The following is a 55,116-nucleotide window of genomic DNA, read 5'->3' on the forward strand; positions in this document are numbered from 1 at the left end:
AGGAGGCCCGCGGCAGCACGAGCGGCGCCGCGGGCACCAGCGTCTGGTGCGGCCACCCGATGTCCCGCATCCCGTGCCGCAGCATCTCCCGAACGGTGCCTGCGGGCGCGACGGGCTTCAGCCGCTGCCCCCCGAACCACGGATGCCCCGAAGCCCCCCGAATGCCCACATCCTCAAGCACGCCCGCCCCTTCCCCCACCACCAACAATGCGCGCCACCCTAACCGAACCCCTGTCCGACGCCCCCCAACTCCCGTCGCCGGCCCACGAACCCGCGCATGAAGCCGGCGGAGCCTGTCCGCCGCAGGACACCCGCGTCGCCACCCCGGGTGCGACGCCGGTCTCAGGAGGGCGGGAGGGTGGTGTCCCGCGCCACGACCGGCTCATCGCCCTCCAGCAGCTCGACGATACGGCGGATGTCGTCGCTGTTCTGGGGTCCGGTGATGCGGACCTGGACGCCGTTCCGCTCAAGCTTGATCAGGACGGGCGCGTCCTCGCGGGGGGCCGCGCGGAACAGGGAACGGATGGCAAGCCAAAGGGCCGGCACAGCTGAGCTCGCGGCGACGACGATGCTGATGCTTCCGAAAACGTTGCTCACTTCGCCTGCTCCCATTCCACGATCAGGGCGCTGGAGCCGGCCGTCACGACTCCGCTTGCGAAGAGCACGACCGAGTACTGGGCAACCGAGGCTCCATCGACGCTGTTGGGCGTCTGCGACGCGAACGAGACGAAGGCGAAGAGCCCAGCGGTGGCCACCGCAAGAAGGATGTTGAGGCAGACCAGAAAGCCAAGCACATTGGTGATCCCGGTGTGAGAGCCCTTCCTCGTGATGATCTGACCCGCTGCGGCCGCTGCCAGGCTGGTGGTCACGATCAACAGTTCTCCCCGACCGAGCAGCTGTGTCAGTGTCATGCCACTGCGGACCAGGGTGTTCATCACAAAGCAGAGGGCGATGGGCAGCACACCGAAGAGGACGCCGAAGAAGAACCAGTGCTGGAGCTTGGGTCCGACCACGGTCCAGCGGGAGACGGGTACCGGCGAGGGCGAGGGCGGTGAACCGGCCTGAGGCGGCTGCGAGGTGGTGGTCGTCGTAGCGGAAGCTGGTGTGCTCGCTGACGGGGACAGCGAACCGCTGCTGTCATCCGTGCCGGCGCCGACACCTGTGGGACCGGGCAATCGCGGCCTCCTTGGTGCTCTACCGGGTCGCGTCAGTCTGTGTGCCCGGGCTGTAGACATGACTAGCCCATGGACTATGTACCGCGCGGGAATTCGGCATGATCGGTGCGGGTAAATGCGCGTGGCGCGCGGTAGTGCACGGTCTCCCCGCGGGGCATTCGGGCGCGGACTTGGAGCGCACACGCGACCCGGCGTGGACGCCTACGCCGAGTCACGATCGGCACCCGGACGTCAAGGCCCGTCCTGTTCAGGAAGGGTTCAGACGGTCGGCGTTCGGCCCGCTGACGACCCCTCCCGCAGCAGTTCGGCCTCTGGGCGGTCCTCCGTCCGGGCTGCGGCCTCGTCCAGCACGTTGCGGAAGGTCCGGATCTCTTCATCACTCTTCGTAGTGGATGTGCGCGTTCAGGCGAACCCAAAGGCCATTGGGAGGAGTTCCGTCCTCTGTAAGGACACTCCCACAGAAGGGCGACCAGACATGGTCAGCCACCTCGCACGCCGCGTCACGACCGCCATGGCCACCGCGGCCGCGCTCGCGTTAATAACCCCGGCGCAGGCACACGCCGGCGCCATCGGCTCCACCCCGGTGGCGACCTTCGACTACCAGGTCGGGGGAGTCACGATGAAGGTCCCGACGGGTTGTATGTTCACCCACATCGTCCGGGCGAGGGAAAAAGATCACTTACCAGAACGCCGGCGTCGACTGCGGATTCGTCGGCGCTCTCAACGCGGGCTTCTGCAACTGGCGCGTCGACTTCACGTACGCCGATACCAACAACAAGACCTACAAGACCTCGTCCGGCAAGACCCACACCGAGTGCGAGATCCACCCCATGCGGGACAACGCTCCCCAGACGCTTCCCCGCTACGGCAAAGCTTGTGCCCACCTCCACATCAACGGTGTCCGCAGGGTCAGCCAGTGCCACCACATCACGAAGTGAGCCGCACATGACCACCCAGCCCACCCCCGAAGACCCCGCCTGGGAAGCAAAGCGCCGCCGGGCCGGCATCATCGCCTTCCTGGCCGGATCTGTCGCGTCCCTCGCCTTCTTCGCGTTCTTCCCCGGGCTTCCCCACGTCATCGACTGGGGTGCGATCCTCACGTCCCTCGCGGTCGGCGCACTGACCCGCTGGGCATACCGTGCGCGGACCGCGAAGAGCCGGCTCTCCCCGAAGTAGCTGCGAACGGCCTTCCGAGCGGGTCCGCCCCCTCGACGCGGCGATCTATCGGTAACGCTCTGCTCGCAGTGCTCACCACGGTGTGGGTGGCCGGAGGCGCGCCCGACGATGTTCAGGCCGATCTGGCCTGCCTTGAAGGACCGGCCTCGGTCGTCCCCGACGACCAGCAGGCGCCGGATGTCCCGGGGACCGATTCCGAGATCGGTTCCCCCCGGGGCTCGAAGGGCACAGGCAACGCCGAACAGGGACCTCGGCGGGGCCGTGCGCACGGTCCCGCCGCCGTCCTCCGTGCCTCGGCTCTCCCCGGGCGCCCGACGCGGGAGCGGCGTTCAATGGACGTATGCGACGCAGCAGCAAGCGGAGGGGGCTGGCCGTGGTCGCCGGGCTCGCCCTGGCGGCCGGGACCGCCGCCGCCCCACCGTCGCCGAGCCCCGATGGCTTCGACGTAACGAAGGCCCTGGAGACACTGGACTCGCAGGTCCAGGACGGCATGCGGCGCACCGGGGTGCCCGGCGTCTCCGTGGCCGTGGTCCACGACGACAAGGTCGTCTACCTCAAGGGCTTCGGTGTCCGCAGCACCGATGCCCCGGGCGACAAGGTCGGCCCGGACACCGTCTTCCAGCTCGCCTCGGTCTCCAAGCCCGTGGCCTCCACCGTGCTGGCACAGGCCCTCGGCGCCGACGGCTTCGACGACCCGCTCAAGGGCGTCACCCTCAAGGACCCCTGGGTCAGTTCGCACGTCACCGCGGCCGACCTGCTCTCGCACCGCTCGGGCCTGCCGGACCACTCGGGCGACCTCCTTGAGGACCTGGGCTACGACCAGTCGTACATCCTGTCGCACCTGCGCTACGAGCTCCTCAGCCCGTTCCGCACCAGCTACGCGTACACCAACTTCGGCTTCACCGCGGCCGCCGAGGCCGTCGCCGACGCCAAAGGCGTGCCCTGGGACAAGCTCTCCGAAGACCTGCTGTACAAGCCCGCCGGGATGACGCACACCAGCTCCCGCTTCAGCGATTACGAGAAGGCGGCCGACCGCGCCCTCACCCACGTCAAGACCGACGACGGCACCTGGAAGCCGCGCTACGTCCGCAACGCCGACGCGCAGACCGCGGCCGGCGGCGTCAGCTCCAACGCCCGGGACATGGCCCGCTGGCTACGCGTCCAGCTGGGCGGCGGCAAGATCGACGGCAAGCAGGTCATCAACACCGCCGGACTGGCCGAAACCCACGTCCCGCACAGCATCAGCCAGCCGTCCGCCGAACCGAACACCCAGCCCGGCTACTACGGCCTGGGCTGGAACGTGCGCTACGACGACCACGGCCGCCTGCGCCTGAGCCACGCCGGGGCCTTCGCACTCGGCACCAACACCAACGTCACCCTGGTCCCGTCCGAGAAGCTCGCCATCGTGGTGCTCACCAACGGCGCCCCCACCGGTCTCCCCGACAGCGTCGCCCTCAATTTCTTCGACACCGCCGAGTTCGGCGAGCCCAGCCGGGACTGGCTGCCCGTGGTGGCCGAGACCTACAAGCAGCAGCTCGGCGAGGGACGCTCGACGACGGACTTCGCCAAACCGCCCGCGGACCCGAAGCCGGCCCGCGCGGACAGCGTGTACACCGGAACGTACACCAACCCGTTCTACGGGCGGGCCACCGTCACGGCCGGCCCGGGCGGCGCGCTGGTGCTGCACCTGGGACCGAAGCCGATGGACTTCCCCCTCACCCACTACGACGGGGACACCTTCAGCTTCGAGACCGTCGGCGAGAACGCCATCGGCCGCACCGCGGTGACCTTCCCCGACGGCAGGATGCGGGTGGAGTACCTGGACGCCAACGGCCTCGGCACCTTCGAAAAAGCAAAATCCAGCCCATGATTCCAGTCAGCCCGGCGCGACGGCCATGGGACGAGACCACTAAGGACGGCCGGAAGCCGCAGTCACCCGGTCAGCCACTCAGCATCAGCAAAAACAGGTCAGCCACCTACCCGTACGGGTAGGTGGCTGACCTGGTCCTACTCTGTCGGGGTGGCGGGATTTGAACCCACGACCTCTTCGTCCCGAGTCAGGGACGCTGAGTAACGGCCCGATGGGCGGCGGTCTCAGCTCGCCGGGGCGGTCACGGCTGCGTGCAGCTCCCGCACGCCAACGGCACGAGGGTGCCGCTGCGCCAACGCGGTCACGATGCTGCGGATCGCGGGGCGGTCTCTCACCTCGCCGGGGCTCGCCCGGGTGGCTTTCGCCCGAACCGGCAGCAGGCCCCGCGCCGGTGCCGCCAAGATGACGCGGGTGACGACCACGACCACAGACCTATGGCACCACTACGGCCGGGCCCGCGCCGCGCAGGACCACGCCGTCCCCGACTCCTTCCGCTGGGCCTGGGACCAGCAGGACGGGCCGGGCCCGGAAGTCCTCGGCGACCTCACCGGCAAGACCGTGGCCGACCTCGGCGCCGGCGCCGCCCGCCACGCCGCGCACCTGGCCGTGCACCACGCCCCGAACCGGATCGACGCCGTGGACGCGTCCCCGGCCCAGCACAGCACGGCCACCGCCCTGTACAACGACCTCGCCCCGCACCTGCACTTCGTCCACGCGGACGTCGTCGCCCACCTTCGCGCGAACCCGGGCGCCTACGACGTGCTTTACAGCCACTTCGGGGCGGTGGACTTCACTGACCCCCGCGAGCTGCTCCCGGCCGCCGCTGACGCGCTCCGCCCCGGTGGGCGCCTGGTCTTCTCCACCCTCGCCCACTACCTGTCAGGCAAGCCCGCGCAGCCGGACGTCGCGGCCGTCGAGGTGCCGGCGAAGACCCCGGAGGGCGAGAGCGCCACCATGCACCGGTGGGTGCTGCAGGAGCACGTGTGGACCAAGGTCCTGGACCAGGCCGGGTTCACCGACATCCGCGTCGAGGCGCTGCCCGCCGGCGACGGCCCCCGGACCGCCGCCACCCTCCTCGTCACGAGCGCCCCGCCACCTGAGACGGGGCCGGGGAATGCCGCTGCCTCGGGCCGAGTCTCCTGGGCTTCGGGGCCGCGGTGCGTTCGCGTGAGGGTCAGCTGAGGCGCGCTGGCTGCGGATCAAGGACCGGCTGCTCCTCGCCCCGCGTTCCCCGGCCCCCATCCTCGACCGGCTGTTGCAGCAGCGCGCCGCCGAGCGGTGACACCCCGTTTCAAGATCACACCCAGATGACACCCGGATACAACGCGGTCAGGGCCGGTCTCCCCGAAGGGAAACCGGCCCTGACCTGGTACTTCACTGTCGGGGTGGCGGGATTTGAACCCACGACCTCTTCGTCCCGAATTAGGTCCGAACGGTTGCTTGCCCTGTCACCCACTGAATACGTGCAGGTCAAGGGCTTGGCTAGTGTTGGTTCGCGCGGCTTGTGGGAGCCGTGCAGTGGCTGGGTTTCTCCCACGTTTCTCCCAGTCGGCTGGCTGCTGACCTCGCCCTCGAACTGGTCGAGGTTGGCCCATACGCACTGGGTTCCCCTCGCATCGCTCTCCCGGGGAACGGTGTGGCGCCGCTACGATCAACCCTGCCGGACGGCGTGCGAGGGGGGGATCGTCCGATGAGTCACTTGCCAGCGCTGGATCCAGACACCGGCCTCATGCCTCCGGGGCGTTATGCGGCGAGCCTTGATGAGCTCTATGCCGAGTTCGTCGAAGCCCTTGATTCACCTAGGCGTCGGGAACTCTGGTCTGAATGGGAGCGGCACCGCGCCGCCATCGAGGCTTGGACGGGAGAGATCACCCGCCTGTGGGTGGGGGGAAGCTTCATCAGCGGCAAGCCCGAGCCGAGTGATGTCGATGTGACCTACTTGCTGCGGGCGGAGGTCTACGACCGTCTGGACCGGGAGTCCCTGGTCTCTCTTGATGAGCTGACGGATCAACCCTGGTGCGTGGAACATTCCATGCGAATAGATGCATATGTCATCCGATTGCCGGAAGGTATGCCTTTTTGGCAGATGATGCCCAGCCTCCTGACCAGCGCTACTAGCGAGTCGTTTAGGGACATCGGGCTCTACGATGAAGTCTGGCAGCGAACCCGGACGTCTCCAGAACCGGCGGGGGAGCTGCGCCGAGGATATGTGGAGGTGCTGCTATGACGGCGCCCGCCCCGTTCCCCGACCCGGCCGACAAGGAAGCCGTGCGCCGGTGGATGCGGGAGAACAGGCGGACCGGTACGGGGACCCCCGTCCCGACCACGCCGGAGGAGTTCGCTGCTGCTCAGCGCCGCCGGCTCCTTCGGGCTGTCGATGTGCCTGAAGAGGGGGTGCTGAGGTCTCGCGTCGACTTGGCTCTCACTGGCGAGGCCACGAGCCGACACACGGTGCGCGTGTCGGTGCTGGGGCCCTTCCTCGCCAACTTTCAGGAGTCGGTCTCAGCAGTCGCGCAGGCCCTGACTGGACGGCCAACGAGTAGCGCATCGATCCCACGGAGTATCCGCGAGGCAACCGCGCTCAGCGCGTCAGCCCTGTTTCCGTCGTCCTTCGGCATCGCTGTATACGGGCCGCAGGGTGATGGGGCGGACGGGCTCTTCCCCGAGCCTGCTGGTGAAACGCGCCCCATCCTCGACAACGCGTTGGACGCTGTCCTTGACGTTGTGGATCTCTCTGAGGGTGCAGGCCAGTCCAACGAGCTGTTGGCGGAGAAGCTCGTACCTCTCGGGCAACGGGCGATGAAGCATCTCGGAGCGCTGACTGCGGGGCTTACAGAGGCAAGGTTGGGGCTACGAGTCACCTGGCACGCACCGAATCAGGAGCCGAGGCGTAGCCAGTGGAGCCCAGCCGGAGCCGAACGGGTCCGCTATCTCTGCGAGCACAGCGAGTTCGACAACGCCGAGATCATTCGCATGGTCGGCTGGCTCGGAAGTGCAAGCGCCCTCCGTGGGACTGTTGAGATCAGAACGGACAACGGGCAGGTCATCCAGGCCAGCACTGACGAGTCCCTCACCCCGCGCCTTGCGCAGTACTTCGGCAACAGGGTGGAGGCCGAGGTAGAGGTGACGAGAGTGACGTCAGCCGGAGGGCGCGAGCGGCGCATCTTCGCGATCCTCGGGTTGAGTAATCTCTAGTTCGCGCGTGTCAGGACGTTCCTCCAACCGCTGATGGCATTCATGCGTCGCCTGCAAGATGCACTGAGAGAGCAAATCGCCCCAGGGGATGAATCCCTGGGGCTTTTCGCTGGACTTACTAGACGACCGCTGACCACCCTGACCGAGAGCGCCACCTCGTCGTGCTGCGCTCTGCGAACCACCAGTATAGACATAGTGCCACAAATGCGAGCAATTAGTAACTTTCGCCATTCAGGAGGTGGGTTTCCCGCCAGTTCGGCTGACCGCAAGCCATTGCGCTGCCAAAATGCCCGCATGGAGAAAATTCACAGCAAGGCAACCGAACTGGTGCTGGCCGCCGTGGGCTGCGCGGCGGACTCCGATAATCCCAAAACATGGGACTACGGGTGGTGTTTGAAATCCTACCGGCACAGCCCCACTGCCGCCATTTCGTCACCCAATGGCCCGGTCCGCCTTTCAACCGAGGGTGTCGCAAATCTAGAAGAGCTGCACGCGACACTGGTCAAACAGTCGCAAGTTCGCGACCATTGGGACCAGGAAGAGCTATGGGGGTATCTGGCAACACTCATCGCGAGCGTTTTCAGGCTCGAAAGCAGAGAGGAGAAGGCGCGGGATTTCCTGGCGCGCATTATCCACACACGGCCATCGCTCGTCATATTTCCCGTATCGAACATCGCCTGGGATGGGGATCCTGTAAGAATCGGAAAAAAGAGCGTGATTGGCCGCCTGGATGAGGACTTCGTTTGCGTAATTCGGCAACTTGGAGGGCGAGCCCTGAATCATGCAGATCTCGCGACCGAGTACATAAACAATCTCAAGCATCGAGAACCGCGAGTCGGTTTCGCCGCCCTAGTTCCGGGACAACGGAGCAAGGCGCGCTCGCAGGCCGCCAGGAACTTCCAGGTCTTGGTTGACCTAACGATGATGCTCGTGACCAACAAGAACGACCGCAATCTATGGTCACTGCGAGGCGACACAAATCGACCAGGCGTACGCGGCATCACACTGGATCGAAAAGCTGTCGAGGAAGGGCTCAGGGAGTCAGGTGACCACGTAGAGCTTTACTCCAACCCCCTAATTGTAGATAGCCTCGGGCGAGACGGCTCCGTCACCTGGCTCGGCGAAAATCCAATCCCTCTGAGCGAGCTACTGGGAGACGATAAACTCGGCAACGCAGTCGAGACATGCCTGACCATGGAGAACACTTTCCTTCGTCGCTTGCATGTTGCAGCTCGCTGGTTTGCGGACAGTTATTGGGCTTCGGAGTCAGACGATGCAGCGCTGGCTGCCGGCGTGGCTCTGGATGCCCTCCTGGGATCGAAATCCGCCCTACCTGGGCGCGCTATGAAGGAGCGCTACGCTCTGCTTGAGCGAGACCCTCAACTCAGGCCTGAACGCGCAAAGGAACATGAGGAGATTTATGCCGTCAGAAGCGTCGTTGCTCACGGGGGGGAGGTGCGGAAGCTCAACGAAGGTAATTTCTTGAGAGAGATGCAAGACTCCATTACCTGGACCGCCTGGCGACTTCTGGATGCATACTCGACCTTTTCTGTATCAGGTGAGAAGGAATTCGAGTCGCTGTTTGAGGACCTTCGGTGGGGTATTCGCGAATGGCCTGCAAATTGAACCGTACCGAGGCCGGCAGGGTCGAGCTGTGGGTGAATGGAAGCCGCGGGCGCCCCCATCAGCCGTTCAACCTCAAGCGGTCACGTGCGACCCTGGCAGCAACCGAAGCTCGTGAAAGGGGGGGGCCGTGCCGGAGGCCAGCCCGCGCGGAACCTATCTGCTCATCGCTGATGCGCTGCGGAAAGAGATCGAGGAAGAACGCCCCGAAAACAGCGCCCTGCCGTCGGAAGCTGCCCTCATGCAGGCTCACGACGTCTCCCGCAACACCATCCGTCGAGCGCTGAAGACGCTGGAGTCCGAGAAGCTGATTACCTCTGTGCCCGGCGCTGGCTGGCGCGTGTCCCGGATGCCTGTACTGCCCCTCGTCGAGCGCCTGATCGCCGTCATCACGGAGGATCATCTCGCCGTTGGCGACAGGTATCCGTCAGAGGCGAACCTCTGCGAGCGCTTTGGAGTGTCCCGGACAGCCGTACGCCACGCGCTGGCGCAGATGGAAGGCACCGGCCTGCTCGCCACCGCGCACGGCAAGGGACGCACTGTGCTTGCCCTTCCTACCACCCAAGAGGAGTCATAGCCTTGCCGTCCATGGGGCTAACAGAGTGGGCGTACTCGCTCTCCGAATCGATGCTGGCCGAACCGCTGCCGCGCCGCTGGGCGCACTCCCTCGGGGTAGCCAAGCGGGCACGTTCCCTGAGCCCGATCCTCGGCCGTGACGCCGACCTGCTGGAGGCTGCCGCCGTGCTACACGACGTTGGCTACTCCCCCTCAATCGCCACCACCGGCTTCCACCCGCTCGACGGGGCTCGGTTCCTCCGCGACCAGGAGGGAGCCGATGAGCGCGTCGTTCGGCTTGTGGCGCACCACTCTTGCGCTCTTCTGGAAGCCGAGGAGCGCGGGCTCCGGCACGATCTGGAGACCGAGTTCGAGCTGGAGAGGCCGGACCTGGTGGACGCGCTGATCGTGTCGGACATGACGACCACCCCGGACGGCGACCACACGACGCCTGCGGCCCGGCTCGACGAGATCGTGCAGCGGTACGGGCCAGACACGATCGTGGGCCGCTTCATCCAGCGAGCGGCGCCGGAGATCTACGCAGCCACGGAACGAGTGGAAGGGCGTATGGCGCGCGTTCAGACCGGCGCTCAACCCACGTAGGGCGCATTGCGCGACTCGTCCAGGCCGTGTTGGATCCGCAGCCGCATGGATGGGTGAATGTCCAGCTCATCAAGGTCCACCGGGCTTATCCAGCGGACCTCTTTGGATTCACTACTCGTGCGGAGGGTTCCTCCTACCGGGTGGGCCCGGAAGCAGATCGAGAACTGCTGCCGCACCTCGCCGTCGTCATACGCGAGGACGTGCTCCGGGTCGGTGTAGAGCCCGACAATGCCGTCCACCGCGACCTTGATCCCTGTCTCCTCCTCGACCTCGCGTACGACGGTGTCGCCGATACGCTCGCCGATGTCGTGGCCGCCACCAGGAAGTGCCCACAGGTTGTTATCGGTCTTGTGGATGACCAGGAGCCTGCCGGCGTCGTCGCGCACGATGGCCGTAACCGAGGGCACGACGGAGTTGACCGCAGGGGCGTCGGGGTCGCGGAAGTAGTCGATTCGGCTCATGTGCCTGGACCTCCCAGGTCGGTGGGTGAGGAGATGGGCCGCGCGGTCTCCCAGACTCGTTCGACGCTCTCAGCGTAGGCATCGAACAGCTCACCTCCGGGGACACGCTGGATGTGCAGAACTGGCGCCATGTAGGCGCCCACGCCGTACAGGTGACCGTTGGCGAGCATCTCGTCATCGGCCCGGTAGACCGAGTTGTAGAGGGTGGTGGAGTGCAGCCGGAACTCCACACCGGGGAGGCCGAACAGCGGGGCGTAGTTGACCAGCGCGTTGCGAATCTTGCTGGCCATCGCGCTCCCGATTCCCTCATCCTCACCTCGCACGGCGACAGCTGCGGACCCGGGATCTCCAAGCATGAACCGAACGCGGACGCCAGCGGCCGACCTTTCCTTCACGACCTGGTGGAAGGCCGCATCCTCGGTAAGCCAGAAGCCCGAGTACACGAGCACGTCGAAATGCCGTGACGCTCGGGCGTAGAGCTGCGGCCAGAGTCGGTTCGGAACCACTGACCGGTGAGGGTAGAGCCTGACTAGCTCTGCGTTCCCGGCCTCGGTGACCTCTGCCGACGTCCGCTCGTCCGGCCACAGGTAGGACATCTCGCACTGAAGAAGCGAGGCTGCCGCGTACTTGAAGCGACGGTATGGCTGCCGCTTGGGCTCATTGATCCAGCGTTCGACCGTCTTGGCTGACACGCCTAGCGCCTCGGCGACTTGATCGAGCGACAGGCCGCTCTTGGTGATCGCACCGCGTAACCGCTCATTGGCCATGTCGCTATCTCCCCGCACTGGGACGACTTGGTACGACCTCACCGTAGCGAAGTCGTGCACCAGTCGTACATGTGCAGAGTCCAACGTCCGGCCCGCATGAGCCAACCTGAAGACACATCAAGCGGAGGCAGTGTCAGCCCCCAAGAGTGAAGGGACTTGACGCAGCGAATCCACCTCCCCATGATGAGGAACAGGTATTACATGTACCTCTCGGGACTTAGGTCCGTCGTGAGGTGCTGCACGCGTACAGGGCGGGGACGCTGCAATCCCGCTACAGGCCAGGCAGAACAGGGTTTCGGCCCGTACTGGCGAGGTGGCCCGGCGACCGCGAGCAACGGCCGGAGAGTGGGGACTTGGTCCCCCTTGCAGTGTTTTGGCCCAACCGCCGCTATAGGGGGTCACAGTGATCCGCTTAAGAATCTGGGCCCGTTCGTGCTGGACCGGTACGGACGGATAGCCCTCCGCGTCACCCGCCGCCAGCAGTCACGCCGGAATCCCCGGTCGGCGGCCCGCCCCGCAGCCCGTACACGGCTGCGGCGGTTGCCTCCTTCGCCCGTCCGCCGCCTTTCGGGGTGTACGGGCGGGTTGAGGAGAGCCGCAGTTCTTCCTGTTCCACAACGAGGTGCAGCCCCGGCGCGGGAACGCCGGGGCTGCTGTTCGGGCCCGTTCCTGTCTGAGAGGAGCAAGACCCAATGAAGTCCATCGTTGCACGTCACACGGGTGTTACCCCGCTTCCGGTCGATCTGGAGCCGACGGACGTGGAGCTGAATGCGATCGAAGCTGAGATGCCTGTGGTCCTGGCCGAGGTCGAGTTGCTGGACGCGCTGATCGTTCTGCTGGACCGGCCGGCGTCGGAGTTCGATGGCCGCCGGATCCGGCGGGCACACCGGCGGGTGCTGGCGGCCCGCCGGGACGCGGCGAACAAGACCCCCGTGCCGCCGGCGGTGGCGTGATGCCCCGCGCACATTTGGTCCACCGCAATGGCGGGTGGCGTCTGTTCGTGGCGCTGCCCGGCGGGCGGAACTGGCCGACCCACTACTTCACGGGCGCTGGTGCGCAGACCGTTCAGGAGCGCTCACAGGCGCTCACCGAACTCAACTACGCGCTCACCGACGGGGGTGAGTGGTCCTGGACCGAGGACAGCGAGCAGGTCGACGACCCGGCCTCGCCGGTCATTCTGATCGCCGTCGCACCCGTCGTTTCGATCCTGGGGGGTACGTCGTGAGCGATGCTCATCTGCGCTCATCGGAACGCGCGTTGGCGTTCGGGACGTGGCTGATCGTGAGTGGGGCGATGCTCTACTCGATCCTGACGGTCACGCCGCTGATGGCCGCCCACACCCCCGATGCGTGGGACTGGACGGCGCCGATTCTGCCGCTCGTCGTGGACGCGGCGGTGCTCATCGTGGTCCGTCTCGACTCGGTCCTAGCCCGGCTGGGCGGGCACGGCGGGCCGTGGCCGGTGGCCCTGCGCTGGATGACGGGCGCCATGACGCTCCTGTTGAACATCGGCGCATCCGCGCTGGTGGGAGACATGGTGGGGGTCGCGGTCCACGCGGTTGCGCCCCTGCTGCTGATCGTCACCGCAGAGGCCGGCCTGGCCTACCGGCGTGCCCTGACCGCCGCCGTCCTCGCCGCCGAGGAACGCAAGCAAGCCCAGCGAGACGCGGCAGTACGAGCGGCCGCGGAGCGTGAGGAGAACCGGCTGCGGGCGGAGCGTGAACGCCGTGACCACGAGGCTGCGCAGGCGCGTGAGCAGCGTGAGCACGAGGCGAAGCTGGCCCGGGAAGCCGATGAGCGCCGGGCCCGGATCCTCCGTGAAGAGGCCGACCGTGCGGAGGCTGCGCGGCGGGCGGAGCAGGAGGCGCGGGACGAGCGTGAGCGCCGTGAGCACGAGCGTGAGCAAGCCGCGAAGGCGCGTGAGCAGGCTGCCCGGCAGGCCGCCGCCCAGCGTGCGGCCGAGGACCGCCGCCGGGCCGAGCAGGCACGGCAGGCGGCGGCGGAGCGGGCGGAGCGTGAGCGCGCCGAGCTGCTGTCCGCGGGCCCTGCCCTGGAGAAGCTCGGCGAGGTGCGGGCCCGGCAGGTCGTGCAGGCCGCCTACGCGGCCGGGCTGACGCAGCGGCAGGCGAGCGAACTCACCGGATGGTCCGCCGGCTGGATTGCCGCTCGCTACCAGGAACTGCGCGACCTCACCGCACCCACCCCGCGCCCGGCCCTCGAAGGAGCCACCCCGTGAAGCTCTCCCCGAACACCACCCCCGCCGAGCCGGACAACCTCCTGATCCGGTTCCACAACCAGGTCGGCGCGGCCGTCGACGTGATCGGCACCCGGGCCTACCAAGGCTCGGGATGGCGCTGCCACGGCTGCGGCGACCACTCCGACATGCTCGACGGCTTCCTCTTCACCCGCCGCAAGGCGAGCGACCACGCCACGGCCTGCCGGGCCTCGCTCCACCGCCTCCACTGATGGCCACCCTCCCCGTCTACCCCTGGCGCCTCGCCCCCGACGGGCTCGCCACCCGCCGGCAGCTGCGCGCCCTCGGTCTCCGCCCCGGCGGACAGGACGTCGCCGCCCAGCTGGAGCGACCCCGCCGCCGGCGCGGACCGCTGGTCGCCTACCTCTACCGGATCGACCAGGCCCGGCCCGTCCGGCCGATGACCCTGGGCCGCGCGGTGGCCCTCGCGAAGGCCAATGCCGCTCGCCGTTGGTGCCCGTCCTGCCGCCGCGATGCCGGGTACGTGATCCCGGCCTCGCTTGGTATGTGCACCCCGTGCGCGTACCCGGATGAACAGCGCGTCGCCTGATCAGCACGAGAGCCCGGCCGCCAGCCTCCACAGCGCCGGCCGGGCTCTCTCTCCCGTGAAGGAGCACGTTCAGCATGACCGAGACCATCACCGAACCGCAGGCACCCCCCGAAGAAACCACCCCCACCCCGTCCCCGGCCGACACCGGCACCCCGAAGGCCGGGAAGGAGGTGGAGCACACCCCGGGTGGCTTCCCCGTGGTGCCGCTGTCCCTGACGGGGACGAACACCGCGGCCAGCCTGTTCGCCACGGCCGCCCTCGCCGGCGGGCCGGTCGCCGCTGCGATCGCAATGACCGGCGCCGCCGTACTGGGCACCGCCGCCGCCCACCACCGCAACAAGCGCAGCGGCAGTAAGAAGACCCCGGCCAAGACCTCCCCGACGGCCACCAAGAACACAAGCGGTGGCGCGCGGCATGGCATTTCGGGCCGGATCCCTTCACAGCCTCGCACCTCACCTCGAACGCCCGTCGCCGGTGGCTCCCGCAAGACCGCAGGTGGCCACACCAACCACCGAGCGAGCGGCCCGAGCGGCTCTGCCCGGTCCGGCGGTTCGGTCGGCAAGCACAGCAAGCCCGGTAAGCCGTCGGTCCGGCAGCGCGCCGTACACGCGGCGGGTGGCCTGGCCGGTGGGCGTGCGGGTCAGGTGCAGGCGCTGCGCCAGCAGGCCCGCGCCCAGACACCGACCCGCGCCGCAGCACGTTCAGCGGCGGTGCAGGCGCGCCGCCAGGTCGCCGACACCCGCCGCGCTGCCAAAGCCGCCGAGCGGGCGGCCGGGGCTACCGGGCCGAAGTCCCGTGGGCCTGCTGCCCGCACCCTGGCCAGGGGCATGACCAAAGCCGCAGCCGCCCGGGACAAGACCCTAAGTACCGCCCGCAGCGCGCGGGACTGGGCCGCTGGTCGGGCCGTCGCAGGCGACCGCGCCTCCGTGCAGACGGCCGCGCACCGGGCGCGGGTCGCGCAGCTGAAAGCGCCCGCGCAGAAGGCGGCCCGGAAGGCGCTGCTGCGGTCCGCGGCCCGGTTCCAAGCCCGGCGTGCCCTGTCTGCCGCCCTCGGCGGTGCGCTCGGCCTGCTGGGCATGGTGACCACCCCGCTCGGCCGCAAGCTCGGCTGGGCCTGGCTGCAGCACCCCGGCCGGCGCCTCTACCGCTTTCTCCTCGGCCGCGCCCGCGCCGAGCGGGAGGACCGGGACGCCGGTATCCGCAACGGGCTTGAGGACGCCGAGCGGGCCGCCGAGGAGCAGGCGGACGCCGAGCACGAGCAGGACATCAATGGCGACCAGCTCGGCGAGCGTGCCGAGCGGCCGGACGCCATGACCCCCGCACCACCCACTGGTGAAGGAGCACAGCTGATGGACAGCACGACGTCTGGGTTCAGGTTCGAGGAACTGGCCGCGGAGATGGAGCAGGCCGCGCAGGCCTACGAGCCCGAGAACGCCATGGAGATCCTCGCCATGGTCGAAGGACTCCCGGAGGCTCTGGGGTCGATCGCGAACATCATGCGGATCCTCGCCGAGCGCTCCGATTCCGAGTTCCCGCTGGAGAAGGAGGTCGCGGACGGGTTCGCCGACATCTACGGCGCACTCAACTCCGCCACCGCGGTCGCCGAGGACCTGGGGCCGGTGTTCCGGCAGGCCCTCGAGGCCGACATCGCCCGCCACGAGGACCCCCGCAACGGCCCCGACGCCGAGAAGGGATGGAACGTCTGATGGCCAGCAAGACCAAGAGCAAGACCGTCGAGCACCAGGGCCTTGCGCTGGACTGGGCCGCCGGTCACGGCCCCATCACTGGTGCCCTGTCTGCGACCACCGGTGCGTACGCGGTGGCCACGGTCGGCACGCTCGCCCACATGCCGCCCGGCTGGGCCCTCGCCGTCGGCACCGTCGGCGCGATCGGCCACACGGCGTCGGGGCTGCGGCAGAAGCTCGCCGGCCGGACCATCACCTCCCGCGCGGCGTCCTGGCTCCTCGGTTCCGGCTGGACCACCTGGGCGCTGGCGACCGGCCCGCTGGAGTGGACCAAGCTCGGGGCCTTGGCCGTCCTGGGTGTGGGCATGGGGGCCGCGGCTCGCTCGGTCGGGTTCTACGAGGAGGCGAGGGAGCTGGAGGCCATCGCCGCTGCTGAACGGCAGGTGGCCCGCGAACTCTCGGCCGAGCGGCGGGCGATCGCCGCGGAGTGGGTGGACCGGGTGCAGCGGGTGTGCGGGCTCACGCTGCGGATTCTGGCGGTGGAGGTATGGCCGACCGGTACGGGCTTCACGATCGACGCTGACCTTCCGCCCGGTGGGGCGACCTGGCACAAGGTCGCCCAGTACAACGCCGCCCTCTCCGCGGATGCCCGACTGCCGAACGGCTGCACCGCCGCCGCCTCAGCAGGCATCAATCAAGGCCGGGTGCTGATCGACGTCACCACGGTCAACGTCCTGGCCGAGGACATCGCCTACCCGACCGACTACGGTTCCCTGTCGGTCCACACCGGCCTGCCGCTCGGGGTGCGGACCGACGGACGCCCGGTGGAGGTGTTCCTGCGCGAGCAGTGCGCGATCGCGGTCGGCCCCACCGGTTCCGGCAAGACCAACTTCGTCCACACCTTCATCGGGGCGGTGGCGCGGGCTGAGGACATGCTGGGCTGGGTCATCGACCTCAACGCCGGATCGGCCGGCCTGCCCTGGGTCCGCCCCGCCATGACCCCGACCGAAACCGCGCAGGCCGTCCGGCCCGGCATCGACTGGCTCGCCTCCACCCCGGAGGAAGCACACCGGATGCTCGATGCGGCGATCGCGATCGCCAAACAGCGGAAGGTCGCCTACCAGCAGCTCATGGCCGACGCAGACACCGACCTGCTCCCCATCAGCCCGCGGATCCCGCAGATCGAGCTGATCATCGACGAGGGCGCCGAGATCCTCGCCAGCAACGACAAGGCCATGAAGGCACTCGCGGCGAAGATCCTGGAGGTCATCCGGATCTCCCGCGCCATGGGCCTGCGGACCTTCCTCACCGCGCTCGGCGCCACCGGAACCGTCCTCGGCAACCTGATGATTCGCCGGGAAGCCAAGGTCCGCATCGCGCTGACGGGCGGCGAGAAGGAGGGCATGGACCTGGCCAAGCTCTTCCCCGGCCGCCGCGGCCTGAGCATCGAGCAGGCCCCCTACAAGGGCTCCGGCTTCCTCGGAACCCCCGAATCCCCGGCCGCCCTGTTCAAGTCCTGGCGGATCAAGCCCGCCCAGATCCGCGACATCGTCCTGGCCACCTCCGACCGACACCCCCGCCTCGACGACATCTCCGCCAAAGCCGCAGGCCCCGACTATGCCCGCCGCTGGGACGCGGGCCGCACCGCCTGGATCAACGACCACACCCCCGACGACACCGACACCACCAGCAGCACGGCGCCGACCGCCGCGCCGGCGGGTGGGCTGAACCTGAGTGCCCACCGGCAGACCGCCGTGGCCACGTCGGACGAGGAGCGGCTGGCCGAGGCCTTCCGCGCGCAGATCGACGCCCAGTTCGCCACCGCCCCCGACCCGGAAACGGAACCCACCTCCGCGCCGAAGGCGGCCCCGGGCGGGCTGAACTTGTCCGCGCTGCGCGGTGAGCAGGACAACGCCGCCCGCCAGGCCGCCCTCGCCGTCCTGGAGGCGGCCGGGCCCGAGGGAACCGGGGCATCGGCGATCGCCCGAGCCCTCGCCGACACGTACGGAACGAACCGGCAGACCATCAGCGGGTGGCTCCAGGAGTGGGCCGACGAGGGGCTCGCGGTGCGGGTCGGGTCGGGCACCAAGACCCGCTACGTCCACCACACCCACACCCCCGACGCATGACCCCTTGTCGCTTGTCGGCCCCCGCCGGCAAAGGTGCCCTCCCGGACGGTTAGGGGGGCCGGAAACGGGCTCTGACCTCGTGGGCGACAAGCGACAAGACAAGCGACAAGACAAGGCACGCGACAAGTGGGACGACAAGCCACACGACAAGCACGCGACAAGCCGCACGGGCACCGCCTACCAGTTCTCGTAGGTGGTGCCCGTCCCGTTGAAGGGACCGCGTTGTGCACACCGAACCCCACCAGCCGCTCACCCCCGCCACCCACTACGGCGACCCCATCCACCGCCCCCGGCCGATCCAGCCGCACACCATCCTGCTGCCCGCCGACGTCCCGCCCGGCGTGGACTGGGTGACCCTCCCGAACGGGGTCCGCACCCTCGCCTACACCCACCCCCACCCCGGCCCGACGGCGGAACCGGAACCGGCCCGCGCCGAGCCGATACCGCGCTGGGCCAAGACGACCGCGCTCCTCGCCCCGACGCTCGGCGGCGGGATCGCCGCGGCCGGGTTCGGGATCTCCTACGCCGCACCCGGAGTCCTCGCCATGGCCGAAGCCCTCTGGGCCACCGTCACCCTCATCGCCGCCGGGACCCTCACCCCACTCCTCCTCCGCGCAAGCCGCGGCAAGGGCCGTCGGGGTGCGGGGCCGGTGCAGCACATCACCCAGAACATCAGCGCGTCCGGGATGTTCGGCCGCGCCACCGGAACCCTCAACAACCGCTGAAAGGCCACCACGTGAACCAGCCCCTGCCCGAGCGCGTCGCCGACGCGGCCGCGCTCCTCACCGGCACCCGCACCGTCCGCTGCCCGTATCCCGGATGCCGAGTCTCCGTCCGCTACCCGCACGTCACCCCCGACGAGGCCAAGCGCCTGACCGACCTGGCCACCGACCACACCCGCCACTGAGGGAGGAGAGACCGACATGTCCGACGAGGACTTCGCCTGCGGCGAAGGGCACTGCCAGTGCTACTGCACCGATGCCGGCCACGCCTGCGGATGTGACTGCCCCCGCTGCGCCCACTGCCAGCAGGCACCCGAGGACTGCGACTGCGACGACGACTACTGACCGTCGGCAGAACTGAACACAACGAGGGCGGCCCCCTCTCGCCAAAGACCGGGCCGCCCTCATCCACAACCGTCAAAAACCTGTGGAGGAACCCAGCATGACTCAACTCACCACCTCCGCGCAGCTGTGCGCAGCCCTCGACCTCGCCGGGCGGGGCATTCCCGTGCTGCCGTTACGGGAGGGCAAGGCGCCCATGGGGAACTGCCGGGCCTGCGGGAAGAACGCCTGCGGCGGCCGGCCGAACATGAAGACCCCCGGCCCCTGCGAGTGCGCGGCGCCGTGCCACGCCTGGGCCGCCGCCACCACCGACCCGGCCGTCCTCACTTCCGCCGCCTGGGCTCTGGCCTGGCGGCAGGCCGCGGCTGTTGCCTACCACCCCGGCGGTACTGGCCTCACCGTGGTCGACCTCGACAACGCCGACGCGATCGCGTGGGCCCGGCAGAACCTGCCCGCCACGCGGACCGTGCCCAGCACCCGCGGGGAGCACTGGATCTACCTGGGCACCATGGCCTCTCCCAACGGCGTACGCCCGGGCGTCGACATCAAGTCCCTGATGTCCTACGCCCGATGGCTCGGCCCTGGCACCGGCACCATGACGCCCCTCCCGGACGTCGTGCGCGCGCTCGCCGTGAAGGAGCCCACCGCCCGGCCCGCGTCGAGTGCCTCCACCGTGTCGGCGCCGCCCGGGGGCGGGCAGTGCCCGCACCGCTCGCCCGCCTACCTGGAACGCGGGATCGCAATGGCGGAGCAGCGGATCGAGGAGGCCCCGGACGGCATCCACCGGACCGTGTTCCGGATGTTCCTCGCGGTGCTGTCCGCGCACGGCCGGTGCGGCTGCCTCACCGACGGCCATATCGCCCGCCTGTTCACCGCGGCGCAGACTCGGGGCGAGTCGCTGCGGCACTGCGAGGACGCCTGGAGCAACGCCCGCACTCAGCTGGGGATGTGACCGTGACCGACGAGGACAAGACCCCGGCACGGCAGATCATCACGGACTACGCGCAGGCTCATTTTCGGTACTTCCGCACCACCGAAGGCACCGTCTACGCACAGAAGAACGGCCACCCCGTCGCCCGCCCGATCCGTTCGCAGGGCACGACCGGAAGCCACCGGCAGGAACTCATGGTCGGCCTGTTCAACGACGGCAAAGGCTCCTTCAACGGGACCGCGCTCAAGGAGGCACTCGACTTGATCGAAGCACTCGCACTCAGCCAGGACGTCCAGCCCACCCACATCCGAGTCGCCCCCGGATTCGACGGCGCGACCTGGCTCGACCTCGGCCGCGACGACGGCCAGTCCGTCCGCATCCACCCCACCGGCTGGGACATCCGCGTCCCCGACCCCCACGAAGTGTGCTGGCGCCGTACCCAGCTCACCGGCGAACTCCCGATCCCCGAGAAGGACACCGACGGCAAGGGCATCGACGCACTGCTGCGGCTGTGCAACTTCGCCAACGCCGAGAGCGAGTGCCTGGCCATCGCGTGGCTGATCGGATGCCTGGAGCCGTCCGTCCCCGTCCCCGCCCCGTTCCTCACCGGCCCCCAGGGCGCCGGCAAGTCCACCGCCGGCCGCATGCTCGTGAGGATCATCGAAGGCATGACCGGCGACCTGCGGCGGGCACCGAAGGACGAGGAGAACCTGATCACGGCCGTCGCGGCCGGGTGGGTCACCGCTCTGGACAACCTCTCCCACCTGCCCCCGGACCTCTCCGACCTGATGTGCTGCATCGTCACCGGCGCCGAGAGCATCAAGCGCGCCCTGTTCACCGACGGGGACGTCGTGCGCTCCCGCTACCGCCGCCCCCTGCTGCTGACCGGCATCGACGTGGGCGTCATCCGCCCCGACCTCGCCGAACGCCTCCTGCCCCTGCGGCTGGTGCGGCCCCAGGTCCGCAGGACGGAGGCTGAGCTGTGGGCGGAGTACGCCCCCGCCCTGCCCGTCATCCTCGGCTCCCTCCTGGACCTCACCGTCAAGGTGCGGGCCACCGAGGCCGACACCCCCACAGACCTGCGCATGGCCGACTTCGCCCGCCTGTGCGCCCAGCTCGACACCGCCACCGGCCTCAGCTCCCTGACCGCCTACCGGGCCAGCCTCGACGACCTCAACGACGACGTCATCGAAGGCGACCTCCTCGCGCAGACCGTCCTTAAGCACGCCGCCAGCCTCACCCCGGGCGAGGAAGTGCGGATGACCTCAGCCGAGTGGCTGCACGCCCTCACCCAGCTCTACACCGGCGAGGACTTCCGGCCCCTGCCCAAAGGGTGGCCGACCACCGGCAAGGTCTTCTCCGACCGCCTCAAGCGCCTCCAGCCCACCCTCGCCGCCCGCGGCGTCCTCGTCGACTGGGGCCGCACCAAAACCGCCCGCTACATCAGCATGACCCGCCCCGCCCCCACCACGGAGCCGCACGAGCAGGAGGCAGCATTCTGACCGACGCGCCACGCGGGACCCGCACAAGCAAGAGGAGCACCCCGGGCCGGAACGGGGGGCGTGCTCTTCTTGCTTGTCCCGGCGGCTTGCCGCCGCTGCAAAGGTCGTGCCGCTCCGCGGCTCCCTCTTCGCGCTTGAAGACGCACCGCACCACAGCAGAAACCACCCCGCTCTTTTCCTAAGAGAAGAGAAGCTGCGTCACCCGCGTCACCAGCACCCCTCAAACCGCCCGTGAACTGCGGATACAGGGGTGACGCAGACGGCCCGCGGCTGCGTCATCCTGCGTCATCTGCGTCACCGCCCCACGTCACCGGATGACGCAGGTGACGCAGATCGGTGACGCACACCCACCCCCTGTGTCACCCAAAACCGCAGGTCAGCGCCGCGAATGACGCAAGTGACGCGGTGACGCAGAAATCCGAAGGTCGGACAGGTGCCGCCCGAAGAGGGGCCTCACCTTCCCCCAGCACCCCGCCGAGAGGACAGGACCAGCCTGTGAAGCGAGACCCGCTGCCCCACCTCTACTACCCGGCCGATGTTGCCAGCGCGCTCGGCAAGTCCGAGTGGTGGGTCAAGGAGCAAGCACGCAACGGTCGGATCCCGTACACGAAGCCGGGCCGCGCGTACCGGTTCACGGCCGAGCAGTTCGCGGAGATCATCAGCCTCTTCGCCGAGGGCCCCAGCGGCCCGCGCGTCGCCCGGCAGATCCGGTCGGCCGAGGTCCGTGCGCAGGAGGCGCCCAAGCAGTTGAGGCCCGCGCCCGCCACCCGGCTGCGGGCGCGTCCTCCGCGACGCACTGCCCGGCAGGACCAGCAGCAGGCCGCCGCCTGATCACCGCCCCGCCCGGGATCCCGGGCGGGGCTCACTCATAGAGAGAGCACTTTGGGATTCGCAGAGAACCGCGGGGACTACTGGCGGGGGCGATACAAGATCGAGCCCGGCAAGTACGGCACCGTCAAAGACGAGTACGGCAAGACGATCCGCTTCCGAACCAAGCGCGCAGCCGAAAAGGCGGCGGCCGTAGAGGAGGAGAGGGCGCTCACCGCCAGCCGTGCTGCTCCGGCCGCTGCCCCCGAGCGCATCACCTTCGGCGACTACGCGAGCCGCTGGTACGAGGCCCAGGACCTGGCTGCCTCCACGATGCAGAACTACCGCCGGCACATCGAAGAGCACCTTCTCCCGCAGTTCGAGGAAGCCGTCGTCAGCGAGATCACGAAGGGAGAGATCGACACCTGGGAGCGAGGCGAGCGCGCCCGCGGATACGCGGCCAGCAGCATCAAGACCTGGCGCGGCACCCTGCATCTGATCCTCGCCGACGCGGTGGACGAGGAACTGCGCGAGTCGAACCCGGCAACCCGCCGCCGGGGCCGCGGGAAACGGGCCGGCCGATCCCGGAGCCGCGGCCCGGAGAAGGTGGTGACGTCCGCCCTCGGTGTTCTGCTGATCGCCGAGCGCGCCGCGCTGTTGTCCGGAAGGGACGACGAGTTCGTCGGCGTCGTGACCAAGGGATACACCGGAATGCGGTGGGGCGAGATCGTCGGGCTGGAGACCGAGTACGTCCGCCCGACTGCCGTGCGAGTCGAGCATCAGCTCTACGAGCTGGACTCGGGGGAGATGCACCGATGTCCTCCCAAGGACGACTCCTACCGGACCATCGACACCCCTGAGTGGTTGGCCCGGCTGCTGCGGGGCCAGGGAGCACGCGCGGGGGACCGCCCGTGCAACTGTCATGGTCTGCGCTACCTGTTCAGCGGGCACGCTGCGGCGAACGGGGCGGTACAGCGCCCGGGAGCCAAGCTGGTGGACGTCGCCCGCGTGGCAGGGGTCTCCACCGGCACGGTCTCCAACGTGCTGAACCGGCCGGCCGCGGTGGCTGACAGCACTCGGGTCGCGGTCGAGCAGGCCATCGCCGATCTCGGGTACATCCGGTACTGGCCTTCCACCGAGAACGCGCCGCACTGGAGGCGCAACGGATTCGCCACGTGGCTGTTCCAGCCCGCGGCGACCGGCTGGTACCCGAAGAAGGCTCCGCAGGAGGCACGGCCGGTGCCGCTCCGGGCGGAACCGTGGCCGGGGGGCCCCGCCCGCGGGCGGGGTGCCGCCCAGCGAGCCGAGGCGTCGTGGGTGCCGATCGCGCGGGGGCTCACGCCCCATGGGCTGCGGCACAGCCACAAGACGATGATGGACGAGCTGCGGACCCCGCCGAAGCTCCAGGACGAGCGGATGGGGCACGAGGACGGTTCGGTGCAGGCCCGCTACTCTCACATCACGCCGGAGATGCGGCAGGAGCTGATGGCCGGCCTGACCTGCATGTGGGAGGAGTCGCTCGCGGCTCGCCGTCGCATGTCGCCAGGGTCGCCGGTCACCGTCCTGGACGCCCTGCTGAGGGCGGAGAGCTAGGGGAGTGGGAGAAGCCGTTTCGGCGGAGATTTCTCCCAGGATTCTCCCGAGAGCCCTGGGAGAAGCAGTCAGGGCCGGTCTCCTCGGAAGGAGACCGGCCCTGAGCTGGTGTTTCTCTGTCGGGGTGGCGGGATTTGAACCCACGACCTCTTCGTCCCGAACGAAGCGCGCTGCCAAGCTGCGCTACACCCCGATCGCCGCCTTGCAGCGCTTGCTGCCCTGGCGACATCGATTACTTTAGCGGACCTGCGGCCGGAGACGAAATCCGGTTTTCGCGGAGTGGCCCCCGGGCCGGCGGTCGGGCCGTCCCGGCTCGTGCCGCGTGCGGCCGGGCCCGGGTGGGCGAGGCCGGGGGGCTACGGCTTGGGGGTCAGGGTGAGGAGGGTGGCTTCCGGGGGGCAGGCGAAGCGGACCGGGGTGTAGCGGTTGGTGCCGCAGCCCGCCGAGACGTGCAGGTACGCCCGCCGGCCGGCCGCCTCGTACGTGGAGAGGCCCTTCACCCGCTTCGTGTCCAGGTCGCAGTTGGTGACGAGCGCCCCGTAGAAGGGGATGCACAGCTGCCCGCCGTGGGTGTGGCCCGCCAGGATCAGCGGGTAGCCGTCCGCCGTGAAGGACTCCAGCGTGCGCAGGTACGGGGCGTGCACCACGGCCAGAGAGAAGTCCGCGTCGGCCTCCGGGCCGCCCGCCACCCTCTCGTACCGGTCGCGCTTGATGTGCGGGTCGTCCAGTCCGGTGAAGGCCAGCTCCAGGCCGTCCAGCTTCATCCGCGCCCGCGTGTTGGTGAGGTTCAGCCAGCCCGCCGCGTCGAAGGCGTCCCGCATCTCCTCCCACGGGTTGTGGACGGCGCCGACCACCGGCTTGTTGCCGTTCAGCCCGTGCCGGCCCTGGGTCTTCTCGATCAGGTAGCGCCCGGGGTTGCGCAGCCGGGGCCCGTAGTAGTCGTTGGACCCGAAGACGTACGCGCCCGGGAACGACATCAGGGGACCCAGGGCGTCGAGCACCTCCGGCACGCCGTCGGTGTCGGAGAGGTTGTCGCCGGTGTTCACCACGAAGTCCGGGCGCAGGCCCGCCAGGGAGTGGAGCCAGGCGCGCTTCTTGCGCTGGCCGCCGACCATGTGGATGTCCGAGACCTGGAGTACGCGCAACGGGCGCATCCCCGGGGGCAGGACGGGCACCGTGACCCGGCGCAGGCGGAAGGACCGCGCCTCGAAACCGGCGGCATAGGCCACTCCAGCGGCCCCGACCGCCGCGATTGTGGCAGCGGTCTTCAGGGGTACTCCGTAACGCGCGCGCATGCACCCATCGTCGCAGACCCGGAAAACCGGCGGGCGCCACCGCCCCCGCACCTGGCAGACTCATGGGCATGACCACGCTCAAGGCCAAGCTCCAGGAAGACCTCACGACCGCCATCAGGGCGCGGGACGAGCTGCACTCGTCGACGCTGCGCCTGACCCTCTCCGCCATCACCAAGGAGGAGGTCGCGGGCAAGGAGGCACGCGTGCTCTCCGACGAGGAAGTCCTCAAGGTGATCGCCAAGGAGGCGAAGAAGCGCCGCGAGGCCGCGGATGCCTTCGCCCAGGGCGGCCGTCCCGAGCAGGCCGCGCGGGAGACCGCCGAGGGTGAGTTCCTCGACACGTACCTGCCCAAGCAGCTCTCGGACGACGAGCTCTCCGCGATCGTGGCGCAGGCCGTGGCGGAGGCGAAGGCCGCGGGCGCCGAGGGGCCGCGCGCCATGGGGGCGGTCATGAAGATCGTGAACCCCAAGGTCGCCGGTCTGGCCGAGGGCGGCCGGGTCGCCGCCGCCGTCAAGCAGCAGCTCCTCTAGGGCGTCTCCCCGGCTCCTGCCGGAACCCGCCCGGCACCGGGAACGAGGGAGGGCCCCCGCCGGAAACCGGCGGGGGCCCTCCCCCTTTTTTTTGCTCCGCGTGTCGCGGCGCTCTGCTTTCGTCCCGTCCCGTCCCGTACCGTCCCGCTCCGCGTGTCGCCGCTACCGCTGCTCGCGGCCGCCGAACAGGCCCGGGTCCAGCGTGATGTCCGGGAACGGGGGGTAGCCCGTGTCGCCGCCCGTGCCGCCCTGACCCCCGCCGGTGCCGCCGCCGGGGCGTCCGCCGGGCTTGCCGTCGCCGCCCGGCCTGCCCGGCCTCGCCGGCGGGTTCGGGTTCGGGTTCGAGGTCGGGTTCGCGCGTCCCGGGGCGCCGGCCGGAAGCTGCGGCTCCGGGATGCTGACCGTCGTGAAGCGGGGGGCCTCGCGGCCGGACAGCGCGCCGCTGACCGCGTCCTTCCAGATCGGGCCGGGCAGACCGCCGCCGAACACCTTGGCGTACGAGCGCCCGCCGATCTCGATGTTCTCCATCGAGATCTTCTTCGCGCCGCCGGATCCGACCCACACCGCCCCGGAGATGTTCGGCGTGTAGCCGACGAACCAGGCGTTGTAGCGGGAGTCGGTCGTACCGGTCTTGCCCGCGTTGTCGCGGTCGGTCAGGCCGGCCCGCTCACCCGTGCCGGAGTCGACCACTCCGCGCAGCAGGGTGTTGATGGTGTCGGCCGTCGACTCGGACATGGCCCGGTCGCACTTGCTCTTCGGTACCGCCAGCGCCTTGCCGTGCGCGTCGGTGATCGACTCGATGGCGACCGGGGTGCAGAACACGCCCCGGTTGGCGAAGGCGGCGTACGCGTTGGCCATCGTCAGCGGGGAGAGCTCGGCGGAGCCGAGCGCGATGGACGGCGCCTCGGGCAGCTTGGAGCCGTCGGCCGGGTTCACGCCCAGCTTCTGCGTCATCTCCGCCACCGGGCAGAGGCCGATCTCGCCGATCATCTCGACGAAGTACGTGTTGATCGACTTCTCCATGGCCGTCCGCAGGGCGTAGGGGCCGATCTCGTCCTCGGTCTCGTTCTCGGCCGTCGCGGTCTTGCCGCTGCCGTCCCGCAGGTTCAGCCACTGGGTGCCGTCGCACTTGGGGATCGGGCTCGGGTACTCGATCCGGTTCGGCGCCCCGTAGACCTTCGTCGGCGGCATGCCCCGCTCCAGCGCGGCGGCCGCGATGAACGGCTTGAAGGTCGAACCCACCTGGAAGCCGAAGTTCGAGCCGCCCATCCGCTTGTCGACGGAGTAGTTGATCTGCGTCTCGTTCTTCCCGAAGCCGTACGGCTTGGACTGCCCCATCGCCAGCACCCGGCCGGTGCCCGGCTGGACCATGGTCACAGCCGTCGCGATCGAGTCCTCCTGGTAGACGTGGTCCTTGATCGACTCGTTGGCCGCGTCCTGCGACTGCGGGTCCAGGGTGGTCCGTACGGTCAGACCGCCCTGGTTCCAGACCTTCGCCCGCTCCTCGCGCGTCTTGCCGAAGACCGCGTCGGTCAGGAAGGAGTTGCGCACGTAGTCGCAGAAGAAGCCGGCGCCCTTGACGGCGGTGATGCAGCCGTTCTTCGGGCGCATCACCTTCAGGGTGACCGGCTTGGCCTTCGCCGCGTCCGCCTCCGCCTGCGAGACGTCCTTGATGTCGGCCATCCGCTGCAGGACGATGTTGCGGCGCTTCATCGCCTCCTGCGCGTCGTTCACCGGGTCGTAGCGGCTGGGCGACTGGACGACGCCCGCCAGCAGCGCGGCCTCCTCCAGCGCCAGGTCCTTGGCCGGCTTGCTGAAGTAGCGCTGGGCGGCCGACTCGATTCCGTACGCCTGCTGGCCGAAGTACGTGATGTTGAGGTAGTTCTCCAGGATCTTCTTCTTCCCGAGTTCCTCCTCGACCTGGATCGCGTACTTCAGCTCGCGGATCTTGCGCCCGAGGCTCTTCTCCTGCGCCTCGCGCACCTTGGTCTCGTCGTCGCCGGCCTCTTCGACGAACACGTTCTTCACGTACTGCTGCGTCAGCGTGGAGGCTCCCTGCGCGGCGCCGCCTTCCTGCGCGTTGCGGTTGACCGCGCGCAGGATGCCCTTGAGGTCGACCGCGCCGTGCTCGTAGAAGCGCGAGTCCTCGATGGCGACGATCGCCTTCTGCATATACGGGGAGACCGCCGTGAGGGGGACCACCTGGCGGTCGCGTGAATAGACGGTGGCGATCAAGCCACCCTCCGCGTCCAGAATGGTGGTCCGCTGGCTCAGCGGCGGAGTCTTGAGATTGGCCGGGATCTCATCGAATCCCTCGACCGTGCCCTTGGCCGCGAGCCCCAGGGCACCCGCCGCCGGAATGGCCATACCGGCCAGCACAATTCCGGAGAGAACGGACACACCGAGGAACTTGACGGCTTGCTGGCTCCCCGTGAGCCCGCCGCCCGAGCGCTTCTTTCCCATGGAGGGCAGCCTACGTTCTGATTCGCCGGACACGTGCGAATGCCTTGGCCTAAGCTGTCCCCAACTGTCACAGCAGTGCGGTACGACATCAACCCCTCGGCTTGATTTTCACCCTTCCCGAATGGGGTGGACTCATGTCCGAATCCCGCCTTCTGTGGTGCGCGACCTCTCCCGATTCCACCCGAATCGCCGGAATGGTCGGGCATGTCGCCGGATCACTCCGTCGGGTGATCTGCCGCTTACCCATAGTCCGTTCGGACCATTCAAGATTGGGCCCGTCGGGGGTGTTGCGCCGTGCCCGCCTTCCGTAACGTCCTCAACTGGCAGCGGTGAATATGCCGCTACCGCCGTGGGGGAGCCTCGATTCGGGAGAGGACGGCGCCGGGATGGGCTGGGTTACCGACTGGAGTGCGCAGGCAGCCTGCCGCACTACCGATCCGGATGAACTATTCGTTCAAGGAGCGGCACAGAACAGGGCCAAGGCGGTGTGCACCGGATGTCCGGTGCGGACCGAATGCCTGGCCGACGCGCTCGACAATCGCGTCGAGTTCGGCGTGTGGGGCGGAATGACCGAGCGGGAACGACGCGCGCTGCTGCGCCGCCGTCCCACCGTCACCTCGTGGCGACGGCTGCTCGAAACCGCCCGCACGGAGTACGAGCGCAGCACAGGCATCCTCACCATGGATGACGACGCGGAGATCGACATTCCGTACGAGACGTTCGCGGCAGTCGGGTAGACCATCCGGCCGCCACATCGTCGGAACGCCTACGCTCCGGCCGGTACCCCGGCCGCGAGTCGCTCTCCGATGGCCCGCAGCCCGGCGAGGTCGTGCACATCGCCGGGCAGGGCGGCCACTTCGGCCACCGCCACCTCGGGGTGCAGTGAGGTGAAGCGATCGCGTGTGCGCTGCTCACGCGCGATCACCTGCATCCGTTCCGCGTGCAGGCGCAGCAGTCCCGCAGTGATCCGGTCGACCTCCGCGGTGCCGCCTTCGGCACTGGGGGAGCCGGGCCCGGGAGTGGGGACGGCCTCCTCGGCCGCCCCGCGTTCTCCAGCTTTCCCGGACTCCTGATCGACAATGCCGCCTTCCTCAAGATTCTCCGCGGCGGCCAACGCCCGTTCGGCGGACAGCTGGTCGGCGCCGCTCGCGTGCACCCGGTTGAGCACCAGGCCGGCCAGCGGCATCTTCTCCGCGGCCAGCCGCTCCACGAAGTACGCCGCCTCGCGCAGGGCGTCCGGCTCGGGGGACGCGACCACCAGGAAGGCCGTACCAGGAGCCTGGAGCAGTCGGAAGGTGGCGTCCGCGCGGGTGCGGAAGCCGCCGAACATCGTGTCCATGGCGGCCACGAAGGTCTGCACGTCGCCCAGCAGCGAGGCCCCCATGAGCTTGCTGAGCGTGCCGGTCATCATCGACATGCCGACATTGAGGAACTTCATCCCCGCCCGACCGCCGACCTTCGCCGGAGCCATCAGCACCCGGATGAACTTCCCGTCCAGGAAGGACCCCAGCCGCTTCGGCGCGTCCAGGAAGTCCAGCGCGGACCGGCTCGGCGGGGTGTCGACGATGATCAGGTCCCAGTCGTCCCGGGCCGACAGCTGCCCCAGCTTCTCCATCGCCATGTACTCCTGCGTGCCGGCGAAGCCGGCCGACAGGGACTGGTAGAAGGGGTTGGCGAGGATGGCCCGGGCCCGCTCACCGTCCGCGTGCGCCTCGACGATCTCGTCGAAGGTCCGCTTCATGTCGAGCATCATGGCGTGCAGCCGGCCGCCCCCGGCCACCCCCGCGCCCGCGACCTCGCGCGGGGTGTTGTCCAGCGAGTCGATCCCCATCGACTGCGCGAGCCGGCGCGCCGGGTCGATGGTGAGCACGACCACCTTGCGGCCGCGCCCGGCGGCCCGTACGCCCAGCGCCGCGGCCGTGGTGGTCTTGCCGACCCCGCCCGACCCGCAGCACACGATGATCCGGGTCCCCGGGTCGTCCAGCAGAGCGTCGACCTCCAGCCGCGGCGGAGTGTCCAGGCCCACGGTGTCCACCCCCTCGCTCATTCGGCCACCGCCTGCTTGCGCAGGTCCTTGGCCAGCCGGTAGAGCCCGGCCAGGTCCATCCCCGCTCCCAGCAGGGGCAGTTCGTACGTCGGCACGTCCAGCTCCCGCAGCACCGCGCGCTGACTCCGCTCCAGCTCCACCCGGCTCGCGTGCTCGGCGGCCTGCGTGAGCAGCGGCTCCACCAGCCGCTCGGCCAGCCCGCCGCGCCGCGCGCCGCCCAGTCCGGCCCGGGACAGCGCCTTCGCCACCTCGGCGCGGTGGCCGCCCGCGGCGGCGCGCAGGTTCTCCTCGTCCAAGTGGTGCGGCCGGACCATGTTGACCACGACGCGGCCCACCGGAAGCCCCGCCCCCACGAGCTCCGCGATGCCGTCGGCGGTCTCCTGGACCGGCATCTCCTCCAGCAGGGTGACCAGATGGACGGCCGTCTCGGGGGACTTGAGGACCTTCATGACGGCCTGCGCCTGGTTGTGGATCGGCCCGAACCGGGCGAGCCCCGCCACCTCGTCGTTCACGTTCAGGAACCGCGTGATCCGCCCGGTCGGCGGCGCGTCCATGACCACGTGGTCGTAGACGAACCGGCCGGCCCGGTCCTTGCGCCGCACCGCCTCGCACGCCTTGCCGGTGAGCAGCACGTCCCGCAGCCCCGGCGCGATGGTCGTCGCGAAGTCGATGGCGCCGAGCTTCTTGAGCGCGCGGCCAGCCGAGCCGAGCTTGTAGAACATCTGGAGGTAGTCGAGCAGCGCCCGCTCGGCGTCGATGGCCAGCGCGAAGACCTCACCGCCCCCCGGCGCGACGGCGATCTTCCGCTCCTCGTACGGGAGCGCCTCGGCGCCGAACAGCTGCGCCAGTCCCTGCCTGCCCTCGACCTCCACGAGAAGAGTCCGCCTGCCCTCGCGTGCGAGGGCGAGCGCGAGTGCCGCGGCGACCGTGGTCTTGCCGGTGCCGCCCTTGCCGCTGACCACCTGGAGCCTGCTCACAGCGTCCGAGCCTAACCACTCGGGTCCCGGCGCGCGCAGGAGCCCCGCATCACAGGCATTACGCTCGCTCCCATGACCAAGAAGTTCGAATACGCGACCGTCCCCCTGCTGGTCCACGCCACCAAGCAGATCCTGGACACCTGGGGCGAGGACGGCTGGGAGCTCGTCCAGGTCGTGCCCGGGCCGAACAACCCCGAGCAGCTCGTGGCCTACCTCAAGCGGGAGAAGGCGTGAGCGGCGTCGTCGAGGCGAAGCTCGCCGAGCTCGGCCTGACCCTGCCGGAGGTCGTGCCGCCGCTGGCCACGTACCAGCCGGCCGTGCGGTCGGGCGTGTACGTGTACACCGCCGGCCAGCTGCCGATGGTCAAGGGCAGCCTGCCGGTCACCGGCAAGGTCGGCGCCGAGGTCTCGGCCGGGCAGGCCAAGGAGCTGGCCGCCACCTGCGCGCTGAACGCCCTGGCCGCCGTCAAGTCCGTGATCGGCGACCTGGACAAGATCGCGCGTGTCGTGAAGGTCGTCGGCTTCGTCGCCTCGGCCCCCGACTTCACGGCCCAGCCCGGCGTGCTCAACGGCGCGAGCGAGCTGCTCGGCGCCGTCCTCGGTGACAAGGGCGTGCACGCCCGCAGCGCCGTCGGTGTGGCGGTGCTCCCGCTGGACGCCCCGGTCGAGATCGAGATCCAGGTAGAGCTGGTCGCAGGCGCCTGACGCGTCCCGCGCACGACCCGGCCGCCGCGCCGGCCCGCACGACCCGGCCCCGTCGGCCCGCCGGACCCCGTCCGGCGGCCCGGCGGGGCCGTTCGCGTTCCGGTCGGGGCGCCCGCCGGCGGCGGCGGCCCTCGAACATCGGGCCGGATGGTCGTAGCATCCCGGCATGCCGAATGGTCAGCACCGTCCACAGCAGCCGACGCCCCCCGCGGGGGGCCAGTGGTATCCGCCGGAGTGGCCCGACCGCATCCGCGCGCTCGCGGACGGCTCCCTCACCCCGGTGGCGCCGCGCCGCGCCGCCACCGTGATGCTGCTGCGCGACACCCCCGCCGGTCCGGCCGTGCACATGCTCCGCAGGCGGGTCTCCATGGCCTTCGCCGCGGGCGCGTACGCCTATCCGGGCGGCGGCGTCGACCCCCGCGACGAGGAGCACCAGGTCGGTTGGGCGGGGCCCTCCCTGGACGACTGGGCCGCGCGGCTGGGGACCGACCCCAGGACCGCCCAGGCCATCGTCTGCGGCGCGGTGCGGGAGACCTTCGAGGAGGCGGGCGTACTGCTGGCGGGGGAGACCCCCGACACCGTCGTCGGCGACACCACCGGCGACGACTGGGAGGCCGACCGGCTGGCCCTCGTCGGGCGGGAGCTGTCCTTCGCGGAGTTCCTCGACCGCCGCGGCCTGCGCCTGCGCTCCGACCTGCTCGGGGCCTGGGCGCGCTGGATCACGCCGGAGTTCGAGCCGCGCCGCTACGACACCTGGTTCTTCGTCGCCGCCCTCCCCGACGGGCAGCGCACCCGCAACGCCTCCACCGAGGCCGACCGGACCGTCTGGATCCGCCCCGCCGACGCGGCCGCCGGCTACGACCGGGGCGAGCTGCTGATGATGCCGCCCACCATCTCCACCCTGCGCTCCCTGGAGCCGTACGCGAGCGCCTCGGCCGCCCTCGCGGGCGCCGCCGCGCAGGACTTGGCCCCCGTACTCGCCAGGGCCGCTCTGGAGGACGGCGAGCTGGTGCTCAGCTGGCCGGGCCACGACGAGTTCACCAAACGAGTCCGACCGGGAGGCCCCGCATGACCGACGCCGCAGCCCTCCCCGGCCATCCCCGCGGGGTGGTCGCCTCCGGGCGGGCGACCCGACGCGCCGTGAACGTCCTGGCCCCCAACGCCTCGGCGATGACCCTGGACGGCACCAACACCTGGCTCGTCAGCGAGCCGGACTCCGACCTGGCGGTGGTCATCGACCCCGGCCCGCTGGACGAGAGGCACCTGCGCGCGGTCGTCGACGCCGCCGAACGGGCCGGCAAGCGGGTCGCCCTTACCCTCCTCACCCACGGCCACCCCGACCACGCCGAGGGCGCCGCCCGCTTCGCCGAGCTCACCCGCACCAAGGTCCGGGCGCTGGACCCGGCCCTGCGCCTCGGCGACGAGGGCCTGGCCGCCGGGGACGTGGTGCGGACGGGCGGGCTGGAGCTGCGGGTCGTCCCCACCCCGGGCCACACCAGCGACTCCCTCTGCTTCCACCTGCCGGCGGACCGGGCGGTGCTGACCGGCGACACGATCCTCGGCCGGGGCACCACCGTCGTGGCCCACCCCGACGGCCGCCTCGGGGACTACCTGGACTCGCTGCGCCGGCTGCGCTCGCTCACGGTCGACGACGGGGTACGCGTCGTCCTGCCGGGGCACGGGCCGGTCCTGGAGGACGCGCAGGGCGCCGTGGAGTACTACCTCGCCCACCGGGCCCACCGCCTCGCCCAGGTCGAGACGGCGGTCGAGAACGGCTTCACCACCCCCGAGGCCGTCGTCGCCCAGGTCTACGCGGACGTGGACCCCTCGCTGTGGCCCGCCGCGCAGTGGTCCGTCCGGGCGCAGCTGGAGTACCTGCAGGACCACGGGCTGATCCCGGGGGGCCCTGAATGAGCGGGCCGCCCGCGCCGCGGGCCGTCTCCGCCGGACGGGGTGGTCGGGGCCCGCGCCGTCCCGTGCGGCGCGGACCGTCCCCGGGTGCCGCGGCCGCCGGGGCGCGTCAGGGCCTCGGGGTCCGACGGCCGTGCCGCGCGGTGTACTCCGCCGCCAGCCACGGCCCCAGGTCCTCGACGTACGCGCGCGGCACGGCCGGGTCCGCGACCGGTTCCAGCGCCACCGACGCCGCCTCCCGCATCTGCGCCGCGCGCCGCGGGTAGTACCGGCCGAAGACCTCCGCCGACTCGGCGAGGTCACTGGTCCAGCCGCCCCAGCGGGGCATCACCAGCGTGAAGCCGGTACGTACGAGCTTGCGCGCGAGGGTCCGGCTCAGCGCGCGGTACTCCGGCGGCGTGGAGGCCTCCCGGACCCGGGCCCGCCAGCCGGGCAGCAGCTCGGCGAGGTCGCCGTTGGTCTCGCGGGCGAGGACGGTGTCCGGGCGGTAGCGGGGCAGGTGCTCGGCCAGGTCCGCGCCGAGCAGCGGGGTGCACAGGCAGGCCACGAACCAGCCCAGGTCGTACCGTTCCGGCTCGCTCAGCAGCCGGTCCCTGCCGTGGAGCAGGATCCCGACCCCGTCGATCTGCGGGAAGTCCGCGTCGAGCCCGGCGCCCAGCACCTCTGCGATGTCCCGGTCCTCGGCGGCCGGCCCGCGGTGGAGGGCGAGCAGCAGGTCGAGGTCGGAGCGGCCGGGCCGGGCCGTGCCGCGCGGCAGGGACCCGTAGAGGTACGCGCTGTGCAGCCGGCCCCCGTACGCCTGGGCGATCCGCTCGCGGGCCGCGGCGACGACCGGGCGGAACAGCGGCGCCACCCGCCCGAGGGATCCCTCCCGCTCGAAGCAGCCGTCCGCGTCGAGGCCTCTGTGGTCCATGCCTCCACTGTGCATCGCCCGCCCCGGCCGAGGTCGGGCGCCTTGGGCCCGGGTACGCGGAAGGGCCCCGTCCGGGTTCGGACGGGGCCTCCACCGCGCTCGGGGCGCGGGCGGGTCAGCGGGAGCGCTTCGCCAGCCGCTCCACGTCCAGCAGGATCACCGCGCGGGCCTCCAGGCGGAGCCAGCCGCGGCCCGCGAAGTCGGCCAGGGCCTTGTTCACGGTCTCGCGGGAGGCGCCGACGAGCTGCGCGAGCTCCTCCTGCGTCAGGTCGTGCACGACGTGGATGCCCTCCTCCGACTGCACGCCGAAGCGGCGCGACAGGTCGAGGAGCGCCCGCGCCACACGGCCGGGAACGTCGGAGAAGACCAGGTCGGACATCTGGTCGTTGGTCTTGCGCAGGCGTCGGGCGACGGCGCGCAGCAGGGCGGTCGCGACCTCGGGCCGGGCGTTCAGCCAGGGCTGGAGGTCGCCGTGCCCGAGACCGAGCAGCTTGACCTCCGTCAGCGCGGTCGCGGTGGCGGTGCGCGGGCCCGGGTCGAAGAGCGACAGCTCGCCGATCAGCTCACCGGGGCCGAGGACGGCGAGCATGTTCTCGCGGCCGTCGGGGGAGGTGCGGTGCAGCTTCACCTTGCCCTCGGTCACCACGTACAGCCGGTCCCCGGGGTCGCCCTCGTGGAACAGGGCGTCACCGCGTGCGAGGGTCACCTCGCCCATGGAGGCGCGGAGCTCCGCGGCCTGCTCGTCATCGAGCGCCGCGAAGAGCGGGGCGCGCCGCAGAACGTCGTCCACGAGTCTCTCTCCTATGTCGACCTGCTCAGGGGACCGTGCTCCCCATTTTGCCGGACGGCTCAAACAGTGCGATCAATCACAAGGATGCCGGACGTACGGGTGTGCTGTGCGGCGGGAGGCCAATCGGGGTGGTGTTACCTGAGGTCCGGGCGGGTGTCGGCGGCCGGCCTTAGGCTGGCCGGGTGTCCAACAAGCCGGTGAGAGCACAGGCCAAGGGGTCCGCACGAGTGACGGCCCCCAGAAATTCAGCCGTGGGCGAACAAGCCCCGGGAGAGGCGTCCGCGGGGGCCCCAGCAGCCCCCGAGGGCAAAGCTTCGGCCAAGAAACCGAAGGCCGCCGCGCCCGAATCCCGCCTGGCCATGGTGCGCAGGGCCCGTCGGATCAATCGGGAACTGGCCGAGATCTATCCGTACGCCCATCCGGAGCTCGACTTCCGCGATCCCTTCGAGCTGCTCGTCGCCACCGTGCTCTCCGCGCAGACCACCGACCTGCGCGTGAACCAGACGACCCCCGCCCTGTTCGCCGCCTACCCGACCCCCGAGGACATGGCCGCGGCCGTCCCCGAGGAGCTGGAGGAGCTGATCCGGCCGACCGGGTTCTTCCGGATGAAGGCCAAGTCCCTGCTCGGCCTCTCGCAGACCCTGCGGGACGAGTTCGGGGGCGAGGTGCCCGGCCGGCTGGAAGACCTCGTGAGGCTGCCCGGAGTCGGCCGCAAGACGGCGAACGTGGTCCTCGGCAACGCCTTCGGCGTCCCCGGGATCACCGTCGACACCCACTTCGGACGGCTGGTGCGCCGCTGGAAGTGGACCGCGCACGAGGACCCCGAGAAGGTCGAGGCGGACATCTGCGCGATCTTCCCGAAGAGCGAGTGGACGATGCTCTCGCACCGCGTCGTCTTCCACGGCCGCCGGATCTGCCACTCCCGCAGGCCCGCCTGCGGTGCCTGCCCGATCGCCCCGCTCTGCCCGGCGTACGGGGAGGGCGAGACGGATCCGGAGAAGGCGCGGAAGCTGCTCAAGTACGAGAAGGGCGGACAGCCGGGCCAGCGGCTGAGCCCGCCCGCGGACTACCCGGGCCTGCCCGCCCCGCCGCTGGGCGGCGCGGCGGTGTCCTGACCCGGCGACCCGGCGGAACGAATCGGTACCCGGACCGCGTTCGACGGTGTGGGAGAACACGGACAGGGGTGCCTATGACGCGCGGTACACGGGACGAGACCGAGACGGCGGTGCGCGGCGCCGCGGGAGCCACGGGAGCCACGGCCGCCGCGCGTGAGGCCCCGTACGGCGCCCCACGCGGCACTACGGCCCTCAGCACCGCCGGGCTGCCCGGTTGGCTCTCCCCGGTCGTGGAGGCCGCGCAGACGGTCACCCCGGCCCAGCTGAGCCGCTTCCTGCCGCCCGAGGACGGCCGGGGGCGGCAGTCGGCCGTCCTCGTCCTGTTCGGCGAGGGCCCCAGGGGCCCCGAGCTGCTGCTGATGGAGCGCGCCGGAACCCTGCGCTCGCACCCCGGGCAGCCGTCCTTCCCCGGCGGCGCGCTCGACCCGCAGGACGGGGACCCGCAGACCACCGGTCCGCTGCGCGCCGCGCTGCGGGAGGCCGAGGAGGAGACCGGGCTCGACCCGCGCGGGGTGCAGCTCTTCGGGGTGCTGCCCCGGCTCTACATTCCGGTGAGCGAGTTCGTGGTGACCCCCGTGTTGGGCTGGTGGCGCGCCCCGAGCCCGGTGGGCGTCGTGGACCCGGCCGAGACGGCGCGGGTCTTCACGGTGCCGGTGGCCGATCTCGCCGACCCCGGCCACCGGGTCATGACCGTGCACCCGAGCGGCCACCTGGGGCCCGGTTTCACCGTCGAATCGGCTCTGGTCTGGGGTTTCACGGCCGGGGTGATCGACCGGATCCTGCACTTCGCGGGGTGGGAAAGGGAGTGGGACCGCTCACGGCAGGTCCCGCTCGACTGGCGCGCATGAGACGGTGGCCCACGTGAACGTGCTGGACATCCTGTTGCTGCTCGCCGCCGTGTGGTTCGCGATCGTCGGCTACCGCCAGGGGTTCGTCGTCGGCGTCCTGTCGGTGATCGGCTTCCTCGGCGGTGGCCTCGTCGCCGTGTCCCTGCTCCCGCTGGTCTGGGACCGGGTGACGGACAACGGCACCCAGGTCAGTACCACGGTGGTCGTGATCGCCGTCGTCATGATCATTATTTGTGCCTCCGTCGGCCAGGCCCTGACCACCCACCTGGGCGGCAAGCTGCGCCGCCAGATCACCTGGTCGCCCGCGCGCGCGCTCGACGCGACGGGCGGGGCGCTGGTGAACGTGGTGGCGATGCTGCTGGTGGCCTGGCTGATCGGGTCCGCGCTCGCCGGGACCTCCCTGCCCACGCTGGGCAAGGAGGTGCGCAACTCCAAGGTGCTCCTCGGGGTGTCGCGTGTGATGCCCGAGCAGGCGAACACCTGGTTCTCGGACTTCAGCGCCACCCTCGCGCGCAACGGCTTCCCGCAGGTGTTCAGCCCGTTCTCCACCGAGCCGATCACCGAGGTGACGGCCCCCGATCCGCAGCTCGCCCGCAGCCCCGTCGCGGAGATCGCCAAGCGCTCGATCGTGAAGGTCGTCGGCACCGCGCCCAGTTGCAGCAAGGTGCTGGAGGGCACCGGCTTCGTCTTCGCGCCCGGCAAGGTCATGACCAACGCGCACGTCGTCGGAGGGGTCGGCGAGCCGACCGTGCAGGTCGGAGGCGAGGGCAAGCTGTACGACGGCAAGGTCGTGCTCTACGACTGGGAGCGCGACATCGCCGTCCTGGACGTGCCCAAGCTGCCCGCCCCGGCACTGGAGTTCACGGACAAGGACGCGGCGAGCGGCGGCGACGCGATCGTCGCCGGCTTCCCGGAGAACGGCGCGTACGACGTGCGCGCGGCCCGCGTCCGCGGCCGCATCAACGCCAACGGCCCGGACATCTACCACCGGGGCACCGTCCGGCGCGACGTCTACTCGCTGTTCGCGACGGTCCGCCAGGGCAACTCGGGCGGACCGCTGCTCACGCCCGACGGGAAGGTGTACGGAGTCGTCTTCGCCAAGTCCCTCGACGACCCGAACACCGGGTACGCGCTGACGACGGACGAGATCCGCGATGACATCCGCATCGGCAGGACCGCCGACCGCCGGGTCGAGACCCAGGGCTGCGCCCTCTGAACCGACGCCCGACGCCCGCTTGCCCGACGCTCCCGCCCGCCGCGGCTCTCTATGTCCGGGGATGACGCAGGCGGGCCGAGACCCAGCGGGCCCGGCGGCGCAGGATGCGCGGAATTCCGAGGCGGAGGTCGTGGCCGGGCCGGCCGGACCTCTCGTAGGTGCCCGGCGTCACTGCCGAGCGACGTTCATGTGCGGTGTAACCGTAGTCGTGCGTCCAGCTCATACTCCGAGCTGTGCCCGGGCCCCAAGGTCGGTAACCCCGTCCGGGGCGGCCAATTGGCCTATGCGCCGGGCAATTGAATGTTCGTAGGACAAGCGTACGGGCCGATCGCGCACGGGAGATGACAGGCGGTCAGCGGTCCGGCTCGGGATCCTTCAGCCAGTTGACCAGCTCGGTCGAGAAGGCCGCCGGGTCCTCCTCGTGCGGGAAGTGCCCGAGGCCATCGAACAGCCGCCACCGGTACGGGGCTTCGACGTACTCACCGGAGCCGGCCGCGCTCCGGGTGCGCATCACCGGGTCCAGCGACCCGTGCAGGTGCAGTGTCGGCACCCGGACCGGCCGCTTCATCCGCCGGTTGAACTGCAGCCCGTCGGGGCGGGCCATCGAACGCATCATCCAGCGGTACGGCTCGATCGAGCAGTGCGCCGTGGACGGGATGCACATGGCCCGCCGGTAGACGGCGAGCGCCTCCTCGTCCGCGCCGTCCCGGACCCGGGGCCCCGACCACTGGGTGATCAGCTCGCCCACCAGCGCCCCGTCGTCCGCGACGAGCCTGCGCTCGGGGAGGAACGGCGGCTGGAAGCCCCAGATGTGCGAACTCGCCCTGGTCTGGCCGAGGTCCGACAGCATGGCCGAGCGCCAGCGGCGCGGATGCGGCATGGAGGAGACCACGAGCCGGCGCACCAGCTTCGGCCGCATCACGGCGGCGGTCCAGGCGAGGTACCCGCCCAGGTCGTGCCCGACGAGCGCGGCGTCCGGCTCGCCGAGGGACCGGATGACGCCGGTGACGTCGAGGGCCAGATTGGCGGGGTCGTAACCGCGCGGGGTGCGGTCGCTGCCGCCCACTCCGCGCAGGTCCATCGCGACCGCCCGGTACCCGGCGTCGGCGAGCGCGGTCATCTGGTGCCGCCAGGTCCACCAGAACTGCGGGAATCCGTGCAGGAGCAGCACCAGCGGCCCGTCACCGACCTCGGCGACGTGGAAGCGGGCCCCGTTGGCGGCGACGTCCCGGTGCGTGACGGGCTTCCCGCCGGGGATGTCGAGCCGTACCGCCGTGGCGGCGGTGGGGGGCGTGCCGGGATCCGGCGTGGGCGCTGTCATGAGGACGAGCGTGCCACACCCACAGCCTGGTCACTGACCGGCCGCGCGTGCGGCTTGACGGTTCCGACGAGGGCCGCGGTCTGCTTGACCGACTCGATGGTCTTGACCGGCGGCTTGACCTTCTTGAACTTCGCGACCGCCAGCAGCCCGATCAGGCCCGCCAGCAGCCAGAACGCGACGCCGACGATGAGGAAGGACCATGCGAGGCCGAGCCCGAGGTTATGGATCCCGTACGCCGCGGCGAAACTCAGTACGGGGAGGGAGAAGAGCAGGAGCACGCCCGCCACGATCGCCGCGCCGCTGCCGATGCCGGCGCGCTTGACGTCCTGCTTGATCTCCACCTTGGCCAGGGCGATCTCGTCGTGCACCAGGGCGGACATCTCGGCGGTGGCCGAGGCGACCAGTTGGCCGAGTGTGCGCTCGGCTCCTTGCACCCCTTGGTCCACTGCGCTCATCGCTCTCTCCTCTGTCGTCTGCTGCCGGCGGTTGTGCTGCGTCGTCAGTCAGATCATGCCGGACGGTCGGCCCCGGCGTTGGACCCGGCCGCCGGTTCGCCCGCGTCGGCGGCCGCGGCCTCCGCCTTGCGGCGGTGCTCCGCGGCCCGGTCCTCGTAGATCCGGGCCATCCGGAGGTGGTACTCGGGGTTGCCCTCCTCGTAGATGTCCGGGATGCCGTCGCGGTCCTCGTCGCGCTCCTCGGCCTCGGTGAGGGAGCGGTACGTGCGGTTGCGGAGCTTGAGCAGGACGCAGGCGATCACCGCCGCGATCAGGGAGCCGATCAGCACGGCGGCCTTGACCTCGTCGGTGAGGACGGCGTCGCCGGCGAAGGCGAGTTCGCCGATCAGGAGGGAGACGGTGAAGCCGATGCCCGCGAGCGAGGCCACGGCCAGGACGTCCGGCCAGGCGAGGTCCTCGTTGAGTTCGGCCCTGGTGAACCGCGCGGCCAGCCAGGTGCCGCCGAAGATGCCCACCGTCTTGCCGACGACCAGGCCGAGCACCACGCCGAGGGTCTCGGGTCGGGTGAAGACCTGCGCGATGGACTCGTCGGAGAGGGACACGCCGGCGGAGAGCAGGGCGAAGAGGGGCACGGCCAGCCCGGCCGAGACCGGCCGCACCAGGTGCTCGATGCGTTCGCCGGGGGAGCGCTCCTCGCCGTCCTCGCGGTGGCAGCGGAGCATCAGGCCCATGGCGACGCCCGCGATCGTCGCGTGCACGCCGCTGTTGTACATCAGGCCCCAGATGACCAGGGCGAGCGGGAGGTAGACGTACCAGCCGCGGACGCGGCGGCGCAGCAGGAACCAGAAGAGGGCCAGGCCGGCGACGGCGCCGCCGAGCGCGGGGAAGTTCAGCTGGTCGGTGAAGAACACCGCGATGATCAGGATGGCGAAGAGGTCGTCGACCACCGCGAGGGTGAGCAGGAAGGCGCGCAGGGCCGACGGCAGCGAGGTGCCGATGACCGCGAGGACGGCCAGCGCGAAGGCGATGTCGGTGGCGGTGGGGACCGCCCAGCCGTCCATCGAGCCGCCGCCGACGGTGTTGACCAGTACGTAGACCAGCGCGGGCACGGCCATGCCGCAGAGGGCCGCGATCACCGGGAGGGCCGCCGCCCTCATGTCGCGCAGGTCGCCCGCGACGAGCTCGCGCTTGAGCTCGACGCCGGCGACGAAGAAGAAGATGGCGAGCAGGCCGTCCGCCGCCCAGTGCTGGAGCGAGAGGTCGAGGCCGAGTGCGGCGGGCCCGATGTGGAAGGACCGGACGCTGTCGTAGCTGTCGGCGAGGGCGGGGACGTTCGCCCAGACCAGGGCGGCGACCGCGGCCAGGAGGAGCAGCACGCCACCGACCGTCTCGGCGCGCAGCGCGTCGGCGACGATCCGTCGCTCGGGGAGCGACAGCCTGCTGAGCAGCTTGCGGCTGGGTGTGGGCGTGGCCACGGGGGGTACCTCCGGTGGGACGACGGCATGACACATGCTGTTGCCGACCAGACTTCCCGGCGCACCCTGGGCCGCTGCGACTGCTTCCGCGACCGTTTCCGTGACTGCTCTGCTGTTGTTTCTGCTGTTGTTGCGGCGTCGAACACCGACGCCGTTCGTACTTTACAGGGTGGCCAGTGGTATCAGGCGATCTTCACCTTAAACGGGCGGAGGGTGTCCGGCGCGCTGTGCGCCGGACACCCTCCGAACTCCGCGGGGCCCCTGCGCCGCTGCGGCCCCCGGGGCCGTGCGGCCCGTGCGGCCCTTCCGGCCGCGGTGCCGTCAGTCGTCGCTGCCGGCCGCGGGGAGCTTGCTCTGGATCAGGTCCATCACCGAGGAGTCCGCCAGGGTGGTGACGTCACCGACCGCGCGGTCCTCCGCCACATCGCGCAGCAGACGCCGCATGATCTTGCCCGAGCGGGTCTTCGGCAGCTCTTGGACCGGGACGATCCGCTTCGGCTTGGCGATGGGCCCGAGGGTCGCGCCCACGTGGTTGCGGAGCTCCCCGACCAGGGTGTCGGTCTCGGAGGCGCTGCCGCGCAGGATGACGAAGGCCACGATGGCCTGGCCGGTGGTGTCGTCCTTCGCGCCGACGACCGCCGCCTCGGCGACGGAGGGGTGCGAGACGAGCGCGGACTCGACCTCGGTGGTCGAGATGTTGTGCCCGGACACCAGCATCACGTCGTCCACCCGGCCCAGCAGCCAGATGTCCCCGTCGTCGTCCTTCTTGGCGCCGTCGCCCGCGAAGTACCTGCCCTCGAACCGCGACCAGTAGGTGTCGATGAACCGCTGGTCGTCACCCCAGATGGTGCGCAGCATGGCCGGCCACGGCTCGGTGAGGACCAGGTAGCCGCCACCGCCGTTCGGGACCTCGTGCGCCTCGTCGTCCACGACGGTGGCGCCGATCCCGGGCAGGGCGCGCTGCGCCGAACCGGGCTTGGTGTGGGTGACGCCCGGCAGGGGCGAGATCATCATCGCGCCGGTCTCGGTCTGCCACCACGTGTCCACGATCGGGCAGCGGTCGCCGCCGATGTGCTTGCGGTACCAGATCCAGGCCTCGGGGTTGATCGGCTCGCCCACCGAGCCCAGCACGCGCAGGCTCGACAGGTCGAACTTCGCGGGGATGTCGTCGCCCCACTTCATGAACGTCCGGATGGCTGTCGGCGCCGTGTAGAGGATCGTGACGCCGTACTTCTGCACGACCTCCCAGAACCGGCCCTGGTGCGGGGTGTCCGGCGTGCCCTCGTACATCACCTGCGTGGCGCCGTTCGCGAGCGGCCCGTAGACGATGTACGAGTGCCCGGTCACCCAGCCGACGTCGGCGGTGCACCAGTAGACGTCGGTCTCCGGCTTCAGGTCGAACACCGCGTGGTGGGTGTACGCGGTCTGCGTGAGGTAGCCGCCCGAGGTGTGCAGGATGCCCTTCGGCTTTCCCGTGGTCCCCGAGGTGTAGAGGATGAAGAGCGGGTGCTCGGCGTCGAAGGCCTGCGGGGTGTGCTCGGCGGACTGGCGGCCGACCACGTCGTCCCACCACAGGTCGCGGCCCTCGGTGAAGGCGGTGTCCTGGCCCGTGCGGCGCACGACGAGGACGTGCTCGACCTGCGGGCACTTGGCGACGGCCTCGTCGATGGCGGGCTTGAGGGCGGAGGGCTTGCCGCGGCGGTAGCCGCCGTCGGCGGTGATGACCAGTTTGGCGTCGGCGTCCTGGATGCGGGAGGCGACGGCGTCGGCGGAGAAGCCGCCGAAGACCACGGAGTGCGCGGCGCCGACGCGGGCGCACGCGAGCATCGCGACGACCGCCTCGGGGATCATCGGCAGGTACACGGCGACACGGTCGCCGGCCCGGACACCCAGCTCGGTCAGGGCGTTGGCGGCCTTGGAGACCTCGTCCTTGAGCTCGGCGTAGGTGATCGAGCGGCTGTCGCCGGGCTCGCCCTCGAAGTGGATGGCGACGCGGTCGCCGTTGCCGGCCTCGACATGGCGGTCCACGCAGTTGTACGCGACGTTGAGTGTGCCGTCCGCGAACCACTTCGCGAAGGGCGGGTTCGTCCAGTCGAGCGTCTCGGTCGGCTCCGTGGCCCAGGTCAGCCTCCGGGCCTGCTCGGCCCAGAAGCCCAGCCGGTCCGCGTCGGCCTGTGCGTACGCAGCCTCAGTCACATTGGCGGCGGTGGCCAGATCGGCGGGCGGTGCGAACCGCCGCTCCTCCTTGAGCAGATTGGCCAGGCTTTCGTTGCTCACGACATCTCCCTTTCCCAGGGTGTCCGTTGTGTCCCCGGGGCATAGCTCATCAGTCAGCGGCCCAGGTGACAAGGGGTAGCCGGAAATTGGTTTAGACCTATAGCACGTCACGGAACCGCGCGGGTGACCGGGCCGCGGCGGTGCCCGACGGCGTGGCAATGGCCCCCTCCCGCCCCGGAGGGTGGGAAGGGGCCAACCGATTGCACGGATACGGGAGGGTATCGGTTCAGGCGTTCTGACCGACCGTGTCGAAGACCCGGCAGTCGAAGAAGTCCTCGCCCTCGGAGAGCAGGTAGGCCTGTGCCTCACCCACATGGAAGTACATGCCGTGGAGCTCCAGGGTCCCCTCGGCGAGGCGCCGGGCCACCGACTCGTGCGCCCGCAGGTGCTCCAGCTGCTGCACCACGTTGGTCAGGCACAGCTGCTCCACCGCGTCCGCCGGGAGCCGGCCGGAGATCCGGGCCCAGGCGTGGTGGCGGCTGCCCATCCGCTCCAGGCTGGGCAGGCCGTGCCGCAGCCAGCGGCGCAGCGGGGTCATCGGCGCGCCGGGCGAGGAGCTGAGCAGCGCCTGCATGGCGCCGCAGCCCGAGTGCCCGCACACCGTGATGCTGTCCACCTGGAGTACGTCCACGGCGTACTCGATGGCCGCCGCGACCGAGTCGTCGGTGGACTCGGCTCCCGGCAGCGGGACCAGATTGCCGACATTGCGGACGGTGAACAGGTCGCCCGGGCCGCTGGCGGTGATCATGCTGGTCACCAGGCGGGAGTCCGCGCAGGTGAGGAAGAGCTGCGAGGGGCGCTGGCCCTCCCGGGCGAGCCGGGCGAGCTCGTCCCGCACATGGGGGGCGGTGTCGCGCTGGAAGGCGCTGATGCCGTTGGCCAGTTGGCCCGCGCCGCGCCGCCGGGGCGCCGGGGTCGGCTTACCGGGGGCCGCTGCCTCCCGTGCCGCCGCCCGCGCCGCGGCCGCGGCGGCGGTGCCGGTCGTGGGCCGGGACGGTGTGACGGCCGGGGTCGTGCCGCCGGCGTGGCCGGAGCCGGTGCCGTGGCCGGTGCCGGGGCCGGTGGGCGCGCCGTGGCCGGCCCCCGCGCCCGGGGCGGCCGTACCGGCGCCGACCGTGGCGGCGTTGATCGCGCGGTGGTCGCAGTGGTTCTGCCACGGAGTCCACGGGCGGCAGCACTGGTGGCCGCCGCGCGGTGCCGCGCGCCGGGAGGCGTCGGACTCGGACTCGGCCTCGGCCTCGACCTCGCCGGACCGGGCGGATCCGGAGCGGCCGGTCACCTCAACCGAGCCCCCGTGCGCCCGGTGGGACTCCTGCCAGTCGTGCAGGGTCTCGTAGGCCGCGTGGTCCATGAACGAGCCGTCCAGCTCGACCACCGCATGGCCGCCGTGCGGGATCTGGTTCAGCACCCGGCTCAACCGGGGTACGGCGAGGAAGGTCAACTGCCCGCGTGCCAGCACGCGGTGGACGCCGTCCTCGGTCCGCTCCAGTGTGATCCGGGTCCGGGCCAGCCGGTGCAGGGCCAGCGCGACGGCCACCGCGATGCCGATGGCGACGCCCTCCAGGACCCCGCCGAGGACCACGGCCACGATGGTCGTGCCGTAGACCAGGGCCTCCCGGTGCCGGGTGACACTGCGCAGGTGCGTGATGCTGACCATCTGCACGCCGACCGCCATCACCAGGGCGGCCAGGGCGGCCAGCGGGATCAGGTCGAGGACCGGCACGAGCAGACCGGCCGCGAGCAGCACCCACAGCCCGTGCATCATGGACGACCGGCGGCTGGTCGCGCCGGACTTGACGTTGGCCACGCTGCGGACGGCCACACCGGTGATGGGCAGCCCGCCCAGGGCGCCGGAGACGATGTTCGCCGCGCCCTGGCCCCGGAGCTCCCGGTTCAGGTCGGCGCGCGGCGGGCGGTTGGCCGTACCGCGCTCGGACGCGATCAGCTTGTCGGTCGCCACCGCGGACAGCAGTGACTCCACGCTGCCGACCAGGGTGATCGTCAGGACCGCGGCGATGAGGCCGAGGACAGGGCCTTCCGGCAGCTCGGGCAGCGCGTGGCTGCGCCAGGACGGCAGGTCGACCCGGGGCAGGGAGAGCCCGGCCAGAGCGGCGAAGGCGGTGGCCGTGGCCACGGCGGCGAGGGCGGCCGGCACCTTGCGCAGGGCGCGGCCCGCCCGTCCGGGCAGCCGGGGCCAGCTCAGCAGTACGAGCAGGGTCAGCGCGCTGATGCCGAGAGCGACCGGATGCAGGTCGGCGAGCTGGCCGGGGAGTCCGAGGACATTGGCGACGACGGAGCTCTGCGGGGTGCCGCCGAGCACGATGTGCAGTTGGGCCACGGCGATGGTCACGCCGATGCCCGCGAGCATGCCGTGCACGATGGCCGGGCTGACCATGAGCGCCGAGCGGGCGGTGCGCAGCGCGGCGAGGCCGAGCTGGCAGAAGCCGGCGAGGACGGTGATGGCGCAGGTGGTGCGCCATCCGTAGTGCTGGATCAACTCGGCGGTGACCACGGTCAGTCCGGCGGCGGGACCGCTTACCTGGAGCGGTGCGCCGCCGAGCCGTGCGGCCACGATCCCGCCGACCGCCGCGGCCACGAGGCCCGCCTGGAGCGGGGCGCCGGTGGCCAGGGCGATGCCGAGGGAGAGCGGCAGCGCGATCAGGAAGACCGCGATGGAGGCGGAGAGGTCCGCCGAGAGGTCGGCCGTCGGGGGCTTGGGGGAAGTGGCAGTCATAAGGTCCCGTCTCCTCTGGGGGAGGGGTGAAGCGGCGGGAGTCTCAACACTCAGTAAATGGATGGTAATGGAGAGTAAAGATGAGTGGTGGACAATCAGTGCAAATGGCGTACGAATTACCACGCACGAGTGATTAAGCATTTTGTCCGGCTTGTCATACCTTTCCTTCGGCGAACCGCATGGGACGTTGCGGCGCGGAAGTCCTGCGACGGAACTGCGAGGGAGAGGTGGGGCGGATGATCGCCGCCACGAGGAAGATCGCCGGTGGCGTGGTCGCCACGGCGCTGGTTCTGGGCGCGGCCGGGTGCAGCGCCTCGGAGTCCCCGGCTCCCGGAGGCCCGGGAGCCACGAAGGGCGCCCCCGCCCCCGAGGCCCCGGGCAGCGTCAACCGGCCCATCGGCGACGGGTCGACCGTCTACACCGGCCCGCAGCCGAACGTGCGCAAGCCGGAGCGGCTCAAGCCGGGCGAGAAGCCCCCGCAGTTCGTGGTGTTCTCGTGGGACGGCGCGGGAGAGGACAGCCAGAAGCTCTTCTCGCACTTCCGCCAGGTCGGCAAGAAGTACAACGCCCGGATGACGTACTTCCTCAGCGGCGTGTACATGCTTCCCGAGGAGAAACGTTCCCTCTATGCGGCCCCGCAGCACGCGGCGGGCCGCTCGGACATCGGCTTCGGCGACCCCCAGGGCATCAAGGACACCGCCACCCAGGTGCGCGGCGCCTGGCTGGAGGGCAACGAGATCGGCACCCACTTCAACGGCCACTTCTGCGGCCCCGACGGAGGCGTCGGCACCTGGTCCGTGGACGAGTGGAAGAGCGAGATCGGCCAGGCCAGGTCCTTCGTCAAGAACTGGAAGACGAACTCGCCGGCCCTCAAGGGCCTGCCCGGACTCCCATTCGACTACGACAAGGAGCTCATCGGCGCCCGCACCCCCTGCCTGGAGGGGCAGAAGAACTTCATGCTGGCGGCGAAGGACCTGGGCTTCCGCTACGACTCCAGCGGCATCAGCAAGCAGATCTGGCCCAAGAAGACGGACGGCCTCTGGGACATCCCGCTCCAGCTGGTGCCCATGCCGGGGCGCGCCTTCGACACGCTGAGCATGGACTACAACTACATGGTCAACCAGTCCGGGACCACCTCCCAGGGCGACCCCTCGCAGCACGCGTACTGGGGCGACCAGATGCGCGACGGCCTGCGCCAGGCCTTCGACCGGGTCTACCGGGGCAACCGCGCGCCGCTGATCATCGGCAACCACTTCGAGTCCTGGAACGGCGGCACCTACATGCGCGCCGTCGAGGAGTCCATCAAGTACATGTGCACGCAGAAGGAGGTCCGCTGCGTGCCGTTCCGGGAGCTGGTGGACTGGCTGGACGCGCAGGACCCGAAGGCCCTGGAGTGGATGCGCACCCTCGACGTCGGCGAGGAGCCGAAGGAGGGCTGGCAGCGGTTCCTGACCGCGGGGCCGCCGGCCGCACCGGCGACCCCCGCGGCGGTCACGCCGGCTGAGGAGCCGGCTGGGGAGTCGGACGAGGAGCCGGACGAGGGCTGACGGCGCCGGCCGCCGCGCCCTCGCGCAGGACGAAGCCGGGGTCGACCTGCTCCGCCAGGTCGACCCCGGTCTTGGCATTGCCCCAGCTCTGCGCGTTCTTGAGGTGGAAGCGGACCATCTGCTCGGTGTACCGGTCCCAGTCGCGGTGCGCGTACGAGTCGTCGGCGGCGTCCTGGAGGGCCTGGAGCGCGAGCCGGTTGCTGGCCTCAAGCAGCTCGAAGGCGGCCGGCCGGCCCTTCTCCATCGCGCGCACCCAGTCGGAGTGCCCGACGGTGACCAGCAGGTCCTCACCCGCCTCGTCCTGCAGGAACTCGATGTCCTCCGGGCCCTGCACCTTGTTGCCCACGACCTTGAGCGCGATCCCGAAGTCCCGCGCGTACTCCTTGTACTGGCGGTACACGGAGACGCCCTTGCGGGTCGGCTCGGCGACCAGGAAGGTCATGTCGAAGCGGGTGAACATGCCCGAGGCGAAGGAGTCGGAGCCGGCCGTCATGTCGACCACGACGTACTCGTCCGGGCCGTCGACCAGGTGGTTCAGGCAGAGTTCGACCGCGCCGACCTTCGAGTGGTAGCAGGCCACGCCCAGGTCGGACTCCGTGAACGGGCCGGTGGCCATGAGCCGTACGGGCTCGCCGTCGAGCAGTACGGTCCGCGCGCAGGCCTCGTACACCGGGTTGTCCTCGGTGACCCGCAGCAGACGCGAGCCGGCCCCGGGAGGCGTCGTTTTGATCATCTGCTCGGCGGAGGGGATGCGCGGGTTGGAACCCCGCAGGTACTCCTTGATCAGGGGCAGGTGCGCGCCGAGGGCGGGGAGCCCGGAGGCCTCGTCCTCGCCGAGTCCGAGCGCGGCGCCCAGGTGCTGGTTGATATCGGCGTCCACCGCGACGACGGGGGCCTCATTGGCTGCGAGGTGGCGGATGAAGAGGGAGGACAGCGTGGTCTTGCCGCTGCCGCCCTTTCCCACGAAAGCGATCTTCATGTTCACCTAGCGTAGTGGATCGAGTGCGTGCAGTTGTCAAGGTGAGTGAAGAAGACCACTCCAAGGAGGGGTCGGTGGCAGGGGTGGGCAGTGCGTAGGCTCCCTACTTATGAGTAGCGCTTCTGACCCGCTGGTCGCACTGGCAGGGCTTCCGGGTGTCGCCGAGTCCGTGGATTCCGTACGCAAGGCGGTGGACCGGGTCTACGGGCACCGGGTGATGCGCCGCCGCAGCGGGGAGATCACCTCGGAGGCCGCGCTGCGCGGCGCCCGGGGCAGCGCCGCGCTGTCCGGGGCGGACTGGGCTTTGGAGGAGGTGCGCCGCCGGACCGACTTCGGCTCCGAGCCGGAGGCGCTGACGGTGGGCGCCGCGCTGCGGCTCACCGCGGAGGCCGGCCAACTGCTGAGCATCTGGCGCCAGTCGCCGCTGCGGGTGCTGGCGCGGCTGCACCTGGTGGCCTCGGGGTCAACCGCGGAGGGCGACGTGGTGGGCCGCCCCCGCCTCGCGGGCGAGACGGTGGACGAACCGCTGGTCGAGCTCGCGCTGCCGAGTGCCGAGGAGGTCGCGGGTCGGCTCGACGGCCTGTCGCGCCTGATCATCGCGGGCGGCTCCGCCCCGGCGCTGGTCACGGCGGCGGTGGTGCACGGGGAGCTGCTGGCGCTGCGCCCCTTCGCCTCGTACAACGGGCTGGTCGCGCGGGCGGCCGAACGGATCGTCCTGATCAACAGCGGCCTCGACCCGAAGGCGATCTGCCCGGCGGAGGTCGGCCACGCGGAGCAGGGGCGCGCCGCCTACCTGGCCGCTTTCGAGGGCTACGTCTCCGGCACGGCGGAGGGGATGGGTGCCTGGATCGCGCACTGCGGCCGGGCGATCGAGCTCGGGGTCCGCGAATCGACAGCGGTCTGCGAGGCCCTGCAGCGCGGCGCGGCCTGAGGCTCGACGGGCCCGGACAAGGGTTGCGGCGACACCGTCGTGCTGTGGTGTCGCCGCTGGCACTCGCGTCCAGTTACCAAGCGTCCTCGAAATATGCCCATCAGGTCGGGAACTTTGCCCGTACCTGGTGCGGCTGGCCCGTAATCGACGGGTCGACGTCGCGTGGGTGCTCGGCGCTCGTGCTTCGGTCCGTGGGCCTTACTGCGTTTTAAAGATGATCCTCTCGGATGTTCTTTGGTCTCGCGGGCCGTTGACTCCTTTGTACTCCGCTTCGGTGACAAGCGAAACCCCTGGCTGCAGTTCTTTACTTTCCGGGGCGAGTGCGGGCAAATCGGACGGCTTTTATCGGCGCAGGCGCGACATGCGTACGGAGCCCCCGCCGGTGGACGGCGGGGGCTCCGTAGGGGTTCGGGTGCCGGGTGCGTCGGCCGGGCGTCAGCCGGTGGCGGCCACCGGGGTGCGTGGGCCGGGCGTCAGCCGGTGGCGGCGGCTGCCGGGGTGCGCCGGCCGGGTGTCAGCCGGTGGTGGCGGCCGCCAGTGCGGTGGCCCGGCGCCGGTTCGCGTACCAGACCAGTCCGGCGGTGGCCGCGGCCGCGCCGACGGCCGCCGCGGCGACCAGGGCGGGGCGCGCGGGCATCGACAGCCCGGGCAGCCGCTGCTTCAGTCGCACCGGCCGGTTGAACACCAGCACCGGCCACTCGCGCGCCACGGCCTCGCGGCGCAGCGCCCGGTCCGGATTGACCGCGTGCGGGTGCCCGACCGCCTCCAGCATCGGCACGTCGGTGGCCGAGTCGCTGTACGCGTAGCAGCGCGCGAGGTCGTACCCCTCGGACGCGGCGAGTTCGCGCACGGCCTCGGCCTTCGTCGGTCCGTAGGCGTAGTACTCGATCTCGCCCGTGAAGCAGCCGTCCTCGCCCACGACCATGCGGGTGGCGACGACCCGGTCCGCCCCGAGCATCTCCCCGATCGGCTCGACGACCTCGGCACCGGAGGTGGACACGATCACCACGTCGCGGCCGGCCGTGTGGTGGGCCTCGATGAGGGACGCGGCCTCGTCGTAGATGATCGGGTCGATGAGGTCGTGCAGGGCTTCCGCGACGATCTCGCGCACCTGCTGCACGTTCCACCCCTTGCAGAGGGCGGACAGGTACTCCCGCATCCGCTCCATCTGGTCGTGGTCGGCGCCGCCGGCCAGGAAGATGAACTGCGTGTACGCGGTGCGCAGCACGGCCCGCCGGTTGATCAGGCCGCCTTGGTAGAAGGACTTGCTGAACGTCAGGGTGCTCGACTTCGCAATGACCGTCTTGTCGAGGTCGAAGAAGGCTGCGGTGCGAGGCGAGGAGTGCGGCATGGGCTGATTTTCCACGCCCCGAGCATATGCGCCCACCATTCGGCGTAAGGTGTGGCGCGTGGGTTTGCCTGAGAGGGCTCTCGGGTACACCATGGAAGTCACGGATCGTTCGCGACCGTGCTAACCCGGTCTGGCTCCTCCCCCCCCGAGTCGGACCGTGGGGACGACCCCCGCTCTCCCCCCCGGCGGGGGTCGTCGCATGTCCGGACGCGGTTCGCGTCCCTGCCTTCGGCCCCGAGTGACCATTCCTCAGACTCCCTTGCGGTGCGGGGGCCCGCGTGGCGAAGGCCCTCACCTCTTCGAACTCGTGACGTAGCGTAGTGGTTCCGCCGCGCTCCGAAAGTCACCTCCGAGGGTGAGCGGGTTATCCACAACGGGTCCGTTATCCACAGTTATCTAGCAAGATCCACTTCCTTTTCCTGATCGCGGCACGGTGATTCCGGCCGCGAAGTCCGCGGCGTCCGGATGTCGGGGAGAAGGAGGCGGAGATCGTGGCTCGATCGAAGTCGTTCATGGGGTCGAGGGCGGCCGGGGCGGCCGGAAGCGGCGCGGCCGCCGGAGCGGGGTTCGCCGTCGGCGGCGGGCGGCCGCTGATCATCACTGAGGATCCCCTGCTGCTGGACGATCTGCTGCGGCTGTGCGCCGCCGCGGGCGCCGAGCCCCATGTGCACCACGGGCTGCCCGAGCGGATCGCGGGCAGCGAGGACGCCGGGAACGGCGAGGGCGGCGAGGGCGGCGAGGGCGGTGCGAGCGCCGGGAGCGTCGGAGGCGCGAGCGGCGCCGGGCGGGATGTCGCCGGCAGCCCTGCGGGTGGCGCCGGGAGCGGCGCTTCGGGCGGCGGCGCCGGGGCGGTCGGATGGGAGTCCGCACCCCTCGTGCTGGTCGGCGACGACGCTGCCCGGAGGGTGCGCGGGGCGCCTCGCAGAGGCGGGGTGTTCCTCGTCGGCCGCGATCCGGACGACCCCCTCGTGTGGCAGCGGGCGGTGGAGATCGGCGCGGAGGAGGTGCTCTGCCTGCCCGACGCCGAGAACCGGCTCGTCGACCGCATCGCCGACGTCGTGGAAGGAGCCGGCCGGCCCGCCCTCACCGTCGGCGTGATCGGCGGCAGCGGTGGGGCGGGTGCCTCGACACTGGCCTGCGCGCTCGCGGTCCGGGCCGCCCGGGGCGGGGAGCGCACCATCCTCATCGACGGCGACCCGCTGGGCGGGGGCATGGACGTGCTGCTCGGCGGCGAGGGCGCCGAAGGGCTGCGCTGGCCGGACTTCGCGGGCTCGCGGGGCCGTGTCGGGGCCGGAGCCCTGGAGGAGTCCCTGCCCGAACTCCACGCCTTGCGGGTCCTCAGCTGGGACCGGGGGGACCGGGTGGTGGTGCCGCCGGCCGCGATGCGCTCGGTGGTGGCCGCCGCGCGCCGCCGGGGCGGGGTGGTGGTCGTGGACCTGCCCCGGCGGGTGGACGAGGCCGTGGCCGAGGTCCTCGCCCAACTGGACCTGGTCCTGCTGGTGGTCCCCGGCGAGTTGCGGTCGGTGGCGGCGGCCGGCCGGGTGGCGGCCGGAGTGCGGATGGTGGCCCGGGACGTGCGCGTCGTCGTGCGGGGCCGCTGCCCGGGCGGTCTGGACGCGGAGGCCGTGGCGGGACTGCTCGGGGCGCCCCTGGCCGGCGAGGTGCCGGTCGAGGTGGGCCTCCCGGGCCGGGTGGCGGAAGGGGAACCACCGGGCGCCCAGGGCCGAGGGGCGCTGGCCCGGTTCTGCGACGGCTTCTGGCAGCGGGCACTCGGCCCCGCCCAGGGGGTGGCGGCATGAGCGCGGTACTCCTGGACGCGGTGCGCCGGCGGCTGGCAGAGAGCGGGGCGGAACCGACACCGGCCAGGGTCGCGGCGGCCCTGCGCGCGCAGGGGCGGCTGCTCGGGGACGCGGAAGTACTGGGCGCGGCCGCCGAGCTGCGGTCCGAACTGGTCGGGGCGGGGCCACTGGAGGCACTGCTCGGCGACCCGGAGGTCACCGACGTGCTGGTCGCCGCCCCCGACCGGGTGTGGGTGGACCGGGGCGGCGGGCTGGAGCTGACCGGGGTGACGTTCGCCGACGCCGGAGCCGTGCGCCGGCTGGCCCAGCGGCTGGCCTCCGTCGCGGGGCGGCGGCTGGACGACGCCCGGCCGTGGGTGGACGCCCGGCTGCCCGACGGCACCCGGCTGCACGCCGTACTGCCGCCGGTGGCGGTCGGCTCGGCCTGCCTGTCCTTGCGGGTGGTGCGGCCCAGGGCGTTCACGCTGGAGGAACTGGTCGCGGCGGGGACGCTGCCGCCCGGCGGGCAGCGGCTGCTCCGGGACATGATCGAGGCCCGGCTCTCGTTCCTCGTCTCCGGCGGGACGGGCACGGGCAAGACCACGCTCCTCAGCGCCCTGCTGGGGCTGGTCGGCCCCGGTGAGCGGATCGTGCTCGCCGAGGACTCGGCCGAGCTGCGGCCCGACCACCCCCATGTGGTCCGGCTGGAGACGCGCCCCGCCAACCAGGAGGGGGCCGGCCTCGTCACCCTGGCCGACCTGGTGCGCCAGGCCCTGCGGATGCGGCCCGACCGGCTGGTGGTGGGCGAGGTGCGCGGAGCCGAGGTCGCCGACCTCCTCGCGGCCCTGAACACCGGCCACGAAGGGGGGTGCGGCACGGTCCACGCCAATGCCGCCGGGCACGTTCCGGCCCGGCTGGAGGCGCTCGGTACGGCCGCGGGGCTCGACCGGGCCGCCCTGCACAGCCAACTGGCGGCCGCCCTGACCCTGGTGGTGCACCTGGTCCGGGACCGGGCGGGCCGGCGCCGGGTGGCCGAGGTGCACGTGCTGGAGCGGGACGCCGCCGGGCTGGTGGTCACCGTGCCGGCGCTGCGCTGGTCCGCGCGGGGCTTCGTACGGGAGCCGGGCTGGGAGCGGTTGGCTCCGCTGCTGCGGGGTGCGCGGTGAGCGCGGCGGCGGCGCTGCCGGTGCCGGTGTTCGCCGGGGTGCTCTGCGCCGGGGCGGCGGCGTGGGCCGTGTCCGGGGGCGACCGGGCGTCGCGGCGCGTGCGGGCGGTGCTGGCCGGCGCCGGCCCCGTCGTCCCGGGCGGGCCGTCGCGCCGGGAGCGGCTGGTGGTCGCCGTACGCGTCCGGGCCGCGCGGTGGCGGGAAGGAGCCTGCCTCGGGGCCGGGCTGGTGCTCGCGGCGCTGGGCGGGTCGGTGATCCCGCTGCTGCTCGGGGCGGCCGCCGTGCCGCTGGTGCGGCGCTGGCAGGCACTGCGGGCGCGGGAACGCGCGCGGACGGCGCGGGCCGCCGAGGTGG

Annotated in this window: 54 protein-coding genes and 1 tRNA gene (2 of these 55 cut by a window edge); 36 read left to right on the forward strand and 19 right to left on the reverse strand. The window is 70.9% G+C overall.

Features of this window, described 5'->3' with window-relative positions:
* From ACFWUQ_RS05070 to ACFWUQ_RS05080, 3 genes are all read right to left on the reverse strand, one after another.
* On the reverse strand, positions 1-85 hold the 5' portion of the coding sequence (locus ACFWUQ_RS05070) for a hypothetical protein (protein WP_384532930.1). Its footprint begins 1,175 nt before the window's first position; 85 of the gene's 1,260 nt are visible here — the first part of the coding sequence; the start codon lies at positions 83-85; its stop codon lies beyond the left edge, outside the window.
* Positions 86-342: 257 nt separating this feature from the next.
* Positions 343-597 (reverse strand): hypothetical protein, encoded by a 255-nt coding sequence (locus ACFWUQ_RS05075; RefSeq protein WP_384532932.1) that lies wholly within the window; start codon positions 595-597, stop codon positions 343-345.
* Positions 594-1,013, reverse strand: a complete 420-nt coding sequence (locus tag ACFWUQ_RS05080) for a hypothetical protein (protein ID WP_384532935.1) — start codon at positions 1,011-1,013, stop codon at positions 594-596. Before ACFWUQ_RS05080 ends, ACFWUQ_RS05075 begins: the two co-directional genes overlap by 4 nt.
* Positions 1,014-2,120: 1,107 nt before the next feature.
* Between ACFWUQ_RS05080 and ACFWUQ_RS05085 the strand changes: the two genes are divergently transcribed.
* The 8 genes from ACFWUQ_RS05085 to ACFWUQ_RS05120 all read left to right on the forward strand — a co-directional run bounded on the left by ACFWUQ_RS05085 (position 2,121) and on the right by ACFWUQ_RS05120 (position 10,197).
* The gene (locus ACFWUQ_RS05085) at positions 2,121-2,351 is read left to right on the forward strand and encodes a hypothetical protein (protein WP_384532937.1); all 231 of its coding nucleotides are present in this window, start codon (positions 2,121-2,123) and stop codon (positions 2,349-2,351) included.
* Positions 2,352-2,691: 340 nt separating this feature from the next.
* Positions 2,692-4,221, forward strand: a complete 1,530-nt coding sequence (locus tag ACFWUQ_RS05090; protein ID WP_384532940.1) for a serine hydrolase — start codon at positions 2,692-2,694, stop codon at positions 4,219-4,221.
* Between the two features lie 402 nt (positions 4,222-4,623).
* Positions 4,624-5,403, forward strand: a complete 780-nt coding sequence (locus tag ACFWUQ_RS05095) for a class I SAM-dependent methyltransferase (RefSeq protein ID WP_384532941.1) — start codon at positions 4,624-4,626, stop codon at positions 5,401-5,403.
* 508 nt (positions 5,404-5,911) lie between these two features.
* The gene (locus ACFWUQ_RS05100; protein WP_384532943.1) at positions 5,912-6,448 is read left to right on the forward strand and encodes a DUF6932 family protein; all 537 of its coding nucleotides are present in this window, start codon (positions 5,912-5,914) and stop codon (positions 6,446-6,448) included.
* Positions 6,445-7,416 carry a hypothetical protein gene (locus ACFWUQ_RS05105; protein WP_384532946.1) on the forward strand — a complete coding sequence of 324 codons (972 nt, stop codon included), beginning with the start codon at positions 6,445-6,447 and terminating at the stop codon, positions 7,414-7,416. Before ACFWUQ_RS05100 ends, ACFWUQ_RS05105 begins: the two co-directional genes overlap by 4 nt.
* A gap of 294 nt (positions 7,417-7,710) precedes the next feature.
* Positions 7,711-9,042 (forward strand): hypothetical protein, encoded by a 1,332-nt coding sequence (locus tag ACFWUQ_RS05110; RefSeq protein WP_384532948.1) that lies wholly within the window; start codon positions 7,711-7,713, stop codon positions 9,040-9,042.
* A 127-nt stretch (positions 9,043-9,169) separates the two neighbouring features.
* Positions 9,170-9,616: a GntR family transcriptional regulator gene (locus tag ACFWUQ_RS05115; protein ID WP_384532949.1), complete on the forward strand. Its 447-nt coding sequence runs from the start codon at positions 9,170-9,172 to the stop codon at positions 9,614-9,616.
* Positions 9,617-9,627: 11 nt separating this feature from the next.
* Positions 9,628-10,197, forward strand: coding sequence for an HD domain-containing protein (locus ACFWUQ_RS05120; RefSeq protein ID WP_384532952.1), 570 nt, complete (start codon positions 9,628-9,630; stop codon positions 10,195-10,197).
* Here ACFWUQ_RS05120 and ACFWUQ_RS05125 read toward each other — a convergent pair.
* Together ACFWUQ_RS05125 and ACFWUQ_RS05130 are read right to left on the reverse strand one after the other, a co-directional pair.
* Positions 10,185-10,658 (reverse strand): NUDIX domain-containing protein, encoded by a 474-nt coding sequence (locus tag ACFWUQ_RS05125; protein WP_384532955.1) that lies wholly within the window; start codon positions 10,656-10,658, stop codon positions 10,185-10,187. The genes ACFWUQ_RS05120 and ACFWUQ_RS05125 overlap by 13 nt on opposite strands.
* Positions 10,655-11,425 carry a helix-turn-helix domain-containing protein gene (locus ACFWUQ_RS05130; protein ID WP_384532957.1) on the reverse strand — a complete coding sequence of 257 codons (771 nt, stop codon included), beginning with the start codon at positions 11,423-11,425 and terminating at the stop codon, positions 10,655-10,657. The genes ACFWUQ_RS05125 and ACFWUQ_RS05130 overlap by 4 nt, the downstream gene beginning before the upstream one ends.
* A 692-nt stretch (positions 11,426-12,117) precedes the next feature.
* On the opposite strand from ACFWUQ_RS05130, the gene ACFWUQ_RS05135 reads away from it, so the two are divergent.
* From ACFWUQ_RS05135 to ACFWUQ_RS05200, 14 genes are all read left to right on the forward strand, one after another.
* Positions 12,118-12,378: a DUF6284 family protein gene (locus ACFWUQ_RS05135; RefSeq protein ID WP_384532959.1), complete on the forward strand. Its 261-nt coding sequence runs from the start codon at positions 12,118-12,120 to the stop codon at positions 12,376-12,378.
* 47 nt (positions 12,379-12,425) lie between these two features.
* Positions 12,426-12,650 (forward strand): DUF6303 family protein, encoded by a 225-nt coding sequence (locus tag ACFWUQ_RS05140; protein ID WP_384532962.1) that lies wholly within the window; start codon positions 12,426-12,428, stop codon positions 12,648-12,650.
* The gene (locus ACFWUQ_RS05145; protein ID WP_384532965.1) at positions 12,647-13,660 is read left to right on the forward strand and encodes a DUF2637 domain-containing protein; all 1,014 of its coding nucleotides are present in this window, start codon (positions 12,647-12,649) and stop codon (positions 13,658-13,660) included. Before ACFWUQ_RS05140 ends, ACFWUQ_RS05145 begins: the two co-directional genes overlap by 4 nt.
* Complete coding sequence (locus ACFWUQ_RS05150) at positions 13,657-13,890, forward strand: hypothetical protein (RefSeq protein ID WP_384532966.1); 234 nt, start codon at positions 13,657-13,659, stop codon at positions 13,888-13,890. The genes ACFWUQ_RS05145 and ACFWUQ_RS05150 overlap by 4 nt, the downstream gene beginning before the upstream one ends.
* Positions 13,890-14,228 carry an RRQRL motif-containing zinc-binding protein gene (locus tag ACFWUQ_RS05155; protein WP_384532968.1) on the forward strand — a complete coding sequence of 113 codons (339 nt, stop codon included), beginning with the start codon at positions 13,890-13,892 and terminating at the stop codon, positions 14,226-14,228. Before ACFWUQ_RS05150 ends, ACFWUQ_RS05155 begins: the two co-directional genes overlap by 1 nt.
* Before the next feature lie 74 nt (positions 14,229-14,302).
* Positions 14,303-15,934: a hypothetical protein gene (locus tag ACFWUQ_RS05160; protein WP_384532970.1), complete on the forward strand. Its 1,632-nt coding sequence runs from the start codon at positions 14,303-14,305 to the stop codon at positions 15,932-15,934.
* Positions 15,934-18,042: a hypothetical protein gene (locus tag ACFWUQ_RS05165; RefSeq protein ID WP_384532972.1), complete on the forward strand. Its 2,109-nt coding sequence runs from the start codon at positions 15,934-15,936 to the stop codon at positions 18,040-18,042. The genes ACFWUQ_RS05160 and ACFWUQ_RS05165 overlap by 1 nt, the downstream gene beginning before the upstream one ends.
* A 224-nt stretch (positions 18,043-18,266) precedes the next feature.
* A complete protein-coding gene (locus ACFWUQ_RS05170) occupies positions 18,267-18,767 on the forward strand; it encodes a hypothetical protein (protein WP_384532975.1) in 501 nt (166 codons plus the stop codon).
* An 11-nt stretch (positions 18,768-18,778) separates the two neighbouring features.
* Positions 18,779-18,949: a hypothetical protein gene (locus ACFWUQ_RS05175; RefSeq protein WP_384532977.1), complete on the forward strand. Its 171-nt coding sequence runs from the start codon at positions 18,779-18,781 to the stop codon at positions 18,947-18,949.
* Between the two features lie 16 nt (positions 18,950-18,965).
* Positions 18,966-19,109 (forward strand): hypothetical protein, encoded by a 144-nt coding sequence (locus tag ACFWUQ_RS05180; RefSeq protein ID WP_384532980.1) that lies wholly within the window; start codon positions 18,966-18,968, stop codon positions 19,107-19,109.
* Positions 19,110-19,206: 97 nt separating this feature from the next.
* Positions 19,207-20,058 (forward strand): bifunctional DNA primase/polymerase, encoded by an 852-nt coding sequence (locus tag ACFWUQ_RS05185; protein ID WP_384532982.1) that lies wholly within the window; start codon positions 19,207-19,209, stop codon positions 20,056-20,058.
* 2 nt (positions 20,059-20,060) lie between these two features.
* A complete protein-coding gene (locus ACFWUQ_RS05190; RefSeq protein ID WP_384532985.1) occupies positions 20,061-21,539 on the forward strand; it encodes an ATP-binding protein in 1,479 nt (492 codons plus the stop codon).
* Between the two features lie 495 nt (positions 21,540-22,034).
* Positions 22,035-22,370: a DNA-binding protein gene (locus ACFWUQ_RS05195; protein WP_384532987.1), complete on the forward strand. Its 336-nt coding sequence runs from the start codon at positions 22,035-22,037 to the stop codon at positions 22,368-22,370.
* Between the two features lie 51 nt (positions 22,371-22,421).
* Entirely contained in the window at positions 22,422-23,939 is a 1,518-nt protein-coding gene (locus ACFWUQ_RS05200; protein WP_384532990.1) for a LacI family DNA-binding transcriptional regulator, read from the forward strand.
* A 119-nt stretch (positions 23,940-24,058) separates the two neighbouring features.
* Here the strand turns inward: ACFWUQ_RS05200 and ACFWUQ_RS05205 are convergent.
* Both ACFWUQ_RS05205 and ACFWUQ_RS05210 read right to left on the reverse strand, forming a co-directional pair.
* A tRNA-Pro gene (locus tag ACFWUQ_RS05205) sits at positions 24,059-24,132 on the reverse strand.
* Positions 24,133-24,295: 163 nt separating this feature from the next.
* The gene (locus tag ACFWUQ_RS05210) at positions 24,296-25,234 is read right to left on the reverse strand and encodes a metallophosphoesterase (RefSeq protein ID WP_384532993.1); all 939 of its coding nucleotides are present in this window, start codon (positions 25,232-25,234) and stop codon (positions 24,296-24,298) included.
* A 68-nt stretch (positions 25,235-25,302) separates the two neighbouring features.
* Here ACFWUQ_RS05210 and ACFWUQ_RS05215 point away from each other — a divergent pair, with 68 nt between their 5' ends.
* Entirely contained in the window at positions 25,303-25,764 is a 462-nt protein-coding gene (locus tag ACFWUQ_RS05215) for a GatB/YqeY domain-containing protein (RefSeq protein ID WP_384532996.1), read from the forward strand.
* Between the two features lie 162 nt (positions 25,765-25,926).
* Here the strand turns inward: ACFWUQ_RS05215 and ACFWUQ_RS05220 are convergent, their stop codons facing one another.
* A complete protein-coding gene (locus ACFWUQ_RS05220; RefSeq protein WP_384532998.1) occupies positions 25,927-28,227 on the reverse strand; it encodes a transglycosylase domain-containing protein in 2,301 nt (766 codons plus the stop codon).
* Between the two features lie 386 nt (positions 28,228-28,613).
* Between ACFWUQ_RS05220 and ACFWUQ_RS05225 the strand changes: the two genes are divergently transcribed.
* Positions 28,614-28,964: a WhiB family transcriptional regulator gene (locus tag ACFWUQ_RS05225; RefSeq protein ID WP_384533001.1), complete on the forward strand. Its 351-nt coding sequence runs from the start codon at positions 28,614-28,616 to the stop codon at positions 28,962-28,964.
* A 29-nt stretch (positions 28,965-28,993) separates the two neighbouring features.
* Here ACFWUQ_RS05225 and ACFWUQ_RS05230 read toward each other — a convergent pair whose 3' ends face one another.
* The gene (locus ACFWUQ_RS05230) at positions 28,994-30,274 is read right to left on the reverse strand and encodes an ArsA family ATPase (RefSeq protein ID WP_384533003.1); all 1,281 of its coding nucleotides are present in this window, start codon (positions 30,272-30,274) and stop codon (positions 28,994-28,996) included.
* The gene (locus tag ACFWUQ_RS05235) at positions 30,271-31,251 is read right to left on the reverse strand and encodes an ArsA family ATPase (protein WP_384533005.1); all 981 of its coding nucleotides are present in this window, start codon (positions 31,249-31,251) and stop codon (positions 30,271-30,273) included. The genes ACFWUQ_RS05230 and ACFWUQ_RS05235 overlap by 4 nt, the downstream gene beginning before the upstream one ends.
* A 72-nt stretch (positions 31,252-31,323) precedes the next feature.
* Between ACFWUQ_RS05235 and ACFWUQ_RS05240 the strand changes: the two genes are divergently transcribed.
* From ACFWUQ_RS05240 to ACFWUQ_RS05255, 4 genes are all read left to right on the forward strand, one after another.
* A complete protein-coding gene (locus ACFWUQ_RS05240; RefSeq protein WP_007264966.1) occupies positions 31,324-31,485 on the forward strand; it encodes a DUF4177 domain-containing protein in 162 nt (53 codons plus the stop codon).
* A complete protein-coding gene (locus ACFWUQ_RS05245; protein WP_384533008.1) occupies positions 31,482-31,955 on the forward strand; it encodes a RidA family protein in 474 nt (157 codons plus the stop codon). Before ACFWUQ_RS05240 ends, ACFWUQ_RS05245 begins: the two co-directional genes overlap by 4 nt.
* A 166-nt stretch (positions 31,956-32,121) precedes the next feature.
* A complete protein-coding gene (locus tag ACFWUQ_RS05250) occupies positions 32,122-33,027 on the forward strand; it encodes an NUDIX hydrolase (RefSeq protein ID WP_384533010.1) in 906 nt (301 codons plus the stop codon).
* Positions 33,024-33,869: an MBL fold metallo-hydrolase gene (locus ACFWUQ_RS05255; RefSeq protein ID WP_384533012.1), complete on the forward strand. Its 846-nt coding sequence runs from the start codon at positions 33,024-33,026 to the stop codon at positions 33,867-33,869. Before ACFWUQ_RS05250 ends, ACFWUQ_RS05255 begins: the two co-directional genes overlap by 4 nt.
* Before the next feature lie 106 nt (positions 33,870-33,975).
* Here the strand turns inward: ACFWUQ_RS05255 and ACFWUQ_RS05260 are convergent, their stop codons facing one another.
* Positions 33,976-34,779 (reverse strand): nucleotidyltransferase domain-containing protein, encoded by an 804-nt coding sequence (locus tag ACFWUQ_RS05260; protein ID WP_384533014.1) that lies wholly within the window; start codon positions 34,777-34,779, stop codon positions 33,976-33,978.
* A gap of 115 nt (positions 34,780-34,894) precedes the next feature.
* Positions 34,895-35,569, reverse strand: a complete 675-nt coding sequence (locus ACFWUQ_RS05265) for a Crp/Fnr family transcriptional regulator (protein WP_003981529.1) — start codon at positions 35,567-35,569, stop codon at positions 34,895-34,897.
* Positions 35,570-35,820: 251 nt separating this feature from the next.
* Here ACFWUQ_RS05265 and nth point away from each other — a divergent pair, with 251 nt between their 5' ends.
* The 3 genes from nth (at position 35,821) to ACFWUQ_RS05280 (ending at position 38,748) form a co-directional block, all read left to right on the forward strand.
* Entirely contained in the window at positions 35,821-36,684 is an 864-nt protein-coding gene (nth, locus tag ACFWUQ_RS05270) for an endonuclease III (RefSeq protein ID WP_384533016.1), read from the forward strand.
* A 74-nt stretch (positions 36,685-36,758) separates the two neighbouring features.
* Positions 36,759-37,532, forward strand: a complete 774-nt coding sequence (locus tag ACFWUQ_RS05275) for an NUDIX hydrolase (protein ID WP_384533018.1) — start codon at positions 36,759-36,761, stop codon at positions 37,530-37,532.
* Between the two features lie 13 nt (positions 37,533-37,545).
* Positions 37,546-38,748: a MarP family serine protease gene (locus ACFWUQ_RS05280; protein WP_384533021.1), complete on the forward strand. Its 1,203-nt coding sequence runs from the start codon at positions 37,546-37,548 to the stop codon at positions 38,746-38,748.
* 352 nt (positions 38,749-39,100) lie between these two features.
* Here the strand turns inward: ACFWUQ_RS05280 and ACFWUQ_RS05285 are convergent, their stop codons facing one another.
* The 5 genes from ACFWUQ_RS05285 to ACFWUQ_RS05305 all read right to left on the reverse strand — a co-directional run bounded on the left by ACFWUQ_RS05285 (position 39,101) and on the right by ACFWUQ_RS05305 (position 47,010).
* Complete coding sequence (locus ACFWUQ_RS05285; protein WP_384533024.1) at positions 39,101-40,069, reverse strand: alpha/beta fold hydrolase; 969 nt, start codon at positions 40,067-40,069, stop codon at positions 39,101-39,103.
* Entirely contained in the window at positions 40,066-40,524 is a 459-nt protein-coding gene (locus tag ACFWUQ_RS05290; RefSeq protein ID WP_384533026.1) for a phage holin family protein, read from the reverse strand. The genes ACFWUQ_RS05285 and ACFWUQ_RS05290 overlap by 4 nt, the downstream gene beginning before the upstream one ends.
* A 53-nt stretch (positions 40,525-40,577) precedes the next feature.
* Positions 40,578-42,035 (reverse strand): Na+/H+ antiporter NhaA, encoded by a 1,458-nt coding sequence (nhaA, locus tag ACFWUQ_RS05295; protein WP_384533028.1) that lies wholly within the window; start codon positions 42,033-42,035, stop codon positions 40,578-40,580.
* A gap of 285 nt (positions 42,036-42,320) precedes the next feature.
* Complete coding sequence (gene acs, locus ACFWUQ_RS05300; protein ID WP_384533029.1) at positions 42,321-44,276, reverse strand: acetate--CoA ligase; 1,956 nt, start codon at positions 44,274-44,276, stop codon at positions 42,321-42,323.
* Positions 44,277-44,502: 226 nt separating this feature from the next.
* The gene (locus tag ACFWUQ_RS05305; RefSeq protein ID WP_384533032.1) at positions 44,503-47,010 is read right to left on the reverse strand and encodes a SulP family inorganic anion transporter; all 2,508 of its coding nucleotides are present in this window, start codon (positions 47,008-47,010) and stop codon (positions 44,503-44,505) included.
* A 236-nt stretch (positions 47,011-47,246) separates the two neighbouring features.
* Between ACFWUQ_RS05305 and ACFWUQ_RS05310 the strand changes: the two genes are divergently transcribed.
* Positions 47,247-48,557: a hypothetical protein gene (locus ACFWUQ_RS05310; protein WP_384533035.1), complete on the forward strand. Its 1,311-nt coding sequence runs from the start codon at positions 47,247-47,249 to the stop codon at positions 48,555-48,557.
* Here ACFWUQ_RS05310 and ACFWUQ_RS05315 read toward each other — a convergent pair.
* A complete protein-coding gene (locus ACFWUQ_RS05315) occupies positions 48,502-49,536 on the reverse strand; it encodes an ATP-binding protein (protein WP_384533038.1) in 1,035 nt (344 codons plus the stop codon). The two genes, ACFWUQ_RS05310 and ACFWUQ_RS05315, sit on opposite strands and share 56 nt — an antisense overlap.
* A 109-nt stretch (positions 49,537-49,645) precedes the next feature.
* Here ACFWUQ_RS05315 and ACFWUQ_RS05320 point away from each other — a divergent pair, with 109 nt between their 5' ends.
* Positions 49,646-50,467 (forward strand): oxidoreductase, encoded by an 822-nt coding sequence (locus tag ACFWUQ_RS05320; RefSeq protein ID WP_384533041.1) that lies wholly within the window; start codon positions 49,646-49,648, stop codon positions 50,465-50,467.
* 514 nt (positions 50,468-50,981) lie between these two features.
* Here the strand turns inward: ACFWUQ_RS05320 and ACFWUQ_RS05325 are convergent.
* Positions 50,982-51,818 (reverse strand): HAD family hydrolase, encoded by an 837-nt coding sequence (locus tag ACFWUQ_RS05325; protein ID WP_384533080.1) that lies wholly within the window; start codon positions 51,816-51,818, stop codon positions 50,982-50,984.
* A 512-nt stretch (positions 51,819-52,330) separates the two neighbouring features.
* Here ACFWUQ_RS05325 and ssd point away from each other — a divergent pair.
* The 3 genes in view from ssd to ACFWUQ_RS05340 are tightly spaced (each overlapping or abutting the next) and all read left to right on the forward strand, a layout consistent with a single transcriptional unit that may run on beyond the window.
* Positions 52,331-53,617 carry a septum site-determining protein Ssd gene (ssd, locus tag ACFWUQ_RS05330; protein WP_384533083.1) on the forward strand — a complete coding sequence of 429 codons (1,287 nt, stop codon included), beginning with the start codon at positions 52,331-52,333 and terminating at the stop codon, positions 53,615-53,617.
* On the forward strand, positions 53,614-54,762 hold the full coding sequence (locus ACFWUQ_RS05335) for a TadA family conjugal transfer-associated ATPase (protein ID WP_384533044.1): 1,149 nt from the start codon (positions 53,614-53,616) through the stop codon (positions 54,760-54,762). The genes ssd and ACFWUQ_RS05335 overlap by 4 nt, the downstream gene beginning before the upstream one ends.
* A protein-coding gene (locus tag ACFWUQ_RS05340; RefSeq protein WP_384533047.1) for a type II secretion system F family protein crosses the window boundary here: on the forward strand, positions 54,759-55,116 show its 5' portion. It continues 527 nt past the right edge of the window; the window shows 358 of its 885 coding nt (coding positions 1-358); its start codon is at positions 54,759-54,761; its stop codon lies beyond the right edge, outside the window. The genes ACFWUQ_RS05335 and ACFWUQ_RS05340 overlap by 4 nt, the downstream gene beginning before the upstream one ends.

This window comes from Streptomyces sp. NPDC058662 (assembly GCF_042716255.1).
Taxonomy (GTDB): Bacteria; Actinomycetota; Actinomycetes; order Streptomycetales; family Streptomycetaceae; genus Streptomyces.

Bases quoted from the DNA above. Each gene is read 5' to 3' on its own strand.
- ACFWUQ_RS05110 (WP_384532948.1), top strand. From the start codon at position 7,711: ATGGAGAAAATTCACAGCAAGGCAACCGAACTGGTGCTGGCCGCCGTG.
- ACFWUQ_RS05255 (WP_384533012.1), top strand. From the start codon at position 33,024: ATGACCGACGCCGCAGCCCTCCCCGGCCATCCCCGCGGGGTGGTCGCC.
- ACFWUQ_RS05310 (WP_384533035.1), top strand. From the start codon at position 47,247: ATGATCGCCGCCACGAGGAAGATCGCCGGTGGCGTGGTCGCCACGGCG.
- ACFWUQ_RS05335 (WP_384533044.1), top strand. From the start codon at position 53,614: ATGAGCGCGGTACTCCTGGACGCGGTGCGCCGGCGGCTGGCAGAGAGC.
- ACFWUQ_RS05315 (WP_384533038.1), bottom strand. From the start codon at position 49,536: ATGAAGATCGCTTTCGTGGGAAAGGGCGGCAGCGGCAAGACCACGCTG.
- ACFWUQ_RS05305 (WP_384533032.1), bottom strand. From the start codon at position 47,010: ATGACTGCCACTTCCCCCAAGCCCCCGACGGCCGACCTCTCGGCGGAC.
- ACFWUQ_RS05120 (WP_384532952.1), top strand. From the start codon at position 9,628: ATGGGGCTAACAGAGTGGGCGTACTCGCTCTCCGAATCGATGCTGGCC.
- ACFWUQ_RS05165 (WP_384532972.1), top strand. From the start codon at position 15,934: ATGGCCAGCAAGACCAAGAGCAAGACCGTCGAGCACCAGGGCCTTGCG.
- ACFWUQ_RS05135 (WP_384532959.1), top strand. From the start codon at position 12,118: ATGAAGTCCATCGTTGCACGTCACACGGGTGTTACCCCGCTTCCGGTC.
- ACFWUQ_RS05100 (WP_384532943.1), top strand. From the start codon at position 5,912: ATGAGTCACTTGCCAGCGCTGGATCCAGACACCGGCCTCATGCCTCCG.
- ACFWUQ_RS05250 (WP_384533010.1), top strand. From the start codon at position 32,122: ATGCCGAATGGTCAGCACCGTCCACAGCAGCCGACGCCCCCCGCGGGG.
- ACFWUQ_RS05275 (WP_384533018.1), top strand. From the start codon at position 36,759: ATGACGCGCGGTACACGGGACGAGACCGAGACGGCGGTGCGCGGCGCC.
- ACFWUQ_RS05325 (WP_384533080.1), bottom strand. From the start codon at position 51,818: ATGCCGCACTCCTCGCCTCGCACCGCAGCCTTCTTCGACCTCGACAAG.
- ACFWUQ_RS05125 (WP_384532955.1), bottom strand. From the start codon at position 10,658: ATGAGCCGAATCGACTACTTCCGCGACCCCGACGCCCCTGCGGTCAAC.
- ACFWUQ_RS05210 (WP_384532993.1), bottom strand. From the start codon at position 25,234: ATGCGCGCGCGTTACGGAGTACCCCTGAAGACCGCTGCCACAATCGCG.
- ACFWUQ_RS05090 (WP_384532940.1), top strand. From the start codon at position 2,692: ATGCGACGCAGCAGCAAGCGGAGGGGGCTGGCCGTGGTCGCCGGGCTC.
- nhaA (WP_384533028.1), bottom strand. From the start codon at position 42,035: ATGTGTCATGCCGTCGTCCCACCGGAGGTACCCCCCGTGGCCACGCCC.
- ACFWUQ_RS05220 (WP_384532998.1), bottom strand. From the start codon at position 28,227: ATGGGAAAGAAGCGCTCGGGCGGCGGGCTCACGGGGAGCCAGCAAGCC.
- ACFWUQ_RS05105 (WP_384532946.1), top strand. From the start codon at position 6,445: ATGACGGCGCCCGCCCCGTTCCCCGACCCGGCCGACAAGGAAGCCGTG.
- ssd (WP_384533083.1), top strand. From the start codon at position 52,331: ATGGGGTCGAGGGCGGCCGGGGCGGCCGGAAGCGGCGCGGCCGCCGGA.
- ACFWUQ_RS05180 (WP_384532980.1), top strand. From the start codon at position 18,966: ATGTCCGACGAGGACTTCGCCTGCGGCGAAGGGCACTGCCAGTGCTAC.
- ACFWUQ_RS05260 (WP_384533014.1), bottom strand. From the start codon at position 34,779: ATGGACCACAGAGGCCTCGACGCGGACGGCTGCTTCGAGCGGGAGGGA.
- ACFWUQ_RS05185 (WP_384532982.1), top strand. From the start codon at position 19,207: ATGACTCAACTCACCACCTCCGCGCAGCTGTGCGCAGCCCTCGACCTC.
- ACFWUQ_RS05160 (WP_384532970.1), top strand. From the start codon at position 14,303: ATGACCGAGACCATCACCGAACCGCAGGCACCCCCCGAAGAAACCACC.
- ACFWUQ_RS05230 (WP_384533003.1), bottom strand. From the start codon at position 30,274: ATGAGCGAGGGGGTGGACACCGTGGGCCTGGACACTCCGCCGCGGCTG.
- ACFWUQ_RS05095 (WP_384532941.1), top strand. From the start codon at position 4,624: ATGACGCGGGTGACGACCACGACCACAGACCTATGGCACCACTACGGC.
- ACFWUQ_RS05225 (WP_384533001.1), top strand. From the start codon at position 28,614: ATGGGCTGGGTTACCGACTGGAGTGCGCAGGCAGCCTGCCGCACTACC.
- ACFWUQ_RS05240 (WP_007264966.1), top strand. From the start codon at position 31,324: ATGACCAAGAAGTTCGAATACGCGACCGTCCCCCTGCTGGTCCACGCC.
- ACFWUQ_RS05320 (WP_384533041.1), top strand. From the start codon at position 49,646: ATGAGTAGCGCTTCTGACCCGCTGGTCGCACTGGCAGGGCTTCCGGGT.
- ACFWUQ_RS05155 (WP_384532968.1), top strand. From the start codon at position 13,890: ATGGCCACCCTCCCCGTCTACCCCTGGCGCCTCGCCCCCGACGGGCTC.
- ACFWUQ_RS05085 (WP_384532937.1), top strand. From the start codon at position 2,121: ATGACCACCCAGCCCACCCCCGAAGACCCCGCCTGGGAAGCAAAGCGC.
- ACFWUQ_RS05290 (WP_384533026.1), bottom strand. From the start codon at position 40,524: ATGAGCGCAGTGGACCAAGGGGTGCAAGGAGCCGAGCGCACACTCGGC.
- ACFWUQ_RS05215 (WP_384532996.1), top strand. From the start codon at position 25,303: ATGACCACGCTCAAGGCCAAGCTCCAGGAAGACCTCACGACCGCCATC.
- ACFWUQ_RS05130 (WP_384532957.1), bottom strand. From the start codon at position 11,425: ATGGCCAATGAGCGGTTACGCGGTGCGATCACCAAGAGCGGCCTGTCG.
- ACFWUQ_RS05285 (WP_384533024.1), bottom strand. From the start codon at position 40,069: ATGACAGCGCCCACGCCGGATCCCGGCACGCCCCCCACCGCCGCCACG.